We start from the raw sequence: 57671 nt of genomic DNA on the forward strand, positions 1-57671 counted from the left end.
AGTTGGTATCTACCGTCGGCGCGAAAGCGGCGGCTGCCGGTACAGACAGCACGGCGACGAACGCATTGCTGACCGCCAACAAGAACGCGCGCAACTCGGTGTCCCAGGTCAACCTGGACGAAGAGGCGGGCGACATGATCAAGTTCCAGCAGTACTACACGGCATCGTCGCAGATCATCAAGGCTGCGCAAGAAACCTTCAGCACATTGATCAATAGTCTTTAAGGGAGCCTGGGACGATGCGTATTTCTACACAGCAGTATTTCGAGACCAGTTCCGCCAAGTATTCGGATAACTATTCGGGTGTGGTGAAGGCCCAGGACCAGGCCAGCTCCGGCGTGCGTGTACAGACCGCCGCGGATGATCCTGTGGCGGCGGCGCGGTTGTTGATGCTGCAGCAGCAGAAAGACATGGTGGCCCAGTCCACTGGCAACATCACCAGCTTGAAAAACTCGCTGACTAACGAAGAGAGTGTTTTAGGTGCGATCAGTGAAGCCATGCAGCGGGCCACGGAGCTGGCACTCAAGGCCGGTGGTGTCGGCAGTGATGCCGATCGTCGCTCGATTGCCAGTGAGGTCGGTGCGATTGAAGATCAGGTCCTGGGCCTGCTCAACAGCAAGGACTCGGCCGGCAACTACTTGTTTTCCGGCTCCAAGACCCAGACGCCGCCGTATGCGCGCAACAACGATGGCACCTACAGCTACCAGGGGGATGAAACCCCGCTGAGCCTGCAGATTTCCAATACGCTGAATGTCAGCGCGGGTGATACCGGCAAGACCATCCTTGAAGGCGCGGCCAACGCCGGTCGCACCCAGGCCCCCTGGGTTGCGCCGAACCCGCAGACCGTGCCGCCTACGGTCAATGACCACAAGGTGGCGCTTTCGGCCGGGCTGGTGACATCGAGCGGCGACTACGCCAACAAATTCGCCGACGGCCAGCCTTACAAGCTGACCTTTACCAGCAGCACGCAATACAAGGTGTCTGACAAGAACGGCAATGACGTGACTTCCGAGATACCGGGCAATGGTACGTTCGACGCCACCAAGGAAGGCAGCACCAGCGTTGCACTGCGGGGGGTGAAGTTCGATATCACCATGAACCTCGGGGACGTGGCGCCGGGCGCCAACTCCGATGCGTTGGTCAAGGACCGTACCTTCAGCCTGGAGGCCAAGCCGGACACGTTCAGCGTCTCGCGTACGCCGAGCAATCTATCGAGCGCACAGCTGACCGGCGCCCAGGTTACCAATCAGGCGGACTATGCCAGCACGTTCCCGTCCAACAGCGGGGCGATCATCAAGTTCACCAGCGCGACGGCCTATGAGGTGTATGCCCAGCCCTATTCGAGCGCCAGCAAGGCGATCGCCACCGGCGATACCGGCGGCGGTACCACGGTGACGGCGGCCGGCGTGACGTTTGACGTGAGCAGCGGCCCGCCACAGCCAGGCGATCAGTTCTCTGTGGGTGCCAATACCCAGAAGACCCAGAATGCGCTGGATACCCTGGGCCAGTTGCGCAAGGCGCTGGAGGCGCCGGCCGACGGCAACCCGGCAGCGACGGTCAAGCTCAAGGATGCCATGAACTCGGCCATCGCCAACCTGGCCAATTCGATGTCCCAGATCGTCAATGTGCGGGGTTCCGTCGGGGCGCGGCAGAATGCCTTGGAGATCCAGGCCAGTGAGAACTCAAGCATCAGCATTGCCACGACCAGCACGATGAGTGATCTGGCCAACATCGACATGGGTGAAGCGGCCATCAACCTGGCGCTGCAGCAAACCATGCTGCAAGCCTCCCAGCTGGCCTTCGTGAAAATCTCGCAGTTGAGCCTGTTCAACAAGATGTAAGTGGCTTCACGTCAAGCGGCCCGCCCTGGAAACACGGCGGGCCGTTGTCGTTTCTGGGGTTTAATTGTTTGAAGGTTTTGCATAAAGCACACACAATTGAGTGACCTGTGAGTCATAAAGCGCATCTTCACTGTATCGTGTGAAAAGGATAAGTCGTCACAGGGTCCTTACGTGGCGGCTTTCAGCGAGATTTTTATGGGGTTATCCCCTTTATTGTCAGCACTCCGGGCGTAGTCCCAGGGGTGTTCTCCAGCTATTTAGTATTGGGAAGCCACAATGATTGGCATAAAAAGCATCGCCAGTTACGTGCCGGCAGACGGGATCGATAACTACGCCCAGGGTGCCAAATTCGCCAAGGATGAAGAATTCATCATTGGCAAGATCGGGTCGGCGTTCCTGCCGCGCAAGGAAGCCGCGCAGGAAACTTCCGATCTGTGTGTCGAGGCGGTCAACGCTTTGTTTGCCAACAACCCGGATTTGAAGCGCGAGTCGATCGACGCGCTGATCGTCGTCACCCAGAACGGTGATGAAGAGGGCTTGCCCCACACGGCGGCCATCGTCCAGGACAAGCTCGGCCTGCCGACCCACGTCGCGGCCTTTGATATCTCCCTGGGTTGTTCCGGTTACGTCTACGGCATCTATGCGATGAAGGGCTTCATGGAAGCCGCCGGCTTGAAAAACGGCCTGCTGGTCACCGCTGACCCGTATTCCAAGATCGTCGACCCGGAAGACCGCAACACCACCATGCTGTTCGGCGATGCCGCTACGGCTACCTGGATGGGCGAAGACGCGCCGTGGTTGCTCGGCAAGTCCAAGTTCGGCACCGACGGTTCCGGCGCCCCGCACCTTAAAGTCAGTGACGGCGTGTTTTTCATGAACGGTCGCCAGGTGTTCAATTTCGCCTTGCTCAAGGTGCCGGCGCATTTGCACGAGCTGCTCGATGAGTCGGACCTCAAGGCCGACGATATCGATGCCTTCTGCATTCACCAGGGCAGTGCGGCGATTGTCGATGCCGTGGCGCGTCGTTTTGAAGATGCGCCGGTGGACAAGTTCATCAAGGACATGGTCGAGACCGGTAACACGGTGTCGTCGAGCATTCCGCTGCTGCTGGAAAAGCATGTGATGGACGCCACCTGGAAACGCGTGGCCATCAGCGGTTTTGGTGTGGGCCTGTCGTGGGGCTCGGCGATTCTCTATCGCCCGTGACACCTTGAACCGCTAGCACAAAAAAACGCCGATGCTCGAAAGAGCATCGGCGTTTTTTATTTGGCGCCAGAAAAGCCAATGAAATCGGGCTTTTTTGCCTGCGTAAGCCCTTGAATTACAAGGGGTGGCACGACGCCAGCAAAAAAATCGAAAAAAATCCTCAAGCAACCGGCTACCACGACGATAACTATTACGTAGGTTCTCAGGCCACACCCGGCGGTTGCCAGGGCCGGAAGCCGCAGTATCCATCCAACGAGGATTTCGTCATGGCTTTAACAGTAAACACCAACATTGCTTCGATCACTACTCAGGGCAACCTGAACAAAGCTGGCGGCGCCCTGGCCACTTCCATGCAGCGCCTGTCTTCCGGCCTGCGTATCAACAGCGCTAAAGACGACGCCGCCGGCCTGGGTATCGCCAGCCGTATGACCAGCCAGATCAACGGCCTGGGTCAAGCTGTAAAGAACGCCAACGATGGTATCTCCATCGCGCAGACCGCTGAAGGCGCAATGCAGGCTTCGACCGACATTCTGCAAAAAATGCGTACCCTGGCTCTGTCCTCGGCTACCGGCTCCCTGAGCTCCGACGACCGTAAGTCGAACAACGACGAATACCAGGCTCTGACTTCGGAACTGACCCGTATCGCCCAAACCACTACTTTCGGTGGCCAGAAGCTGCTGGACGGTTCGTACGGTACCAAGTCGATCCAGGTTGGCGCCAACGCTAACGAAACCATCAACCTGTCCCTGGATAACGTTGCTGCCAACAATATCGGTTCGCAGCAGGTGAAGAGCATCGGCATCACTCCAGGTGCTGGTGTAGCTGGCGGCGCAATCGCAGTGACCGGTAACGGCCAGACTAGCAGCGTCACTGTTGCTGCTGCTGCTTCCGCTAAAACCATCGCTGCCCAGCTGAACGGCGCCGTCGGTGGCCTGAGCGCTACCGCCAGCACTGAAGCTCAGTTCGTAGTCGGCGCCGGTGCTGCTACCGCTCCAGCTTCGTTCACCATGACCGTTGGCGGCCAAGCCACCACGTTCGTTGGCGTAAAAGACACTGCCAGCCTGGCTGACCAACTGAAGTCGAACTCCGCCAAACTGGGTATCAGCGTTAACTACGACGAGTCCAAAGGCACTCTGTCGGTTAAATCCGACACCGGTGAAAACCTGGCCTTCAGCGCTTCGACCGCTGCCGGCACCATCACTGTTGCCACCAAAGACGGTTCGGGCGCTTACGGTACTGCTACCGCCCTGGCTGACGGCATCATCGCTACCGGTGCAGTGAACCTGGACTCCGCCAAGGGTTACTCCCTGGAAGGCGCTGGTGTGACCGGTGTCTTCGGTGCCGCTACTTCGGCTGCTTCGACCAAGACCTCCGTATCGCAAACTGACGTGACTGACGCCACCAAGGCCCAGAACGCTGTGTCCGTGATCGACCAGGCTATCGCTACCATCTCCAGCTCCCGTTCGGGCCTGGGTGCGGTACAGAACCGTCTGACCAGCACTGTGGACAACCTGTCCAACATCCAGAAAAACAGCACCGCTGCTCGTTCCACCATCCAGGACGTCGACTTCGCTTCCGAAGCCGCTGAACTGACCAAGCAGCAAACCCTGCAGTCGGCTTCCACTGCGATCCTGTCGCAGGCTAACCAACTGCCATCCGCTGTACTGAAGCTGCTTCAGTAATAGCGACGCGTGGTGAATGACGGAAGGGCGCGTTTACGTGCCCTTTCGTCTTTTCCAATCAGAGGAGATTGGGCATGGACATGAGTGTAAAACTGAACTTGTCTTATCCGCCGCTGGCCCCTCAAGGCACTCCGGCACCTGTGGTTGCGGATAAAGACAAGACTAAGGTTGAAGCGGCCGCGCCAACCGCAGGCAAGTCCCAAAAGGACAGCCTGGAAAAAGCGGTCACCGATATTAAAGAATTCGTACAAGCGGCCCAGCGCAACCTGGACTTTTCCATTGACGATTCTACCCATAGGGTCGTAGTCAAGGTCATTGCCACCGACACCGGTGAAGTGATCCGACAGATTCCTTCGGAAACGGCCTTGAAACTGGCACAGAGTCTGGCCAGCGCCAGTCATGTGTTGTTTGACGACAAGGCGTGAACTGGCATGAAACTTGTTGCTGTCACCCCTTGAAGCGCTAGTCGTCAAGATAACGGCAGCCACCGGAACAGGAGAAAGATGATGGCGGGTACAACGATTACCGGCGTGGGGTCGGGTTTCGACACTCAGGCGATTGTGAAATCCCTGGTGGATGCCGAGCGAGCGCCGAAACAGGCTCAGATCAACCTCCAGTCGCAAAAGGCAACCACCCAGCTGTCGTCGATCGGCAAGATCCAGGCAGCCCTGGACGCCTTCCGGGGTGCGCTGACCAGCATGGGCACCGATAACAGCTTCAGTGGCTTGACCGGTACGTCTTCGGACGAGAAGGTCGCCACCATGACGGCCAACCAGGGTGCGGCGAGCGGTAGCTTCTCGCTGGTCGTCAACCAGTTGGCGACGCCGTCGAAGCTGTCGACCAAGAGTTTCACTGGCGGCCAGTCGACGGTCGTGAACAGTGGCACCACCCCAACGACGCTGACGATCAGCCAGTCGGGCAAGAACTTCGACCTGAAGGTGCCGGCCGGCGCGACCCTGCAACAGGTGCGTGACTCAATCAACTCGCAGTTCGGCACCGCAGGCCTGAGTGCCAACATCCTCACCGACTCCAACGGTTCGCGTCTTATCCTGACCTCCACCAATGCTGGTGTTGGTTCCGATCTGACGATGTCGGGCAACTCGGGGATTGATACCGGTTACACGGTGGTCAGCGAGCCGAAGAACGCCAAGTACACCATTGACGGTATTGCTGCAGAGTCCAAGACCAACAGCATCACGGATGCAGTGAGTGGTGTAAGTATCAAGTTGCTCTCTGTGTCGCCCTTGACCACGCCTTCGGATACCGCGTCTACGGCTCGCAATGCTTTGACCATCTCCGTCTCCACCAGCACCACCGCCCTCAAGTCCGGGGTCAAAGGCTTCGTCGACACCTACAACGCCCTGCTCAAGGCGATGAACGCCGAGACCAAGGTGACCAAGGATGCCGCCGGTAACTCCGTCGCCGCCACCTTGACCGGCGACTCGACCATGCGCACCTTGCAGGCGGCGATCCGCAACGAGTTCAACGCCCTGTCCGGCAACGGCACCTTGAAGTCCCTGGCGCAATTCGGTGTGACGACTGACCGCGACACCGGTGCGCTGAGCATTGATGCCAAGCAGTGGGACAAGGCTGTGCTGACCAACGCTGCCGATATCAACAGTATCTTCAGCGGCAAGACCGGCCTGCTCGCGCGCCTGACGGCGGCGACCGATGGCTATGCCAAGGCCACCACCGGGATCCTGGCGACGCGTTCAACGTCGTTGTCCGACAGCCTTAAAGACCTCAACAAGCAGCAAGTTGCGTTGGATGAACGCCTCACCACCATGCAAGACTCCTTGACCCGCAAGTACACCGCCATGGATACGCTGGTGGCGCAACTGCGCCAGCAGAGCAGCAGTATCCTGGGTACGCTCAGCGCGCTGAGTAACGCCCAGAAAAGCAGCTGATTGATGGCTGATGAAAAAGCCCAGGTCCATTGACCTGGGCTTTGTTCTTCATAGTGCCGTCGGGTTAAAGTTTTTTGCGACCCAGTCGACATAATGGTTACTGCAACCCTTCTCGCTGTTGCCTGTCACGAGGTAGAAACATGAATCCCATGAGAGCCCTTCGCCAATACCAGAAGGTCAATTCCCATGCCCAGATCTCTGAAGCCAGCCCGCACCGCCTGGTGCAAATGCTGATGGAGGGCGGGCTCGACCGCATGGCGCAGGCCAAAGGTGCGTTGGCGCGTGGCGATATCGCCGCAAAGGGCCTGATGCTGGGCAAGGCCGCCGACATCCTCATCGGGCTTCGTGATGGCCTGAGCGCGGAAAAAAGCGACAACAAGGAATACGTTCAGCAACTGGAAGGTCTGTATGTGTACATGACCAACCGTTTAATGGAAGCCAATCTGCACAACGACGCCGACATGATCGACGAAGTCGCCCGTTTGCTGATTACCGTGAAAGAAGGCTGGGATGCCATCGGCGCGCCACAAGGCGCTGCACAATAAGGCCAAGCGGCCTTGAGGAACACGTCATGAGCCAAGCATTGCAACGCATTGATGAAACCCGTGAGGCGCTGATGGGCGCGCTGGCGGACCGCAACTGGGACGCCATCGGCGAACTGGACCTGGGCTGTCGTCATGTCATCGACGAGGTACTCAGCGAAGCGCCGGTAGACGAGGATGCGTTGCGCGAAAAGCTTGAGGGGCTGCTGGCGGTTTACCAGCAATTGCTCGAGGTGACGACGGGTGAGCGGCAGGCGATTTTCGAAGAGATGTCGCAGATCAACCAAGCGAAAAATGCGTCAAAGGTTTACCATCTGTTCGGCTGAAGAGCCGCAGTTGGTCCGATGGGCGCGTCATATATTTGACTGTGCCAGCATTTTTGACTTAACTAGTGCTGTTTTCAGATTTCAGACGTCTAGTAAGGTACAAAGTCTTACAGGCGTCTCGATTGCCCTCACTTCGGGGCAGGAAGTTTTACTAGGGAAGTTGCTATTGCATGTGGCGTGAAACCAAAATTCTGCTGATTGATGACGATAGCGTCCGCCGCCGCGATTTAGCGGTGATTTTGAATTTTCTTGGCGAAGAAAATTTGCCCTGCGGCAGCCATGACTGGCAGCAGGCGGTCAGCTCATTGTCATCGAGCCGTGAAGTCATTTGTGTGCTGATCGGGACGGTAAACGCTCCTGGCGCTGTTTTGGGCTTGTTAAAGACACTGTCAACCTGGGATGAGTTCCTTCCCGTGTTGCTGATGGGCGATATTTCTTCTGTCGAACTGCCAGAAGACCAGCGCCGCCGGGTGCTTTCCACCCTTGAAATGCCGCCCAGCTACAGCAAATTGCTCGACTCCCTGCACCGTGCCCAGGTCTATCGCGAGATGTACGACCAGGCCCGCGAGCGCGGTCGCCATCGCGAACCCAACCTGTTCCGCAGCCTGGTCGGCACCAGCCGCGCCATCCAGCACGTGCGCCAGATGATGCAGCAAGTGGCCGACACCGACGCCAGCGTGTTGATCCTCGGTGAGTCGGGCACCGGCAAGGAAGTGGTTGCGCGCAACCTGCACTATCACTCCAAGCGCCGCGACGGGCCCTTTGTGCCGGTCAACTGCGGGGCGATTCCGGCAGAGCTGCTTGAAAGCGAATTGTTCGGCCACGAGAAGGGCGCCTTTACCGGGGCGATCACCAGCCGTGCCGGGCGTTTCGAGCTGGCCAACGGCGGCACCCTGTTCCTCGACGAGATCGGCGACATGCCGCTGCCGATGCAGGTCAAGCTGCTGCGCGTGTTGCAGGAGCGTACCTTCGAGCGCGTGGGCAGCAACAAGACCCAGAGCGTCGACGTGCGCATCATCGCGGCCACCCACAAGAACCTCGAAAGCATGATCGAGGTCGGCAGCTTCCGCGAAGACCTGTACTACCGACTCAACGTATTCCCGATCGAGATGGCCCCGCTGCGCGAGCGCGTGGAGGACATCCCGTTGCTGATGAACGAACTGATCTCGCGCATGGAGCACGAAAAGCGCGGTTCGATCCGTTTCAATTCCGCCGCAATCATGTCCCTGTGCCGCCACGGCTGGCCGGGCAACGTGCGCGAGCTGGCCAACCTGGTGGAGCGCATGGCGATCATGCACCCCTACGGTGTGATCGGCGTGGTCGAGCTGCCGAAGAAATTCCGCTACGTCGACGACGAAGACGAGCAACTGGTCGACAGCCTGCGCAGCGACCTGGAAGAACGGGTGGCCATCAACGGTCATACCCCGGACTTCGGCTCTACCGCGATGCTGCCGCCCGAAGGCCTGGACCTGAAGGACTACCTCGGCAACCTGGAACAAGGCCTGATCCAGCAGGCTCTGGACGACGCCAACGGCATCGTCGCGCGTGCCGCCGAGCGCCTGCGCATCCGTCGCACTACCCTGGTGGAGAAGATGCGCAAGTACGGCATGAGCCGCAAAGAAGGTGACGAACAGGCGGATGATTGACGCCTGTTTTTTAAATCACTGAAACTTCAGTGGTTTTTTTTCGGCACGGGTATTGCTACAGCCCTCGCAACGTTCCGTTTAACTGACGGTCAGCCAAGCGAGAGAGCATGATGCCCCACGCCGCCCAACATTCTTCCAGTCCTGCCATTGCAGGCCTGGTTCCCTCTGTAGAACAGCAAAGCCGCCAGGGCCTGGAGCAGGCGTTTTCGCTGTTCAACCAGATGTCCAGCCAATTGACCGATTCCTACAGCCTGCTCGAAGCCCGTGTTTCGGAGCTCAAGGGCGAGTTGGCGGTGGTCAGTGCCCAGCGCATGGAAGAGTTGGCCGAGAAGGAGCGCCTGGCCAACCGCCTGCAAAACCTGCTGTCGCTGTTGCCCGGTGGCGTGATCGTCATCGACGAAGAAGGCCGCGTGCGTGAAGCCAACCCGGCGGCCTGTGACATGCTTGGCCTGCCTCTGGAAGGCGAGCTGTGGCGTCACGTAATCACCCGCTGCTTTGCGCCGCGTGAAGACGATGGCCATGAAATTTCGCTCAAGGACGGTCGCCGCTTGTCCATCGCCACGCGCGCCCTGGACGCGGAGCCGGGCCAGTTGGTGCTGCTCAACGACCTGACTGAAACCCGTCACCTGCAAGATCAATTGGCGCGCCACGAACGTTTGTCCTCGCTGGGGCGCATGGTCGCTTCCCTGGCGCATCAGATCCGCACGCCACTGTCGGCGGCGTTGATCTACGCCAGTCATTTGACTGATGAACAATTGCCCGCGGCCACCCACCAGCGTTTTGCCGGGCGCCTCAAGGAGCGCCTGCATGAGTTGGAGCACCAGGTGCGCGACATGCTGGTGTTTGCCCGTGGTGAATTGCCGCTGACCGACCGCATCACACCTACCGAGTTGATGCAGGCGCTGCAAGCGGCGGCCGCCACCCACATTCAAGACGTGCAAGTGCGTTGGCAGTGCGACAGCCATCTCGGCGAGCTGCTGTGCAACCGCGACACCCTTGTCGGTTCGCTGCTCAACCTGATCGAAAACGCTACCCAGGCCAGCGGCCCTGGTGCGCGGCTCAAGGTGCACCTGTACAGCCGCGAGCAAACCCTGCGCCTATGCATCAGCGACAGCGGCAGCGGTATCGAGCCTGCCGTATTGCAGCGCCTGGGCGAACCTTTTTTCACCACCAAGACCAACGGTACCGGGCTGGGCCTGACCGTGGTCAAGGCAGTGGCGCGTGCCCATCAGGGAGAATTGCAGCTGCATTCCCGTGTCGGGCGTGGCACCTGTGCATTGATGACCTTGCCGCTGTTTTCATGCGCGGCAAGCACGGAGTAAGCGGTTATGGCTATCAAGGTTCTGTTGGTGGAAGACGATCGCGCGCTGCGTGAAGCATTGGCTGACACGCTGCTGTTGGCGGGCCATGACTACCGGGCGGTCGGTTCTGCCGAGGACGCCTTGGAGGCGGTGGAGCAAGAGTCCTTCAGCCTGGTGGTGAGCGACGTGAACATGCCGGGCATGGACGGCCACCAGTTGCTCGGTGTGCTGCGCGCGCGTCAGCCACAGTTGCCGGTGTTGCTGATGACCGCCCACGGCGCTGTGGAACGTGCAGTCGACGCGATGCGCCAGGGTGCGGCGGATTACCTGGTCAAACCGTTCGAACCCAAAGCCTTGATCGAACTGGTCGCACGGCATGCCCTGGGCGTGATCCCGGCCAGCGACGGCGAAGGTCCGATTGCCTTCGAACCGGCCAGCGCACAATTGCTGGAGCTGGCTGCCCGCGTGGCGCGCAGTGATTCCACCGTGCTGATTTCCGGCGAGTCCGGCACCGGCAAGGAGGTGCTGGCCCGCTACATCCACCAGCAATCGACCCGCGCCAAGCAGCCGTTTATCGCAATCAACTGCGCGGCGATCCCCGACAACATGCTCGAAGCCACGCTGTTCGGCCACGAAAAAGGCTCGTTCACCGGCGCTATTGCGGCTCAGGCGGGCAAGTTCGAGCAGGCGGATGGCGGCACGATTTTGCTCGATGAAATTTCGGAAATGCCCCTGGGCCTGCAAGCCAAGTTGCTGCGGGTGCTGCAAGAGCGTGAAGTAGAGCGCGTTGGCGCACGCAAGCCGATCCAGCTGGATATCCGCGTGGTCGCCACCACCAACCGTGACCTGGCGGGCGAAGTGGCGGCGGGGCGCTTCCGTGAAGACTTGTTCTACCGTCTCTCGGTCTTTCCCCTGGCCTGGCGCCCGTTGCGCGAGCGCCCGGCGGACATCATTCCACTGGCCGAGCGCCTGCTGGGCAACCACGTCAAAAAAATGAAGCATGCCCAGGCACGCCTGTCGGCCGAGGCCCAGGCTTGCCTGGTCGCCTATCCGTGGCCGGGAAACGTCCGGGAACTGGACAACGCCATCCAGCGTGCGTTGATCCTGCAGCAGGGCGGCCTGATCCAGCCCCAGGATTTCTGCCTGGCCATGGGCAGCGGGGTTGCGCCGCTGCCGACCCTGGCGCCTGCGCCCGTGGTGGTCGAAACCGAAACCGCCGGTGCGTTGGGCGACGACCTGCGTCGCCGCGAATTCCAGATGATCATCGACACCCTGCGCGCTGAGCGCGGCCGCCGCAAAGAGGCTGCCGAGCGCCTGGGGATCAGCCCGCGGACCTTGCGCTACAAGCTGGCGCAGATGCGTGACGCCGGCATGGACGTCGAGGCATATCTGTTCGCCACATAATCGGTAACAAGGCGGACAAGGTTTGTCGCCTTTTCTTACGAGTTGAACCAGAGCTGGCACCCTTGTTGCTACTTCACCTAGTAATTGCGGCGTAGCGTCAAAAAACATGCGGGTTGTCGGAGAGAGAAGTTCATGAGCCAGGGTATTGAGTTCAATCGGTTGATGTTGGATATGCGCTCCATGCAAATGGATGCCATGGCTCAACCGAAATCCGTCGCGCCTGCGCCGGAATTGGGCCAAAGCAGCTTCGCCGACATGCTCGGCCAGGCCATCAACAAAGTCAGTGATACCCAGCAAGCCTCCAGCCAATTGGCCAACGCGTTCGAGATCGGCAAAAGCGGCGTGGACCTCACCGATGTGATGGTCGCCTCGCAAAAGGCCAGTGTGTCGTTCCAGGCGTTGACCCAGGTGCGTAACAAGCTGGTTCAGGCTTACCAAGACATCATGCAGATGCCGGTTTAAGGACGAGATTTAAGTCATGGCAGAAGCAGTCGTGGACAACGCACCCGCCAAGGCAGACGGCAAGCCGCCGCTGTTTGGCCTGTCGTTCCTGGAAAACCTCTCCGAAATGACCATGTTGCGTCAGGTGGGCCTGATGGTCGGCCTGGCAGCGAGCGTGGCGATTGGTTTTGCCGTGGTGCTGTGGTCGCAGCAACCGGATTACCGGCCGCTGTACGGCAGCCTGGCGGGCATGGATTCCAAGCAGATCATGGAAACCCTGGCCGCCGCCGACATCGCCTACACCGTGGAGCCCAACTCCGGGGCGCTGCTGGTCAAGGCCGACGATGTGGCCCGTGCACGCATGAAACTCGCGGCGGCCGGCGTCACCCCGTCCGACGCCAATATCGGTTTCGAAATCCTCGACAAGGACCAGGGCCTGGGCACCAGCCAGTTCATGGAAGCTACCCGCTACCGTCGTGGCCTGGAAGGCGAACTGGCGCGCACCATCTCCAGCCTGAACAACGTCAAGGGTGCCCGCGTGCACCTGGCCATTCCGAAAAGCTCGGTGTTTGTGCGCGATGAGCGCAAGCCCAGTGCCTCGGTATTGGTGGAACTGTTTGCCGGCCGCTCCCTGGAGCCAGGCCAGGTGCTGGCGATCGTCAACCTGGTCGCCACCAGCGTGCCTGAGCTGAGCAAGTCGCAAATCACCGTGGTCGACCAGAAGGGCAACCTGCTGTCCGACCAGGCGGAAAACTCCGCGCTGACCCAGGCCGGTAAGCAGTTCGACTACAGCCGTCGTGTGGAAAGCATGCTCACCCAGCGTGTGCACAACATCCTGCAGCCGGTGCTGGGCAACGACCGCTACAAGGCGGAAGTGTCCGCCGATGTGGACTTCAGCGCCGTCGAATCGACCTCCGAGCAGTTCAACCCGGACCAGCCGGCGTTGCGCAGCGAGCAGTCCACCAGCGAACAACGCACCGCTGCCAACGGCCCGCCACAAGGCGTACCGGGCGCCCTGAGCAACCAGCCGCCGGCCCCGGCCTCGGCTCCGCAAACCACCGGTGGCGCTACGGCCAGCGCTGGCGCCATCCAGCCGGGCCAGCCGCTGCTGGACGCCAATGGCCAACAGATCATGGACCCGGCCACCGGCCAGCCGATGCTCGCGCCGTACCCGGCGGACAAGCGTAACCAGTCGACCAAGAACTTCGAACTCGACCGTTCCATCAGCCATACCAAGCAGCAACAAGGCCGCGTCAATCGCCTGTCGGTATCGGTGGTGGTGGATGACCAGGTCAAGGTCAATGCCGCCGATGGCGCCGTTACCCGTGCCCCATGGAGCGCCGACGAATTGGCGCGCTTCACGCGCCTGGTGCAGGACGCCGTCGGTTTTGACGCCAGCCGGGGTGACAGCGTCAGCGTGATCAACATGCCGTTCTCTGCCGAGCGTGGCGAAGTGATCGCCGAGCCGGCGTTCTACTCGCAGCCGTGGTTCTGGGACATCGTCAAGCAGGTGCTGGGTGTGTTGTTCATCCTGGTGCTGGTGTTCGGCGTGCTGCGCCCGGTGCTCAACAACATCACCGGCAACGGCAAGAAACAACTGGCGGCCTATGGTGGCAGCGACGTCGAGTTGGGTGGCATGGGCGGCCTGGACGGCGAACTGGCCAACGACCGCGTCAGCCTCGGCGGCCCGCAAAGCATCCTGTTGCCAAGCCCGAGCGAGGGTTACGACGCTCAGCTGAACGCAATCAAGAGTCTGGTGGCAGAAGACCCGGGCCGTGTGGCCCAGGTCGTGAAAGAGTGGATCAACGCAGATGAGTGATAATCGAGCCGCTGTTGCCAAGCTCACCAAGGTCGACAAAGCCGCAGTCCTGCTGCTGTCCCTGGGTGAAACCGACGCCGCCCAAGTGCTGCGCCACATGGGGCCCAAAGAGGTTCAACGGGTGGGCGTGGCCATGGCGCAGATGCGCAATGTGCACCGCGAGCAGGTCGAGCAGGTGATGAGCGAGTTCGTCGAGATCGTCGGCGACCAGACCAGCCTGGGCGTCGGCTCCGACAGCTACATCCGCAAGATGCTCACCTCGGCCCTGGGCGAAGACAAGGCCAACGGCCTGATCGACCGCATCCTGCTCGGTGGCAACACCAGCGGCCTCGACAGCCTGAAATGGATGGAGCCGCGTGCCGTCGCCGACGTGATCCGCTACGAACACCCGCAGATCCAGGCGATCGTGGTGGCGTATCTCGACCCCGACCAGGCCGGTGAAGTGCTCGGCCACTTCGACCATAAAGTGCGCCTGGACATCATCCTGCGCGTGTCGTCGCTGAACACCGTGCAGCCGGCGGCGCTGAAAGAACTCAACACGATTCTGGAGAAGCAGTTCTCCGGCAACTCGAACGCCTCGCGCACCACCCTGGGTGGTATCAAGCGTGCGGCTGACATCATGAACTTCCTCGACAGCTCGGTCGAAGGCCAGTTGATGGACTCGATCCGCGAGATCGACGACACCCTGTCCGGTCAGATCGAAGACCTCATGTTCGTGTTCAACAACCTCTCCGATGTCGACGACCGCGGCATCCAGGCGTTGCTGCGCGAAGTGTCCTCGGACGTGCTGGTGCTGGCCCTCAAGGGTTCGGACGAAAACGTCAAAGAGAAGATCTTCAAGAACATGTCCAAGCGTGCCTCGGAACTGTTGCGCGACGACCTGGAAGCCAAGGGCCCGGTACGCGTCAGCGACGTGGAAACCGCGCAGAAAGAAATCCTCACCATTGCCCGCCGTATGGCCGAAGCCGGAGAAATCGTTCTCGGCGGGAAGGGCGGCGAAGAAATGATCTAAGGCGCTTCCCATGTCGAACAAAGATGAGGCGCCCAGCGATCTGATTCGCGCACGGGACGTCGGTGGGTTCGACATCTGGTCGTTGCCCAGCTTCGACCCGCATGTGCCCGAACCCGAGCCGGAACCGGTGGAAGAACCTCCGCTGGAAATGGAAGAAGTGCCGCTGGATGAAGTCCAGCCACTGACCCTGGAAGAATTGGAAGCCATCCGCCAGGAGGCCTACAACGAAGGCTTCGCGGCGGGTGAAAAAGACGGTTTTCGCAGCACCACCCTCAAGGTGCGCCAGGAGGCCGAAGAGGCCCTGAGCGTCAAGCTGGCCAGCCTGGAACGCTTGATGGGCACGCTGTTCGACCCCATCGCCGAGCAGGATTCGCAGATCGAAAAGGCCATGGTCGACCTGGTGCAGCACATCGCCCGCCAGGTGATCCAGCGCGAATTGGCGCTGGATTCCAGTCATATCGAAAGCGTGATGCGCGAAGCCCTCAAGCTGCTGCCCTTGGGCGTCGGCAACGTGCGGCTGTACATCAACCCGCAGGATTTCGAACAGGTCAAGGCCCTGCGCGAGCGTCATGAAGAAACCTGGCGCATCGTCGAAGACGCGTCGTTGCAGCCCGGTGGTTGCCGCGTCGAAACCGAACACAGTCGCATCGATGCCACGGTGGAGACCCGCATCAGCCAGATCATGGCCAAGCTGTTTGATCAGCTCCACGAACAGGCCCTGCACCCGGCCGAGCCTGATCTGAGCGTGGACCTGGACGCCGTCGATGCGCCTTGACCGCACCAGCTTCGCCAAGCGCCTGGGCGGTTACGCCGAGGCCACGGAGTTGCCCGGCCAGCCGATCCTCGAAGGACGCCTGCTGCGCATGGTCGGCCTGACCCTTGAGGCCGAAGGCCTGCGCGCCGCCATGGGCAGCCGCTGCATGGTGATCAACGACGACAGCTACCACCCGGTGCAGGTCGAAGCCGAAGTGATGGGCTTTTCCGGCAGCAAGATTTTCCTGATGCCCGTGGGCAGCCTGGCGGGCATTGCCCCAGGTGCCCGTGTGGTGCCGTTGGCCGACACCGGCCGCCTGCCGATGGGCATGAGCATGCTCGGTCGCGTACTCGACGGCGCCGGTCGTGCGCTGGACGGCAAGGGCGGCATGAAGGCCGAAGACTGGGTGCCGATGGACGGTCCCACCATCAACCCGCTCAACCGCAACCCCATTAGTGTGCCGCTGGACGTTGGCATTCGCAGCATCAACGGATTATTGACGGTCGGCCGTGGCCAGCGTCTGGGCCTGTTCGCCGGTACCGGCGTGGGTAAATCGGTGTTGCTGGGCATGATGACGCGCTTTACCGAGGCCGACATCATCGTGGTCGGGCTGATCGGCGAACGGGGCCGCGAGGTGAAGGAATTCATCGAGCACAGTCTCGGCGAAGAAGGCCTCAAGCGCTCGGTGGTGGTTGCATCCCCAGCGGACGATGCGCCGCTGATGCGGTTGCGCGCCGCCATGTACTGCACGCGCATCGCCGAATATTTCCGCGACAAGGGCAAGAACGTCCTGTTGCTGATGGATTCGCTCACGCGTTTCGCCCAGGCCCAGCGGGAAATCGCCCTGGCCATCGGCGAACCGCCGGCGACCAAGGGTTACCCGCCGTCGGTGTTCGCCAAACTGCCCAAGCTGGTGGAGCGCGCCGGTAACGCCGAGGCCGGTGGTGGCTCGATCACCGCGTTCTACACCGTATTGTCCGAAGGCGATGACCAGCAGGACCCGATTGCCGACTCGGCGCGGGGCGTGCTCGACGGCCACATTGTGCTGTCACGGCGCCTGGCGGAAGAAGGGCACTACCCGGCCATCGACATCGAAGCGTCCATCAGCCGGGTGATGCCAGCGGTGGTTACGCCGGAACACATGGCCCGGGCGCAACAGTTCAAGCAGCTGTGGTCGCGCTACCAGCAGAGCCGCGACTTGATCAGCGTCGGCGCCTACGTGGCGGGCGGTGATCGCGACACCGACCTGGCCATCGCCCTGCAACCGCAGTTGGTGACGTACCTGCGCCAGGGCCTCAACGACAAGATCAGCATGGGCGAAAGCGAAGCGCACCTGCAGTCGATCTTCGCCCCGGCGCCGGGCGGCTAAGCCATGGCCAACAGCCGCGCCGCGCGCCTGGCTCCGGTGGTGGACATGGCCGAAAAGGCCGAGAAAACCGCCGTGCAGCGCCTGGGTTACTTCCAGGGGCAAGTCCGCCTGGCGGAAAGCAAGCTGGGCGACCTGGAGCGTTTTCGCGGCGAGTACCAGCAGCAATGGATCGAGCGCGGCAGCAAGGGCGTGTCTGGCCAATGGCTGATGGGTTACCAGGGCTTTCTCAACCAGTTGGAAACCGCCGTCGGCCAGCAGCGCCAAAGCCTGGCCTGGCACCAGAACAACCTCGACAAGGCGCGTGAGAGCTGGCAGGCCGCGTTTGCCCGGGTCGAAGGTCTGCGCAAGCTGGTGCAGCGCTATATCGACGAAGCGCGGGCGCTTGAAGATAAGCGCGAGCAGAAGCTGCTCGACGAGCTGTCCCAGCGCTTGCCGCGCAAAGACGTCTATTGAAGGTTGCCCACATCCCCTGCACCTGCTAAACCTTGTGTCATTGCCAATGACAAGGAAGCAGTCACATGTCAGTCGAGTCAGAAGTATCCCTGGATGGGAATAAGTTGACGATCGCGGTCAAGGGCCGGTTTGATTTCGGCAGCCATCAAGCGTTTCGTGACGCCTACGAGCGTTTCTACAAGGTGCCCACTACCTACGTCGTGGACTTGAAAGAGACGACCTACCTCGACAGCTCCGCCCTCGGCATGCTGTTGCTGCTGCGCGATCATGCCGGGGATGACGCCGATATCCGGGTGATCAACAGCAATTCGGATGTGCGCAAGATCCTCGGTATCTCCAACTTCGACAAACTGTTCGACATCAGTTGAGCGTCCTGGCCCCGGTCCTTGAGCCGCTGACGATCCTGATCGCCGAAGACAGCGCCGCCGACCTGCTGTTGCTGTCGACCATCATCCGACGCCAGGGCCACCAGGTGCTCACGGCCACCAACGGTGCTGAAGCGGTCGCGGTGTTTACCCGTGAGAGACCGCAGTTGGTGTTGATGGATGCGCTGATGCCGGTGATGGACGGTTTTGAGGCGGCGCGGCGGATCAAGCAATTGGCGGGTGAAGAGCTGGTGCCGCTGATTTTCCTCACCTCCCTGCGCGAGAGCGAAGCGCTGGCCCAGTGCCTGGATGCCGGCGGTGATGACTTCCTGCCCAAGCCCTACAACCAGCTGATTCTCGCGGCGAAGATCAATGCCATGGACCGCCTGCGTCGGTTGCAGGCCACGGTCTTGCAGCAACGCGACCTGATCGCCAAACACCACGATTACCTCCTGCATGAGCAGCGGGTGGCCAAGGCGGTGTTCGACAAGGTTGCCCATTCCGGTTGTATCAACGCCGCGCCGAATATTCGCTACCTGCAATCGCCCTACGCGTTGTTCAACGGCGATTTGCTGTTGGCTGCCTACACCCCGTCCGGCGACATGCACGTGCTGCTCGGTGACTTCACCGGGCATGGCCTGCCGGCGGCGGTGGGGGCCATGCCCCTGGCAGAAGTGTTCTACGGCATGACCGCCAAGGGCTACGGCCTGGCACAGACCCTGCGCGAGATGAACGCCAAGCTCAAGCGCATCCTGCCGGTGGACATGTTCTGCTGCGCCACCCTGTTGTGCCTGAGCACGCAGCGGCGGGTGGTGGAGGTGTGGAACGGCGGCATGCCCGAAGGCTATGTGCATGAAATCGCCACGGGTAAACGCACGCCACTGGAATCGCGGCATTTGCCGTTGGGTGTGCTGTCGGCGCAAGCCTTTGATGATCGCACCGAGGTCTGGCCCATGGCCCTGGGTGACCGGGTGTTCCTGTTGTCCGATGGCGTGCTGGATACCGCTGACGCCAATGAGCAGCTGTTCGGCGCTGAACGTTTGCAGCAGGTGTTCGCCGCCAACCGCGAGCCTGATCGGCTGTTTGAAGATATCGAACAGGCGCTGGCGGCCTTCCGAGGCAAAGCGCGGGATGACGTGAGCATGGTGGAGATCACCCTGCAAGTCGACCAGCAACTGCGTGCGAGCGGGCCGTTGTATGCCGACAGTGGGCAGTCTTGTCCGCTGGATTGGTCGGTGAGTTTCGAATTCCGTGCAGAGACCTTGAAGCGTTACAACCCATTGCCGTACCTGTTGCAACTGCTGCTGGAGATCCACGGCCTGCGCGAGCAGAGCGGGGCGCTGTACAGCGTGATGGCGGAGCTGTATTCCAATGCGCTGGAGCATGGCGTGCTGGGCCTGGATTCACGGCTCAAGCGTGACGCCCAGGGTTTTGCCGAGTATTACCGTCTGCGTAATGACCGCCTGGCACAACTCAACAGCGGCTATATACGGGTGCATGTGCAGGTGGTACCGACGGAGGCGGGTGGCAGGATGACTCTGCGGGTCGAGGACAGCGGCCCCGGTTTCGATGTGGAACAGGTGCTGGCGCGGCCGTTGGATATCGACCGTCTGTCTGGCCGGGGCTTGAGCCTGGTACGTCAATTGAGCAGCGATGTACGCTGGTCGGATGGCGGGCGCAGTGTCTGCGTGGAGTTTTCCTGGGAGGCTCTGGCATAATCCGCCGATTCTTGATCAAGGAGCGAGCAAGTGGTTGATCTACATCTGGACCCGGAGGTGCTGTCGGGTTTGCAGGAAGTCATGGAAGGCGAGTATCCCAAGTTGCTTGATACCTTTCTCGATGATTCCCAGAAGCGCGTCGAAGCGCTGCGCAAGGCCAGGGATGATGCGAAGGCGTTGGGGCGGATTGCGCATAGCTTCAAGGGCAGCAGTGGGAACCTGGGGGCGGTGAGGTTGGCGCAGTTGTGTCAGCGGTTGGAGGTTGAGTCCGTTGGGCCTGTGGTTGGGGATCTGGGGGAGTTGGTGGATCAGATTGATCGGGAGTTTGCGTTGGTGAAGCCGTTGTATGAGTCGGAGCGGCAGCGGTTTCAGATTTGATTGAGTACATATCCGTTGCTGCGGTAACGGCGGCTTATGGTTCCGCTCTTACAGCGGGTCACTTTTTGAAGAGCGCAAAAAGTAACCAAAAACGCTTCGCCCCAACACTCGGCACCTCGCCTAGGCTCGGTGTTCCCTCACTCCGGCTTGAATCCGTGGGCCGCCGTCATGGGCCATCCATGGCCCAGGACGGCTAACCCGGCGTCCTACCGGGTTACCCACGGATTCAAGCCTGCGTTCGGCCAGCGTGTTTGACGGGGCGCCGAAGATCACAAGCAAGAGCGACTCGCTGCGCATCGTAGATACGTTTTTTGTTCTGTGTAACCGACTTACTGTGTTGCCGACTTACTGTGGCGAGCGGGCTTGCCCCGCGTTGGGCTGCGAAGCAGCCCTAAAACCATTCAGCGCGCCGCGTTTATCCTGGCTTCCCGCGTTATGGTTAACGACCTCCGCGGGCAAGCCCTGCTCCTACAGGGGAGCGCGTACGCTTCAACGATTCGGTCGGCTATTCGGCCGCCGCGCTTTGCTTTTGATTTTGATCTTAGGCGCCCCGTCAAACACGCTGGCCGGAATTCGGCAGGGATTTGGGGGGTAAACCGGCAGGGATGCCGGTTTAGCCGCCCCGCGCCATGGATGGCGCGTGGCGGCGGCCCCCCAAATCACTGTCGGATTACGGGCACACCGAGCCTAGGCGAGGTGCCGAGTGTTGGGGCAAGAGCCCTTTGCTTACTTTGGGCTGGGCCGGCATTCCGGCTTTTCCAAAGTGAGCCGCCGTAAGGGCGGAACCCTAAGTGGCCGTTACCTAAAAAACGGATATGTACTCAATAAAACCAACCGCCCCCAAACCTGGCCCAACTCTTGCTCTACCTCCAGATACTGCATCCCCGACCCCCATGCAGTGGAGACCTTTACCTATGCCAGTCGCCCCGAATTCGCTCCTTCAGGCTGCCCCCGCGGCCAAGCCTCAAGCGCCCTCTGCCAACCCATCGGCAGTGGCTGCGGACCCACGGGACAAGGGCCCTGGCTTCGCTCAAGTGTTTGCCAGCCAGGCGTCCAAGCCCACGGTCAAGACCGACGACAGCTCGGCCAAACCCACCGCAGGCAAGTCGTCCGATGCCAGCGCCAAGCCTGCAGCGGGCAATGACAAGCCTGCCGCCAGCACGCCAGCCGTTGCCGATAGCGGCAATACCTTGCCTGCCACGCCGCCGGCCAAAACCGACGACAGCGCGAGCAAGGATGACGACGCGCCAGCCGACCCTGCCTTGGTGCAGCAACCTCCGGCTGACCCGGTGGTCGACCCGGCGCTGATTGCCACCGTCACCCCGGTAGCCGTGCCGGTGCCGGTTGAAACACCTGCGCCCGCGACCACGACCAAGGATGACAAGGCTCAGCCGGTGGTTGCTGCGCCGGTCGCAGCGACCGAGGAAGCCAAGCCGGCCTTCGATCCTGAAGCAGATCCCCTGGATGCCATGCCCGCCGTGCGCCTGGCGATGGAGCAGGGCGGTCACGTATCGGCCAGCAGCCAGGCGCAGGCAAAAACCGCTCCGGCACCGACTCAGGATCAACCCACTGCCGCACAGAATTTCGCCGCCGGCCTGGCCAATATGGTCGACCAGCAAGCCACCAAGGACAGCACCGACCAGGGCGGCGACAAGGCCTTCAGCGGGTTGATCGAAGACGGTCTCAAGGACCTGAAGAACGCCAGCAGCGACACCCGTGTCGATGACTTCGCCAACCGCCTCGCCGCGTTGACCCAGGCGGCCACGCCGAAAACCGCCAACGCCTTGCCACCGGTGACCAATGCGCCCTTGGCCATGCACCAGAGCGGCTGGACCGATGAAATCGTCAACCGGGTGATGTACCTGTCCAGTGCCAACCTCAAGTCGGCGGAGATCCAGTTGCAACCCGCTGAGCTTGGTCGCCTGGATATCAAGGTCAACATGACCGCCGACCAACAGGCCCAGGTCAACTTCATGAGCGCCCACCCGGTGGTACGTGAAGCGCTGGAAAGCCAGTCCGGGCGCTTGCGGGAGATGTTTGCCCAGCAGGGCATGGGCCAGGTGGACGTGAACGTGTCGGACCAGTCCCGTGGGCAGGAGCAACAACAGCAGCAGGCCCAGACCCGTGGTGTGAGCGGTGGCGGCGGGCGGGGCGGTGACAATGGCGACAGCGGCAACCACCTTGATGTGGCTGAAGCCGTGACGCCGGTCACCTCAACCGTAATCGGCTCCAGTGCGGTCGACTACTACGCCTGATCCGGACGAAATGTGGGAGGGGGCTTGCCCCCGATGAGGGTGTGTCAGCTGAAACATGGGTGACTGATACACCGCTATCGGGGGCAAGCCCCCTCCCACAATTTGATTTGCTGCGCCCGTACCTCCTCGACTTCCAGACAACTCTGGCATAACACTTGCTCTTGCCTCTCCGTAGATCTATGAATCCCCGAATAGTGACGGATTATTGGCATGGCGAAGAGCGAAGACGCAGCAAAAGCACCCGCAGGCAAAGGCAAGCTCAAGCTTATCCTGTTGATAGTCCTGGGCCTGCTCCTGGCTATCGGCGCCTCGGTGGGTGGCACCTGGTACATCATGCACAGCAGTGCCAGCAAGCCGGCACCCGCCGCCGAAACCGCCACTAACGTCAAGCAACCGGCAATCTTCGAGCCGATGCTTCCGGCCTTTGTCGCCAACTTCAATCAGAACGGTCGTCAACGCTACCTGCAGGTGAGCATCACCTTGCTGGCGCGTAACGCTTCGGACCTGGACGCCCTCAAGGTGCACATGCCCGTGATCCGCAACAACCTCGTCATGCTGTTCTCCAGCCAGAGCTTCGACACACTCGCCACGCCGGTGGGCCAGGAAATGCTGCGCCAGAAAGTCACGGCCAGCGTGCAGGAAGTGGCCCAGAAGGAGCTCGGCAAAGTCGTGGTCGAGCAGGCGCTCTTCACTAACTTCGTATTGCAGTAGGATCACGACATGGCCGTGCAAGACCTGCTGTCCCAGGATGAAATCGACGCGCTGCTGCATGGCGTCGACGATGGTCTGGTACAGACCGAAATGGCTGCCGAGCCCGGCAGCGTCAAAAGTTATGACCTCACCAGCCAGGATCGCATCGTCCGTGGACGCATGCCGACCCTGGAGATGATCAACGAACGTTTCGCCCGCTATACCCGCATCAGCATGTTCAACATGCTGCGTCGTTCGGCGGACGTGGCGGTGGGCGGCGTGCAGGTGATGAAGTTCGGCGAGTACGTGCACTCGCTGTACGTGCCCACCAGCCTCAACCTGGTCAAGATCAAGCCACTGCGCGGCACCGCGCTGTTCATCCTCGACGCCAAGCTGGTGTTCAAGCTGGTGGACAACTTCTTCGGCGGCGACGGTCGCCACGCCAAGATCGAAGGCCGTGAGTTCACCCCCACCGAGTTGCGGGTGGTGCGCATGGTGCTGGAGCAGGCCTTCATCGATTTGAAGGAAGCCTGGCAGGCGATCATGGAAGTCAACTTCGAGTACATCAACTCCGAAGTGAACCCGGCCATGGCCAACATCGTCGGCCCCAGCGAAGCCATTGTGGTGTCGACCTTCCACATCGAACTCGATGGTGGTGGCGGCGACCTGCACGTGACCATGCCGTACTCGATGATCGAACCGGTGCGCGAAATGCTCGACGCCGGTTTCCAGTCCGACCTGGACGACCAGGACGAACGTTGGGTCAAGGCCTTGCGCGAAGACCTGCTGGACGTCGACGTACCGTTGAGCGCCACCGTGGCCCGTCGGCAACTGCGCCTGCGCGATATTTTGCACATGCAGCCGGGGGATATCATCCCCGTCGAACTGCCGGAAGAAATGATCATGCGCGCCAACGGCGTGCCGTCATTCAAGGTCAAGCTCGGTTCCCACAAGGGCAACCTGGCGCTGCAGGTGGTCGAGCCGATCACCCGTCGTTGATGCACCCCTATTTATGAATGTTTGCTCCGCCGAGGACATGTAATGGCTACCGAACACGAAAACACTTCCGCCGAAGACCAGGCCCTGGCTGACGAATGGGCGGCTGCCCTGGAAGAAACCGGCGATGTTGGCCAGGACGATATCGACGCGCTGCTGGCCGCTGACGCCGCCACCGCTCCGGCCGGCAACCGCCTGCCCATGGAAGAATTCGGCAGCGTGCCGAAAAACAACGAGCCGGTGTCCCTCGATGGCCCGAACCTGGATGTGATCCTCGACATTCCGGTGTCGATTTCCATGGAAGTCGGCAGCACCGAAATCAACATCCGCAACCTGCTGCAACTCAACCAGGGTTCGGTGATCGAGCTTGACCGCCTGGCCGGCGAGCCGCTGGACGTGCTGGTCAACGGCACCCTGATCGCCCACGGCGAAGTGGTGGTGGTCAACGAAAAGTTCGGCATCCGCCTGACCGACGTGATCAGCCCGAGCGAACGCATCAAGAAGTTGCGCTGATATGAAGTATTCGATGGCGGGACTGTTTCTGGCGCTGCCATTGAGCGCCCTCGCGGCTGAGCCGGCCGCGCAAGCGACGGCGGCGGCCGCACCAGTGGTGAGCAGCGGTATCGGCGGGCAATTGACCCAGCTGGTGCTGGGCCTGTTGCTGGTGGTCGGGCTGATTTTCGTGCTGGCCTGGCTGATGCGTCGCGTGCAGCGCGTAGGGCCGGGCAACGGCCAGGTGATCGAGATGATCGGTTCGCGCGCCCTCGGCCCGCGTGATCGGCTGGTGCTGGTGCAGGTGGGCGAGGAACAGATCCTGCTGGGTATCACCCCCGGCCGCATCACCCCGTTGCACGTGCTCAAGACCCCGGTGAGCGTGGATCAGGGCCAGTCCGCCACGCCAGAATTCGCCCAGCGCCTGATGGAGTTGCTGGGCAAGGATCAGAAGGATAAGAAGTAATGCGCGTTTTATTGACGCTCATGCTGTTGCTGGCCGCGCCATTGGCGTTCGGCGCCGATCCGTTGTCGATCCCGGCCATTACGCTGGGGACCAACGCGGCGGGCGCGCAGGAGTATTCGGTCAGCCTGCAGATCCTGCTGATCATGACCGCGCTGAGCTTTATTCCGGCGTTTGTCATGCTGATGACCAGCTTCACGCGGATCATCATCGTGTTCTCGATCCTGCGCCAGGCACTGGGCCTGCAGCAGACGCCGTCGAACCAGATCCTCACCGGCATGGCCCTGTTCCTGACGCTGTTCATCATGGCGCCGGTGTTCGACAAGGTGAACCAGCAAGCCTTGCAACCCTACCTGGCGGAGAAAATGACCGCCCAGGATGCGATCGACAAGGCCCAGGGTCCGATCAAGGATTTCATGCTGTCGCAGACCCGCTCCAGCGACCTTGAGCTGTTCATGCGCCTGTCCAAGCGCACCGACATCGCCACCCCGGACCAGGCGCCGCTGACCATCCTGGTGCCGGCGTTCGTCACGTCGGAGTTGAAGACCGCGTTCCAGATCGGCTTCATGATCTTTATCCCGTTCCTGATCATCGACCTGGTGGTGGCGAGCGTACTGATGGCCATGGGTATGATGATGCTGTCGCCACTGATCATCTCGCTGCCGTTCAAGATCATGCTGTTTGTGCTGGTGGACGGCTGGGCGCTGATTATCGGCACCCTGGCCGGCAGTTTCGGCGGGGTATAGCGCAATGACGCCAGAAGTCGCCGTCGACCTGTTCCGTGAAGCATTGTGGCTGACCACCGTGATGGTCGCCGTGCTGGTGGTGCCGAGCCTGTTGGTCGGCCTGCTGGTGGCGATGTTCCAGGCGGCGACCCAGATCAACGAACAGACCTTGAGCTTCCTGCCGCGCCTGCTGGTGATGCTGGTCACTCTGATCGTGGCCGGCCCGTGGCTGGTGCAGACCTTCATGGAATATATCCTGCAGTTGTACGGCAGTATTCCGCAGTTGATCGGCTGACCCGATGCAGTCCTTGCTGGCGTTGACCGACACCCAGATCAGCACCTGGGTGGCGTCTTTCATCCTGCCGCTGTTCCGGGTCACGGCCATGCTCATGGCCATGCCGGTGTTCGGCACCACACTCGTTCCACGGCGCGTGCGCCTGTACTTTGCGGTGGCGATTACCGTGGTGATCGTGCCCGGGCTGCCGCCGATGCCGCCGGTCAATGCCATCGATCTGAGTGCGTTGCTGCTGATTGCCGAGCAGATCCTGATCGGCGCGCTGATGGGCTTTTCCCTGACGCTGTTCTTCCAGGCCTTTGTGATCGCCGGGCAAATCATCTCGATCCAGATGGGCATGGGCTTCGCCTCTATGGTCGACCCTACCAACGGTGTCTCGGCGGCGGTGATCGGGCAATTCCTGACCATGCTGGTGACCTTGCTGTTCCTGGCCATGAACGGCCACCTGGTGGCCTTTGAGGTGATGACCGAAAGCTTTATCACCTTGCCGGTAGGCTCGGGGCTGGTGGTCAATCACTTCTGGGAGGTGGTCGGGCGGCTCGGCTGGGTATTGGGTGCTTCGCTGTTGCTGGTGTTGCCGGCGATCACCGCATTGCTGGTGGTCAACATCGCCTTTGGGGTGATGACTCGTGCGGCGCCGCAATTGAACATCTTCTCGATTGGTTTCCCGCTGACCCTGGTATTGGGCATGGGGATTTTCTGGATCGGCCTGGCCGACATTCTCAATCAGTATCAACCGCTGGCGACCGACGCCCTGCAGTTCTTACGTGATCTGGCACGGGCGCGCTGAGCCATGGCCGAGAGCGAGAGTGGTCAGGACAAAACAGAAGACCCCACGGAGAAACGTAAAAAGGACTCCCGGGAAAAGGGCGAGATTGCCCGCTCAAAAGAGCTCAATACCGTCGCCACCATGATGGCCGGTGCCGGCGCGTTGCTCATCTACGGCGGCGGCCTGGCGCTGGACTTGATGGAGTTGATGAAACACAACTTCGCCTTGCCCCGCGAGGTGCTGCTCAACCCCGACGCCATGGGCCGGTACCTGTTGCATTCGGGCAAGATCGCGATCCTGGCGGTGCAGCCGATTCTGATCACCTTGCTGCTCGCCGCACTGATCGGCCCGGTCGCCCTGGGCGGCTGGCTGTTCGCTGCCGGCAGCATGGCGCCCAAGTTCAGCCGCATGAACCCTGGCGCCGGGCTCAAGCGCATGTTCTCCACCAAGGCCCTGGTGGAGCTGCTCAAGGCGCTGGCCAAGTTCATCCTGATCCTGTTCGTGGCGCTGATGGTGCTGTCGTCCGACATTGATGACCTGCTGCTCATTGCCCATGAACCGCTGGAGTCGGCGATCATCCACAGCGTGCAGGTGGTGGGCTGGAGTGCGCTGTGGATGGCGGCCGGGCTGATCATCATCGCGGCGGTGGATGCGCCGATCCAGTTGTGGGAAAGCCACAAGAAACTGCTGATGACCAAGCAGGAAGTGCGCGACGAGCACAAGGACCAGGAAGGGCGCCCCGAGGTCAAGCAGCGCATCCGCCAACTGCAGCGCGAGATGTCCCAGCGCAAGATGATGGCCTCGGTGCCCGACGCCGATGTGGTCATCACCAACCCGACCCACTATGCCGTCGCCCTCAAATACGACCCGGAGAAGGGCGGCGCGCCGATGCTGCTGGCCAAGGGCAGTGACTTTACCGCGTTGAAGATCCGCGAGATCGCGGTGGCCAACGACATCCTGTTGCTGGAGTCGCCGGAGCTGGCGCGGTCGATTTTCTACTCCACCGACCTGGACCAGGAGATTCCCGCCGGGTTGTACCTGGCGGTGGCTCAGGTGCTGGCGTATGTCTATCAGATTCGCCAATACCGCGCCGGCAAAGGCAAGCGCCCGGATCCGCTCAAGGATTTGCCGATTCCGCCGGATTTGCGCCGCGATTCCTGACGTACTCCCGCCCTGCCTACCACTCATCGATAACTGTCGTCTACCTGTCAGACTTCACAGTAGCCAAAGCGCGCTGCTCGCGGTTCTATTGCCCTATGCACTGCGCGCAGGCTGTAAACGAGATGCAGGGAGAGTGGTTTTGAATCGGTTTACCAGAGGCATCGTCAAATCCTATAACCGGAAAACTGGAAAGGGTTTGATTGTCGTGGATGGCGAGACTGTTCCGGTGGACCTCATTGGTTCGCGGGACGTCCGGCTTGCGGTGGGGGTGCAGGTGGTGTTTCAGCGGATCCATCGACCTGACGGTATCTTTGCGTGCGATGTCAGGGTCATCCAACAAGTCCTTGAGTGAGATGTCAGGAGAACCGTAATGGCAACAGGCACGGTGAAGTGGTTTAACGCGCAGAAGGGGTTTGGGTTTATCAAGCCGGACGACAATAGCTCGGATGTTTTTGTCCATTATTCGGCTATCAAGAGCGACGGTTTCAAGACGCTTGAAGAACATCAAAAAGTTGAATTCGATTTAGCCCAAGGACCCAAAGGCGGTCAGGCTGAAAACGTCCGCATCCTATGAGCGTCATAATCGTTCCCGCAGGGTAGTGCAGGAACGATCCGCCATCAGGCCCTCAAGTGCTCGCTGTCCTCCAGCACTCTGTCAGCCAGCAGCTTCGCCAGCCCGATCAACTGCGCAACACCCAGCGCACCTTCGCGTTTTGTCCGGTCCAACTCGAAGGCAAAGTCACTTATGTAAGTGGAGTCGCCACTGATCGCCGCGACGCGATGGAGGGTGGCAGCTGTGCGCAGGTTCGCGGACCGGTTACCACTGGACCCGGCATACCCGAGGGTATCCCGCGCACAGTCACCATAAGGCCGCACAGTAGACGATAAAAAGGCGTCAACTGAAAGCGGACAATGGCGCTTCTGCGCATTGGTAAGCCGGGCCGCGACGCCCGTCCACTGCGTTTGCAGCGGTGTACGGAGACTAGAGAGCGAGTTTCCTAGGGGCAACCGCAAAACCTTATCGGAAATTTCCCCTGTAGTACCGGCTGCGCGCACATCCAAGTGTGGGAGGGGGCTTGCCCCCGATGGCGTTGTGTCAGTCACCGACTCTTAGTCTGGCAAGCTGCAATCGGGGGCAAGCCCCCTCCCACATTTAAAATATGTTCTTTCCGAAAAAACGTGAGTGTTCATAGCGATCGACGTTCCAAAACAAAAGTTGGAAGGCTTCTTGCAATACCGCCTTCAGGACGCCCAACTGCGTCAAAACTTTGCTTCAAAGGACACGAGGAATACTGGTGGATCGCTCTCAAATGCTCGGCACGGCGCGCAGCACCCTGACTGACCTCTCGCGGGGCAATCTGGGTGTGCCGTTGTTGTTGCTGGTGATGCTGGCAATGATGATGTTGCCGATGCCGCCGTTCCTGCTCGACGTGTTCTTTACCTTCAACATTGCCCTGTCCGTCGTGGTGCTGCTGGTCTGCGTGTACGCCCTGCGGCCGCTGGATTTTGCGGTATTCCCGACCATCCTGCTGGTCGCCACCTTGCTGCGCCTGGCGCTGAACGTGGCGTCCACCCGCGTGGTGATGCTCCACGGTCAGGACGGCCACGCCGCCGCCGGTAAGGTGATCCAGGCCTTTGGTGAGGTGGTGATCGGCGGTAACTACGTGGTGGGTATCGTGGTGTTCGCGATCCTGATGATCATCAACTTCGTGGTGGTGACCAAGGGTGCCGGGCGGATTTCCGAGGTGAGCGCGCGGTTTACCCTCGACGCCATGCCCGGCAAACAAATGGCGATCGACGCCGACCTCAACGCCGGCCTGATCGACCAGAACCAGGCCAAGACACGCCGCCTGGAAGTGGCCCAGGAAGCCGAGTTCTACGGCTCCATGGACGGTGCCAGCAAATTCGTGCGCGGTGACGCCATCGCCGGCCTGCTGATTCTGTTCATCAACCTCATCGGCGGCATGGCCGTCGGTATCTTCCAACACGGCATGACCTTCGGCGATGCGGGCAAGGTCTACGCCTTGCTGACCATCGGTGACGGTTTAGTGGCGCAATTGCCATCACTGTTGTTATCCACAGCAGCGGCGATCATGGTGACCCGTGCTTCGGGCTCCGAAGACATGGGCAAGCAGATCAGCCGGCAGATGTTCGCCTCGCCCAAGGCCCTGGCCGTGGCGGCGGGCATCATGGCGATCATGGGCATCGTGCCGGGCATGCCCCACGTATCGTTCCTGACCATGGCGGCCCTGGCCGGCGGTGCGGCCTACCTGTTCTGGAAAAAGCAGAATGCGGTCAAGGTCCAGGCCCAGCAGGAGATTGCGCGCCAGCAGGAACTGCTGCCATCCCCTGCCCGCGCCCAGGAAACCAAGGAGCTGGGCTGGGATGACGTGACCCCGATCGACATGATCGGCCTGGAAGTCGGCTACCGCCTCATTCCGCTGGTGGACCGCAACCAGGGTGGTCAATTGCTCGCGCGGATCAAGGGCGTGCGCAAGAAGCTGTCCCAGGACCTGGGCTTCCTGATGCCCACCGTGCATATCCGCGACAACCTTGACCTGGCGCCCAGCGCCTACCGCCTGACCCTGATGGGCGTGATCCTGGCGGAAGCCGAGATCTACCCGGACCGCGAGCTGGCAATCAACCCGGGGCAGGTGTTCGGCAGCCTCAACGGCATTACCGCCAAAGATCCGGCTTTTGGCCTGGACGCGGTATGGATCGAAATCAGTCAGCGCAGCCAGGCGCAGTCCCTGGGTTACACCGTGGTGGACGCCAGCACCGTGGTCGCCACCCACCTCAACCAGATCCTGTACAAGCACTCCCACGAGCTGATCGGCCACGAAGAAGTCCAGCAATTGATGGGTTTGCTCGGCAAAGCCTCGCCAAAACTCGCCGAAGAGCTGGTGCCGGGCATTCTGTCGCTGTCCCAGTTGCTCAAGGTATTGCAGGCGTTGCTGGCCGAACAGGTGCCGGTGCGCGACATTCGCAGCATTGCCGAGGCTATCGCCAACAATGCCGCCAAGAGTCAAGATACTGCCGCGCTGGTGGCCGCGGTGCGCGTCGGATTGTCGCGTGCAATCGTGCAAAGCATTGTAGGGCTTGACTCCGAGCTGCCTGTGATCACCTTGGAACCCAGGTTGGAACAAATATTGCTCAATAGTATTCAGAAGGCAGGACAAGGCCAGGAAGAGGGCGTTCTGCTGGAGCCAAGCATGGCCGAGAAGCTGCAGCGTTCGTTGATCGACGCCGCGCAACGCCAGGAAATGCAAGGCCAACCGGTGATCCTGCTGGTGGCAGGCCCGGTCCGGGCGATGTTGTCGCGGTTTGGGCGCCTGGCAGTACCGAATTTGCACGTTTTGGCTTATCAGGAAATTCCTGACAACAAGCAAGTGACTATCGTCGCGACAGTAGGGCCCAACGGCTGAGGGTAGTGGGTTATGCAAGTGAAGCGTTTTTTCGCCGCCGATATGCGTCAGGCCATGAAACTGGTTCGTGATGAGCTGGGCGCCGACGCCGCGATTATCGGCAACCGTCGTATTGCCGGCGGTGTCGAGCTGACGGCTGCCCTGGATTACACCCCTTCGGCCCTGGCGCCGCGCGTGCCGAACATGGAGCTCGAAGACGAGCTGCGCAAGACCGCTTCGCGCATCGTCTCGGCCCAGGCTGAACTGAGCATGCGTGGCGACAGCGATGCCACCACCAATCGTCAGTTGTTCGCCGGCCTGCCGCTGACCGCCGCCGAGCCATTGGTTGAGCCGACCTTCAAAGAGCCGCCGCGTCCCGCTGCGCCAGCCCCGGCAGCGGCGGTTGACCAGCGCGTGTTCGATTCGATGCGCTTTGAACTCAACGGTTTGCGTGAACTGCTCGAAGTGCAGTTGGGCTCGCTGGCCTGGAACCAGTTGCAAGGCAGCAAACCGCAACAGGCCAACCTGTGGCGCCGCCTGCAACGCATCGGCCTGTCCGGCCCGTTGTCCCGCGACCTGCTGGCCCTGACCACCGAGATCGAAGAGCCTCGCCAGGCCTGGCGCATGTTGCTGGCCCATCTGGCGCGGATGATCGCCACCCCGGAAATCGAACCCCTGGAAGAGGGCGGTGTGATCGCCATGGTCGGCCCTGCCGGCATGGGCAAGACCACCACCCTGGCCAAGCTGGCCGCCCGTTACGTGCTCAAGTACGGCGCTCAGAATATCGCGCTGGTGAGCATGGACAGCTACCGTATTGGTGCCCAGGAGCAGCTCAAGACCCTGGGCCGCATTCTCAATGTGCCGGTGACCCATGTCGACCCGGGCCAGTCCCTGGCCAACGCCCTCGACCCGCTGCTGCGCAAGCGCGTGGTGCTGATCGATACCGCCGGCCTGCAAGCCAGCGACCCGGCCTTGCGCATGCAGTTGGAAAGCCTGGCCGGGCGTGGCATCAAGTCGAAAAATTACCTGGTGCTTGCAACCACCAGCCAGAAACAGGTTCTTACCGCTGCGTATCATAGTTACAAGCGCTGCGGCCTGGCCGGTTGCATCCTCACCAAGCTCGACGAAACCGCGAGCCTGGGCGAGGTGCTGAGCCTGGCCATCAGTCATGAATTGCCGGTCGCCTACCTGACCGACGGGCCGCGGATCCCGGATGATCTGCATCTGCCGCGCCGTCATCAGTTGGTCAGCCGTGCAGTCAGCGTGCAAATGCAAGACGAGCCTAGCGAGGAAGCGATGGCCGATATGTTCGCCGACCTCTACCACAACCCGGCGAAGCGGGTAGGTTGAGGACGGTATGAACACCGTGAAAAGTATCTACATCGATGGTCTGCAAGCGATTCACGCGGCCAAGCCATGTAGCCTGCGTCTAAGCAAGACAAGGTAAAGAAATAAAATGGGCAGCATGCATCCCGTACAGGTGATCGCGGTGACCGGCGGCAAAGGTGGCGTCGGAAAAACTAACGTGTCAGTGAATTTGTCCCTGGCCCTGGCAGAGCTTGGCCGTCGCGTCATGCTGCTGGATGCTGACCTGGGGTTGGCGAACGTCGACGTTCTGCTGGGGCTGACGCCCAAGCACACCCTTGCCGATGTGATCGAGGGCCGTTGTGAGCTGCGCGATGTGCTGCTGCAAGGGCCCGGTGGCATCCGCATCGTCCCGGCCGCCTCCGGCACCCAGAGCATGGTGCACCTGAGCCCGGCGCAGCATGCCGGCCTGATCCAGGCCTTCAGTGACATCGGCGACAACCTCGACGTGCTGGTGATCGACACCGCCGCCGGGATCGGCGAATCCGTGGTCAGCTTCGTGCGCGCCGCGCAGGAAGTGTTGCTGGTGGTCTGCGATGAACCCACCTCGATCACCGACGCCTACGCCCTGATCAAACTGCTTAACCGTGATTACGGCATGAACCGCTTCCGCGTCCTGGCCAACATGGCCCAGAGTCCGCAGGAAGGGCGCAACCTGTTCGCCAAGTTGACCAAGGTCACGGATCGTTTCCTCGATGTCGCCTTACAATACGTCGGCGCAGTTCCCTACGACGAGTGTGTGCGCAAGGCTGTGCAAAAGCAGCGTGCAGTCTACGAAGCATTCCCTCGTTCCAAGTGTGCACTGGCGTTCAAGGCTATTGCCCAGAAGGTCGATACCTGGCCGTTGCCCGCCAACCCCCGGGGGCATCTGGAGTTTTTCGTCGAGCGATTGGTGCATCAGACGAGCGCAGGACCCGTGCTATGACAGCGACCGGCTACAACGCTTACAAGAAGTCTGCCCGTGACAGCCAGGGCGAGTTGATCGAGCGCTACGCGCCCCTGGTCAAGCGCATTGCCTATCACCTGCTGGCACGCCTGCCCGCCAGCGTGCAGGTCGAAGACCTGATCCAGGCGGGCATGATCGGCCTGCTCGAAGTGTCGACCAAATACGACGCGAGCAAGGGGGCGAGTTTCGAGACGTATGCGGGCATCCGCATCCGTGGCGCGATGCTCGATGAAGTGCGCAAAGGTGACTGGGCGCCGCGTTCGGTACACCGCAACACACGCATGGTCAGTGACGCAATTCGCGCAATTGAAGCAAAAACCGGTCGCGACGCTAAAGATCACGAAGTTGCGGCCGAACTCCAATTGAGTCTCGACGATTACTACGGGATTTTGAACGATACCTTGGGCAGCCGCCTGTTCAGTTTCGACGACCTGTTGCAGGACGGCGAACATGAAGGGCTGCACGAGGACGGCGCGAGTGCTCATATGGAGCCATCGCGTGACCTGGAAGATGAGCGTTTCCAGGGAGCGTTGGCGGACGCGATTGCCAATTTGCCGGAGCGTGAGCGGCTGGTGTTGGCGCTGTACTACGACGAAGAGCTGAACCTCAAGGAAATCGGTGAGGTCCTGGGTGTCAGCGAATCGCGGGTCAGCCAGTTGCACAGCCAGTGCGCAGCCCGCTTGCGGGGGCGTTTGGGAGAGTGGCGAGCGCGCTGAACAGGCAGTGTGGGGACACTGCAGACGATACCGCGAGGGCAACCGGCCTTCGCGGGTTCGACCCGTGGTGCCCCCGGCAGTCCTTTTTGTGTAATGCCTGTTGATTGAAATGGCGCGTCCAGGTGCTGGGCGCGTTTAAGACTGCTTGGAGGTCGAATTGGACAAGAACATGAAAATCCTCATCGTTGATGACTTCTCAACGATGCGGCGGATCATAAAAAACCTGTTGCGTGACCTTGGGTTCACAAACACGGTCGAGGCGGATGACGGCATTACGGCCATTCCGATCCTCAACAGCGGGAGCATCGACTTTCTGGTAACAGACTGGAACATGCCGGGCATGACCGGTATCGACTTGCTGCGCCACGTGCGCGCTGACGAAAAGCTGCGCAGCCTGCCTGTGCTGATGGTCACCGCCGAAGCCAAGCGTGAGCAGATCATCGAAGCCGCCCAGGCCGGGGTCAACGGTTACGTGGTCAAGCCATTCACGGCATTGGCCTTGAAAGAGAAGATCGAAAAAATCTTCGAACGCATCCACGGCTAATGCCATCGCGGGGGAGCTATGGAGCATAAAGAAACGTCACAGGGAGACTTCGAGTCGACCCTGAAAAAGCATGCTCACCAGTTGGTCGACAGCCTTGAAAGAGGCCAGTTCGGCGACGCGGTGCAGTTAATCCATGAGCTCAACCAGACCCGTGACCGCGGCCTGTACCAGGAAGTGGGCAAGCTCACACGCGAGCTGCACAGTGCGATCGTCAATTTCCAGATTGACCCGCACATGCCCCAGGCCGAAGAAATCTCGCAAATCACCGATGCCACCGAACGCCTGTCCTATGTGGTCAGGCTGACTGAGGCGGCGGCCAACCGCACCATGGACCTGGTGGAAAACGCCACGCCCCTGGTCAACGGCATGGCCACTGAAGCCCAGGCCCTGAGCCACGACTGGGGCCGCTTCATGCGCCGGGAAGTGGGGGCCGAGGAGTTTCGCGAGTTGGCGCGTCGGGTCGACGGTTTCCTGTCACGCAGCGAGCAGGAAAACCGTACGGTTTCCAGCAACCTCAACGACATTCTGCTGGCCCAGGATTACCAGGACCTCACCGGTCAGGTGATCAAGCGTGTGACCCAGTTGGTCACCGAAGTGGAAAGCAACTTGCTCAAATTGGTGCTTATGGCAGGCCAGGTTGACCGTTTTGCCGGCATCGAACATGACCGCGAAGCGATCCTCTCGGAAAAAGATCCACAAAAACATCTCGCCAAGGGTGAAGGTCCGCAGATTCATGCCGATAAACGTGAAGACGTTGTATCGGGTCAAGATGATGTCGATGACCTGTTATCCAGTTTAGGCTTCTAAGGAGCACCCACATGAGCTTCGGCGCCGATGAAGAAATCCTTCAGGATTTCCTTGTAGAGGCCGGCGAAATTTTAGAGCAGTTGTCCGAGCAACTGGTCGAGCTGGAAAGCCGACCGGATGATGCGAACCTGCTCAATGCAATTTTTCGCGGTTTTCACACTGTAAAAGGGGGCGCCGGCTTCCTCCAGCTCCATGAGCTGGTGGAGTGCTGCCACATCGCCGAGAACGTGTTCGACATCCTGCGCAAGGGTGAGCGTCACGTTGATTCGGAGTTGATGGACGTGATTCTCGAAGCACTGGATGCGGTCAACGGCATGTTCAGCGAGGTGCGTGAGCGTGCCCCGATCACGGCGGCGACCCCGGAACTGCTGGCCGCCCTGGCGCGCTATGCGGAGCCTGCCGACACGTCGGCCGCACCGGTGGTTGAAGCCGCGCCGGAGCCTGTGGTTGAGGCCGAACCGGATGTGACCGACAGCGAATTCGAACAGCTGCTCAACTCCCTCAGTGCCGTCAAGGCCGAGGCGCAAGCACCGGCCGCGCCGGTCGCCGCACCGACCAGCGAAGACATCACTGACGCTGAGTTCGAATCGCTGCTCGACCAGTTGCATGGCAAAGGCCAGTTCGCGGCCGACGCCGTGGCACCCGCCGCTGCGGCTGCGGATGCACCGGCGGCCAGCGCCAGCACCGATATTACCGACGATGAATTCGAGGCATTGCTCGACCAACTGCATGGCAAGGGCACCTTCACGGCCGACGCCTTGCCGGAAGTCGCCGCCACGGCTGCGGCACCGGCTGCTGCCAGTGCCGCTCCTGCGGGCGATGGGCTGATCTCCGATCACGAGTTCGAATCCCTGCTGGACGAATTGCACGGCAAGGGCAAGTTCAGTGAAGTGGCCCCGGCCGCTGCGGTGGCGACAGCTGCACCGGCCGCCGCCAAGGCCGCTGCGCCTGCTCCAGCCGCCAAGCCAGCACCGGCCCCGGCCGCCGCACCTGCTCCGGCGCGCGCCGCCCCGGCACCGGCAGCCGAGAAGCCTGCCAGTGAAGCCGAGACCACCGTGCGGGTGGATACCGCGCGCCTGGACGACATCATGAACATGGTCGGCGAACTGGTACTGGTGCGTAACCGCCTGGTGCGCCTGGGCCTGAGCAGCGGCGATGAAGCCATGCAGAAGGCCGTGTCGAACCTCGACGTGGTGACCGCCGACCTGCAGACCGCCGTGATGAAAACGCGGATGCAGCCGATCAAGAAAGTCTTCGGGCGCTTCCCGCGCCTGGTTCGCGACCTCGCGCGTCAGCTGAAGAAAGAAATCAACCTGGAACTGGTGGGCGAAGAAACCGACCTCGACAAGAACCTGGTCGAGGCCCTGGCCGACCCGCTGGTCCACTTGGTGCGCAACGCCGTGGACCACGGCGTGGAAACCCCGGAAGAGCGCGAAGCCTCGGGCAAGTCGCGCAACGGCAAGGTGATCCTGGCTGCCGAGCAAGAGGGCGACCACATCCTGCTGTCGATCACTGACGACGGCAAAGGCATGGACCCGACCATATTGCGCAACATCGCGGTCAAGCGCGGCGTGATGGACAAGGACGCCGCCGACCGCCTGACCGACACCGAGTGCTACAACCTGATCTTCGCCCCGGGCTTCTCGACCAAGACCGAGATTTCCGACGTGTCCGGCCGTGGCGTCGGCATGGACGTGGTGAAGACCAAGATCAGCCAGCTCAACGGCTCGATCAACATCTACTCGACCAAGGGCCAGGGCTCCAAGATCGTCATCAAGGTGCCGTTGACCCTGGCGATCATGCCGACCCTGATGGTGATGCTGGGCAACCAGGCGTTCGCCTTCCCGCTGGTCAACGTCAACGAAATCTTCCACCTCGACCTGTCGCGCACCAACGTGGTGGACGGCCAGGAAGTGGTGATCGTGCGCGACAAGGCATTGCCCCTGTTCTACCTCAAGCGCTGGCTGGTGGCATCGGCCAAGCATGAAGAGCAGCGCGAAGGCCATGTGGTGATTCTCTCCGTGGGCACCCAGCGCATCGGCTTTGTCGTCGATCAACTGGTTGGCCAGGAAGAAGTGGTCATCAAGCCTTTGGGCAAAATGCTGCAGGGAACCCCGGGCATGTCGGGTGCGACCATCACCGGTGACGGTCGGATCGCGCTGATTCTCGATGTTCCGAGCATGCTCAAGCGTTACGCCGCTCGGCGTATTTGATTCTGGTGGGGCAGGGCGGTAGTGCCCGCCCCGCCTAACGGAGTGTTTATGGCAGTCAAGGTCCTGGTGGTGGACGATTCGGGTTTCTTCCGCCGCCGCGTCTCGGAAATTCTTTCCGCCGATCCAACGATCCAGGTGGTCGGCACGGCCACCAACGGCAAAGAGGCGATTGATCAAGCCATTGCGTTGAAACCGGACGTGATCACCATGGACTACGAGATGCCGATGATGGATGGCATCACGGCAGTCCGGCACATCATGCAACGCTGCCCGACCCCGGTCCTGATGTTTTCCTCGCTGACGCACGAAGGCGCCCGGGTCACCCTGGATGCGCTGGACGCCGGCGCGGTGGACTTCCTGCCGAAGAATTTCGAAGACATCTCGCGCAACCCCGAGAAGGTCAAGCAGATGCTCTGCGAGAAAGTGCACAGCATTTCGCGCAGTAACCGTCGCAGCCTGTTCAGCGCGCCTGCGCCAACCGCTGCGCCAGCACCGGCTCCAGCGGCACCGACATCGTCGTTTGCGCGCCCTGCGCCTGCGCCGGTGGCACGGCCTGCGGTGGCACCCGCTCGCACGGCGGCGCCTGCGTCTTCGCATTCGCCCGCACCCAAGCGCAAGGCCTACAAGCTGGTCGCCATCGGCACCTCCACCGGCGGCCCGGTTGCGCTGCAACGCGTATTGACCCAATTGCCGGCCAACTTCCCGGCGCCGATCGTATTGATCCAGCATATGCCGGCGGCGTTCACCAAGGCTTTCGCCGAGCGCCTGGACAAGCTGTGCCGCATCAGCGTCAAGGAAGCCGAGGATGGCGACATCCTGCGCCCTGGCCTGGCGCTGCTGGCCCCCGGTGGCAAGCAGATGATGGTCGACGGCCGTGGCGCGATCAAAATCCTGCCGGGCGACGAACGCCTGAATTACAAGCCGTGCGTGGACATCACCTTCGGTTCGGCAGCCAAGTCCTACGGTGACAAAGTTCTGGCGGTGGTGCTCACCGGCATGGGCGCCGACGGCCGTGAAGGTGCGCGCCTGCTCAAGCAGGGCGGCAGTGCCATCTGGGCCCAGGACGAAGCCAGCTGCGTGATCTATGGCATGCCCATGGCCATCGTCAAGGCGGACCTGGCCGACGCCGTCTACAGCCTGGACGACATCGGCAAGCATCTGGTGGAGGCCTGCCTCTGATGGATGTACTGAGCCTGATCGGCATCATCATGGCGTTTGTTGCGATCATCGGCGGCAACTACCTCGAGGGCGGGCACCTCGGCGCCCTGGCCAACGGCCCGGCGGCGCTGATCGTGATCGGCGGCACCGTGGGCGCGGCGTTGTTGCAATCGCCCATGAGCTCGTTCAAGCGCGCCATGCAGATTCTGATATGGATCATTTTCCCGCCACGCGTGGACCTGCCCGGTGGCATCGACCGCGTGGTCAACTGGAGCCTCACCGCGCGCAAGGAAGGTCTGCTGGGCCTGGAAGGCGTGGCCGATGCCGAGCCCGACAGCTACGCGCGCAAAGGCCTGCAATTGCTGGTGGACGGTGCCGAGCCGGAAGCGATCCGCAGCATTCTGGAAGTGGATTTCTACACCCAGGAAAGCCGCGACATCAACGCCGCCAAAGTCTACGAAAGCATGGGCGGCTACGCGCCGACCATCGGCATCATCGGTGCGGTGATGGGCCTGATCCACGTGATGGGCAACCTGGCCGACCCCTCGCAACTGGGCAGCGGCATTGCCGTGGCGTTTGTCGCCACCATCTACGGCGTGGCCAGTGCCAACCTGGTGCTGTTGCCGGTGGCCAGCAAACTCAAGTCGATTGCCATGCGCCAGTCGCGTTATCGCGAGATGCTGCTCGAAGGCATCCTGTCGATCGCCGAGGGCGAGAACCCGCGTTCCATCGAATTGAAGCTCCAGGGCTTCATGGATTGATGACCATGAGTATCTACTTGTGGCGAGCGAGCTTGCTCGCGTTGGGGCGCGAAGCGGCCCTGATCCAGGCACCGTGTTTTTTCAGAAAGATTGCGGTGCCTGGTTTTGGGGCTGCTCCGCAGCCCAACGCGAGCAAGCTCGCTCGCCACAATGAACCGGTTGGCAGTGAGTACTGTGTGCAGGGAGGTAATTGCCTGTGAGCCGTCGCCGTCGCGAGCCTGAAGAACACGTCAACCACGAGCGGTGGCTGGTGTCCTATGCGGACTTCATCACCCTGCTGTTCGCGTTTTTCGTGGTGATGTACTCCATCTCGTCGATCAACGAAGGCAAGTACAAAGTCATTTCCCAGGCGCTGATCGGCGTGTTCAACGATGCCGACCGTGCGCTCAAGCCGATCCCTATTGGTGAAGAACGGCCCAAGACCGTGACCCCGGCCAAGCCGCTGGTCAACGACAGCGATGAAACCGCCGCCGGCGTGGGCGGCACCAGCGACCCGCTGAAAAGCATCGCCGACGACATCAGTGCCGCGTTTGGCGACTTGATCAGCTCCAACCAGATGACCGTGCGCGGCAACGAGTTGTGGGTGGAGATCGAGTTGAACTCCAGCCTGCTGTTCGCCAGCGCCGATGCGATGCCCAGCGACCAGGCATTCACCATCATCGACAAAGTGGCGGCGATCCTCAAACCGTTCGAGAACCCGATCCACGTCGAAGGCTTCACTGACAACGTTCCGATCAGCACCGCGCAGTACCCGACCAACTGGGAGCTGTCGTCGGCACGAGCGGCGAGCATCGTCAGGATGCTGGCGATGCAGGGCGTCAACCCTGGCCGCCTGGCGTCGGTGGGCTACGGTGAGTTCCAGCCGGTGGCCAACAACGCCACGGCGCAAGGCCGCGCGCGTAACCGACGGGTGGTGCTGGTGGTCTCGCGCAACCTGGATGTGCGCCGCAGCCTGACCGGCACCGGCACCGCCAATGCAACACCGGATGCGGCCTTGAAGCGGGCTGGCACACAAACTGCACCGGCCCCGGTAAAACCGCCGGTTCGACAGAGTGCCGTCAATTCTCCGTCGCCGGCTCAATAACCCCATGCAATGTCTCGGTCGCGCCTGTGCCTGCCGGGAGGAACCAACCGAATGAGAGTCTGGGCAGTTGCCAATCAAAAAGGTGGAGTCGGCAAGACCACCACCTCCATCGCCTTAGCCGGCTTGCTGGCCGAGGCGGGCAAGCGTGTGGTCGTGGTGGACCTGGACCCTCACGGCTCCATGACCAGCTATTTCGGCTACGACCCGGATGCGCTGGAACACAGCAACTACGACCTGTTCCTGCACAAGGGCAGTGTGCCGGCCGATCTGCCCGGGCAACTGCTGTTGCCCACCAGTAACGAGAGCATTTCGCTGCTGCCGTCCAGCACCGCGCTGGCCACCCTGGAGCGCCAGTCGCCGGGGCAGAGCGGCCTGGGCCTGGTGATCGCCAAGACCCTGGCGCAACTGTGGCAGGACTTCGACTACGCGATCATCGACAGCCCGCCGTTGCTCGGCGTGCTGATGGTCAACGCCCTGGCGGCCAGCCAGCAACTAGTGATCCCGGTGCAGACCGAGCATTTGGCCGTCAAAGGCCTGGAGCGCATGGTCAGCACCCTGGCGATGATCAACCGTTCGCGCAAACAGGCGCTGCCGTTCAGTATCGTGCCGACCCTGTTCGACCGCCGCACCCAGGCGTCCCTCGGCACCCTGCGCGTATTGCGCGATGCCTACCCTGACACCATCTGGAACGGCTATATCCCGGTGGACACGCGCCTGCGTGACGCCAGCCGCGCCGGCCTGGCGCCGTCGCAGTTCGACCCGAAAAGCCGTGGCGTACTGGCCTACCGCGCGTTGCTCAAACACCTGCTGTCCCAGCAGCTTGTGGCGCAGGTGGCGTGATGAACCGTCCCGTCGAACTCAAGACCCGGCCGCAACTGGCACTGGAATCCTATCTGGATGCCCTGCTGCAGGACGCGACCGAGGAAGCCCTGCCGGAACCGATCCTGGTACTGGAGCCTGCTGTCGAGCCAGAAGCCGCGCTGGATGAATTCCAGTTGGCGGTGTTGGAAGAACAAGCACGGGATGCGCAGGTCGTGGTGCCGATTATGCCGGCGGTGGCGATTCCGGCAGTGGTCGAGCCGGTGGTGGAAGTGCACCTGCCGCCGAGCATCACACCGCCGCCGGTCACCGGTGATGATCGCCCGAGCTGGGCCGCCGAGCCGTTCGAATGCCTGTTGTTCGACGTCGCCGGTTTGACGCTGGCGGTGCCGCTGGTGTGCCTGGGCTCGATCTATTCCCTGGAAGGTCAGGAACTGACGCCGCTGTTCGGGCAGCCGGAGTGGTTCCTCGGCATCCTGCCGAGCCAGGCCGGCAACCTGAAGGTGCTGGATACCGCGCGCTGGGTCATGCCCGACCGCTACCGCGACGACTTCCGCCAGGGCTTGCAATACGTGATCTCGGTGCAGGGCTACGAGTGGGGGCTGGCGGTGCATCAAGTCAGCCGCTCGTTGCGCCTGGACCCGAACGAAATCAAATGGCGCAGCCACCGGGGCCAACGGCCTTGGCTGGCGGGCACCGTGATCGAACACATGTGCGCGTTGCTCGACGTCGCCGAACTGGCCGAGTTGATCGCCAGTGGTGCCGTCAAAACGATGCCGGTTACTAAACGCAGTTGATTGAACAATAAGGTCCACGCTGGTGCGTGGCCAATCTTGAAGGGGTCAGGGGTATGAACAAGTCAGCGTCCGCACAAGGTTTGGATGATCCGATCCTGCAATGGGTAACCTTCAAACTGGACAACGAGTCCTACGGCATTAACGTGATGCGCGTGCAGGAAGTGCTGCGCTACACCGAAATCGCCCCGGTACCGGGTGCGCCGAGCTACGTGCTGGGCATCATCAACCTGCGCGGCAACGTGGTGACGGTGATCGACACCCGCCAGCGTTTCGGCCTGGTACCGACCGAGGTCAACGACAACACGCGTATCGTCATCATCGAGGCCGACAAGCAAGTGGTCGGGATCATGGTCGACAGCGTGGCCGAAGTGGTCTACCTGCGCCAATCGGAAGTGGAAACTGCGCCGAACGTGGGTAACGAAGAGTCCGCCAAGTTCATCCAGGGCGTGTGCAACAAGAACGGCGAACTGCTGATTCTGGTTGAGCTGGACAAGATGATGAGCGAAGAAGAGTGGTCGGAACTGGAGAGTATCTGATTGTTCCTTGAGGCTGCGGTGATTGTCCTGGCCCTGTTGTGGGCCGGGACGTTGGCATTTCTGCTGCGCCATGTGAGCCAGCAGCGCGAACTGTTGTTGCAACAGGCCGAGCGTGATGCGGTGCGTGACCGGCGCATCCTGGAGTTGGTCAAGCGGGTCGATCATTACCAGCAGAGTGCGGTGAGGGTGGGGGATGAGGTGCACGAATTGCGCGCCATTCTTGCGCCGTTGCCGGACAAGCTGGCGCAGATCGAGCAACGCGACCCTTCGAGCCTTTCGTTTGCCCAGGCGGCGAAGCTGGTGGGCATGGGGGCTACGGTGGATGAATTGACGCAGTCTTGCGGCTTGACCCAGGCTGAGGCGCAGTTGATGAGCAAGCTGCACAAGAGCTGATGTCTGTTAGTACCGCCATCAACTTGCAGGGGGCTGAGCCCTTCTACAACAAAACAGTACAAAAACGAATTGTTGGCAAATTCGCTGAGATACCCTAAAAGCCTTGAAGTAGAGCCTTCAAGAAAAAAATGGAGGTGTCCAAGGCGGCCTTTTTTTGCGAAATGTGTCACAGGGCCATACACCCTGATGGCACTTTTATGTCTTTGTGGTGACCAACCTGCGCATGTAGGAAGTTTCACTCACAAGGATGCGAAATGTCTTTCGACGCTTCACCTAGAACAAAACCCTCTGTTTTGCTGCAGTCTTGCGTCGCCACCTGCTCCCTTGTCGGTTTGCTTGCCAGTGCAGCGACACTGGCCGCTGAGCCTCAAGCGCCCGCCCAGCAACTGCTCCTGCAACAACAACGTGAACGTGCCCAGCGCGAGCAGTTGGAACCGTCCCCCGACGTCCGTCTCGAAACTCCGCAAGACAGCTCCGGCACTCTGCGTCTGCCGCGCAATGAAACGCCGTGTTTCAAGATCGACCGTGTGGTCCTTGGCGGCGACCAGTCCGAAGATTTCCAGTGGGCCTTGCGTGCCGCCAACCCGAGCGACGATCCGGTGCAGGGGCAATGCGTCGGCTCCGCCGGGATCAACCTGACGATGAAGCGCATCCAGAACGCGATCATCGCCAAGGGCTTCATCACCACTCGCGTCCTCGCCCAGCCCCAGGACTTGAACCAGGGCACGCTGGCGCTGGTGCTGGTGCCCGGACGCATCAAGCACATCCGTTTTGCACCGGGCACCTCCACGCGCGCCAACTATTGGAACGCCATGCCCGCGTCGCCTGGCGATGTGCTCAACCTGCGCGACATCGAACAGGCGCTGGAAAACTTCAAACGCGTGCCCACCGCCGAAGCCGATGTGCAGATCACGCCAGCCGAGGGCGCGGATGCACAGCCGGGGGAGAGTGATGTCGTGATTGCCTGGAAGCAGGCGATTCCAGTACGCGTGAGCCTGTCGGTGGATGACTCCGGCAGCAAGCAGACCGGCAAGTATCAGGGCAACGTCGCTCTGTCGCTGGATAACCTGGCGACCCTCAATGACCTGTTCTACATCAGTTTCAACCACGACCTGGGCGGCGGTCAGAGCGGTGACCGTGGTTCGAAAGGCCACACCGTGCACTACTCGGTGCCCTACGACTATTGGCAACTGAGCCTGACGTCCAGCGAGTATGACTACCACCAGACGATTGCCGGGGTGAACCAGGCCTATTCCTACAGTGGCCGCAGCCGGACCAACGAGGTGCAGCTGTCACGGGTGATCTACCGCGACGCGGTGCGCAAGACCACTGTGTCGGTCGGTGGCTGGAGTCGTACGTCCAGCAACTACATCGAAGACACCGAAATCGAACTGCAACGTCGCCGCATGGCCGGTTGGCAGGCCGGGATCAATCACCGTGAATTCATCGGCGCCAACACCCTCGACCTCGGTGTCGGTTATCGCCGTGGCACCGGTGCCCGTGATGCGCTGCGTGCGCCTGAAGAGGAAAACGGCGAAGGCACCTCGCGTTCGCAGATCATCACCGCCAACGCGCAATTGCAGGTGCCGTTCACCCTGTCGGATCAACGTCTGCGTTACGTCGCTGGCTGGCGCGGGCAGTGGAACCGTACACCGTTGATCCCCCAGGACCGCTTTTCAATTGGCGGGCGCTACACCGTGCGCGGCTTCGACGGCGAGCAGATCCTGTCGGCCGAACGCGGCTGGACGTTCAGCAACGACCTGGGCCTGAGCCTGGCCAACACCGGCCAGGAACTGTACCTGGGCGTGGATTACGGCGAAGTCGGCGGGCATTCCACCCAGTACCTTTCGGGCCGGCGCCTGGCTGGTGCGGTGGTGGGCCTGCGCGGGGGCTACAAGCAATTTTCCTATGACATTTACACCGGCAAACCCCTGGAAAAACCCAAGGGCTTCCAGACCGCCGACGTGACCAGTGGCTTCAGCGCCAACTGGTCGTTTTGAAGGAGCCCAGCATGCATCACGACACCTTGGAGGTGCTTGCTCCCGAGCGCGCCGACAGCGCCATCGACGAAGCCCAGGTGCTGGGCTCGGCGGTGTGGCTGTGGATGCACTCGGCGGCCCATCGCGATGCGCCGTTGCACAGCCTGTCGACCTTGTTGCTGCCTGCGATCAAGCGGCGCCAGTTCATCTTGATCAGTGAAGCCGGGCAGCCGGTGTTTTTCATGTCGTGGTTGAACCTCAGTGCCGAGGCCGAGGCGCGCTATCTGCGCGAACCTGCGGTGTGCCTGCCGGCGGCGGACTGGGACAGTGGCGACCGCCTGTGGATCAACGACTGGGTCGCGCCGTTTGGTCACACCCGGCGCATCAGCAGTTTGCTGCGCCGTCGCCTGTGGCCTGGAAGGATCTTCCGTGCGCTGTACCACAAGGGCGAAGAACGCGGTTTGCGCGTCATCGATTTCCAGGGCATCGCCGTGCTCGACCTGGAGGCGCAAGCCTGGTTTGCCAGCCACCCGTTACCTCTTCACGCGCTCTGACCAGCCACCGCGCAAGGGATTTGCATGAATAAGCAGCTATATCGAATTGTGTTTAACAAGGCTCGCGGCCTGTTGATGGTCGTGGCGGAAAACGTCAAGAGTGCCAGCAAGGCACCCGGCACCACGGGTAGCGTTGGCCGGGCCGGCGGTGCCGTGGCCACACTCACGCCCTTGCGTTTTGCGCTGATGGTGGGCATGGGCTGGGTTGCGCTGGTCATGCCGGCCCAGGCCCAGGTTGTGGCTGACGGTTCGGCTCCCGCAGGCCAGCGCCCGAGCATCGGCGCGGCGGGCAACGGGGCGCCTGTGGTCAACATCACCACGCCAAGCGGGGCAGGCGTATCGCGCAACACTTACCAGCAGTTCGACGTCGACAAGCGCGGCGTGATCCTCAATAACGCCGTCACCAACAGCCAGACCCAACTGGGCGGCTGGGTCGAAGGCAACCGCGCGCTGGCCAACGGCAGCGCACGGGTGATTCTCAACGAGGTCAATTCGAGCAACCCCAGCCAGTTGCGCGGTTTTGTCGAAGTGGCGGGTTCCAAGGCCCAGGTAGTGATTGCCAACCCCTCCGGCATCGCCTGCGATGGCTGCGGTTTTATCAACGCTGACCGCGCGACGCTGACTACCGGGCGGGCGCAGTTCGAGAACGGTTTGATTACCGGCTATCAAGTCTCTGGGGGCAAGGTCAGCATCGGCGGCGCGGGCCTTGACGCCACTCGCGCCGACTACACCGAGATCATCGCGCGCACGGTCGAAGTGAACGCGGGCATCTGGTCCAAAGACTTGACTATCAAGACCGGAGCAGCAGGCCAGAACCCGGCCGACGCCCCCGCCGTGGCCATCGACGTGGCACAGTTGGGGGGTATGTACGCCGGCAAGATCACCCTGGTAGGCACCGGCGCTGGTGTCGGTGTACGCAATGCCGGACAGATTGGTTCCAGTGCCGGTGAAGTGGTCATCGGCAGCGATGGGCGTATCGAGAACCAGGGCCAGATCAGCAGCGCCACGCACCTGACCGCTCAGGCCGACAAAGGCATCGATAACAACGGCACGCTGTTCGCCCAGGGTAACCTGGCCTTGGAGACGGCGGGCAATATCGACAACAAGGGCATCGTGTCTGCCCAGGGCGATACCCGCCTGAGCGCCAAAGGCGCGAATTCGGCGATTCGCAGCGATGCCGGCTCTGCACTCGCCGCAGGTGTAGACAGCACGGGTAAATTGGGCAGCAGCGGTTCGCTGACCCTGACGTCGGCCGGCACCCTCACGGCCAAGGGCCAGAACCTAGCGGCGCAAACCATGAAGGCCACTGCCGCCCAGGTCGACCTGAGTGACAGCCAGACATCGGCTGGCACGGTCGAACTGAACAGCACCGCTGGCCATCTGGACCTGCGCCGCAGCCACGTCACCGCCGCTCAATCGCTGACGGCCAATGCCAGTCAAACCTTGTTCAGCGATGCTGCACAGGTGGGCGCGGCGCATATCGGCATCGTCGCCATGGATATGTCCAACGTCGCCGGTAAGTGGGTGCAGACCGGCAAGGCGGGCATGCGGGTGACCCTCGCGCGCAATCTGGACAACCATGGCGGCATCCTGTCCAGCGGTGGTCGCCTTGATGTGAGCGCCAAGACCCTGGGCAACGCGGATGGCCTGGTGCAGTCCGGTGATGGCGGTGACCTGTACATAACGGCACAGGATGCGCTGGATAACAGCAACGGCAAGCTGGTGACCGCCGCGAATCTATCCCTCAACGGCGGCAACCTCGATAACCAGCGCGGGCAGGTCACCGCGGGCGGTGTGCTGGATATCAACGCCGCGCAATTGAACAACGCCAAGGGCACCGTCGCCGCCGCCCAAACCCTGACAGTCAGGGCCAACAGCCTGTTGAACCAGGGCGGCACCCTGGGCTCGGTGGCGGGCGACCTGATCCTCGACAGCGATGCTGCCGTGCTCGATAACCGTGGCGGCCGCCTTGAGGCCGCCAAAGCCTTGACCCTCAACGCACAAGGTTTGAACAACACAGGCGGCGTCATCACGGGGGCCCAACTGCTGCTGGATACGCAAGGCCAGCGACTGGACAACGCCCAGGGCACCCTCGACGCCAGCGATACGCTGACACTCGATAGTGGTGTACTGAACAACGACGGCGGCATCGTGCAAGCCAAGTCGAACCTGTGGGTGGATACCCATGGCCAGCAACTCAGCAACCGTAATTCCGGCAGCACCGGCGGCATTCTTGGGCAGCGTGACGTCACGGTGCGTACCGGCCAGTTGATCAATGACCAAGGGTTTATCGGTAGCGCCGGCAGTCTGGCTGTTGGCGCCGGACAGGTGAGCAACCAGTCGGGTCTGTTGCGTGCCGATGGTCATCTGTTGCTGACTGCCGCCAGTGCGGATAACCGTTCGACCCAGGGCGCCAACCAGGGCATCAAGGGCCTGGGCGTCGAGATGAACGTCGATACCCTCGATAACCGCGGCGGCTCGCTGGTTGCCGATGCGGCGTTGAGCATCACGGGCAGCGGTGCGCTGGATAACGACCAGGGCATTATCTCGGCCGGCAGCGTGCTGAGCGTGACTGACCGCGACCTTGCGCAGAAGCGCCAGGCCTTGAATAACGGCACGGGCACGCTGATTGCGGGCCAGTCGCTGCAGGTCGACAGCGCCAGCTACAGTGGCAGCGGTAAAGCCCTGAGCCTGAGAGACCTGGCGTTCAAGCTGAGCCATGATTTCGTCAACACCGGCCTTTTCCAGGCCAATGGCAACCTGTCTGTAGAAACGGCTGGGCTTTTGACCAACCAGGGTAGTTTCCAGGCGGGCGATGGGTTGCAGCTCAACGCCAGCGCACTCGACAACACCGCCAGCGGTTCGATCAGTGCCCGCCGGGTCCGGGTCAATGCGCTCAATCAACTCGACAACCGCGGCCTGATCGACGGCGAGGCCACGCGCCTGAGCGCCGCGACCCTGAACAACCTCGGCACGGGGCGTATATACGGTGATCACTTGTCGATTGCCGCCACCAACGTCACGAACAGCGTGGAAGGTTCGACGGCAGCCACCATCGCCGCGCGCAACCGCCTGGATATCGCCAGCCAGACTCTCGATAATCGTGAGCACGGCTTGATCTTCAGTGCCGGCGACCTGGTGATCGGTAGCACACTGGATGTCGATGACCACGCCACCGGCCAGGCCCAGGCGCTGAGCAATGCCAGCGCCACGATTGAAGCGCTGGGCAGCCTGAGTGCCAATGCCCGGCTCATCAGCAACACCAATGAACATTTCGCCACCGAGCGGGTACTCGTCTCCAATGAGGCACTGCAGGAATACCAACTGTCGGGCTCGACCAACCGCTACACGCCTTCGCAGATCTCGACCTACAAGGATGAGGTGCGGTACCTGGTGACCCCGGAAGGGCGCAAGGATCGTTGGAACCTCTATAACTACGACCGCACGGTGACCGAGACCCGGATCGTCAGTTCCGACCCTGGGCAAATGCTCGCAGGTGGCGCCATCAACCTGACTGCCGACCACCTGCTCAACGACAAAAGCCGGATCATCGCCGGCCAGGCCCTGACGGCCAGTGTGGGCCGTGTGGACAACACCGAAGTGACCGGCGAACGGATTACCACCGACAGTGGTACCCTGACCAACTTCTATCGCATCCAACGCAAGGGGCGTGATCGCCAGGGGACCAGCGTCACGGCTTATAAGCCTGCGCCCTTGATCGAGCAGATCGCCCTCAAACCGACGGTATTTACCGAATACGCGACCATCAATGGCAGCGGCACACAGGTGGGTGCGCGGGTAATGGCCAACGTCGGCGATACCACCCGCGGTACCGGTGAGCTTGCCGGTGCGGGCAGAACCCACACCGTCAGCCCGATCAGCCAGGTGCAGGCATTGACCCAACAGAACGGTGCAGGCGCGGTGGAGCAGATCCGTACCGGCGGGTTCAACCCCGACCTGCCGGACAGCAGCCTGTTCCGCACCAACCCCAACAGTACGGCTGGCTATCTGGTGGAGACGGATCCGCGTTTTACCAATTACGGTCGGTGGTTGTCGTCGGACTATATGCTCGACCGCCTGAACCTTGATCCGGCCGCCACCCAGCAACGGTTGGGCGACGGCTTCTACGAGCAGAAGCTGATCCGCGAACAAGTCGCGCAACTCACCGGGCGCCGGTTTGTCGATGGTTACGCCAGCGACGAAGCGCAATATCGCGGCATGATCGACAGCGCCGTCACCCTGGCCGAGCAGTGGAAACTGATCCCGGGCGTGGCGCTGACCGCCGGGCAAATGGCGCAGTTGACCAGCGACATCGTGTGGCTGGTGTCCAGGGACGTCACCCTGGCCAGCGGCGAAGTGCGCCAGGTGCTGGTGCCGCAAGTGTATGTGCGGGTTCGCGAAGGCGATGTGGACGGCTCGGGCGCGTTGATGGCCGGGCGCACCTTGAATCTGGATGTGCGCGGTGACCTGGTCAACTCGGGCAGCCTGGCCGGGCGCGACGGTGTGACCATCAGCGTGCAGAATCTCAACAATCTCGGCGGCCGCATCCAGGGCAACGATGTGTCGCTCAATGCCAGCCAGGACCTGAACAACATCGGCGGCCTGATCAGCGCCAACAGTCGCCTGGCGTTGAGCGCCGGCAATGACATCAACGTGCGCTCGATCACCACCGACAGCGCCAGCGAGCAGGGCACCCGCACCGCGTTGTCGCGGGTGGCCGGGCTGTACGTGTCGGCCCCGGCGGCAAACCTGATTGCCACGGCGGGCAATGACATCAACCTGCAAGCGGCTCAGGTCAGCAACACCGGTGTGGGCGGCAAGACCGCGCTGGTGGCGGGCAACGACGTCACCTTGAGCACCGTCAAAGAGTCCTACACCCAGGCCAACCAATGGGACGGCGACAACTGGCGCAAGGAGGCCGGGCGCAATGAGGTCGGCAGTTCGGTGCAGGCCAACGGCGATATCCGCCTGGGCGCCGGGCGTGACGTGCAGGCACGCGGTGCGCTGGTCAACAGTGACGCGGGCGCGGTGTCGGTCAGCGCGGTGCGCGACATCAACGTCGAGGCCGGCGAGCGCTTCAACAGTGCGGACGAGGCGCACAAGGTCAAGGGCAGCAACGGCCTGTTCTCCAGCAAGACCACCACCACCCGCGATACGGTCGCCCAGACCACCGCGCAAGGCTCGACCTTCAGCGGCGAGCAAGCGGTGGTGCAGGCGGGCAACAACATCACCCTCACCGGCAGCAACGTGGTCTCGACCTCGGGCACGGCGCTGGTGGCGGGCAATGACATCAAGGTATTGGCGGGTACCGAGACGCTCGACGAGAAACACACCAAGGACGTGAAGACCAGCGGCATGTTCAGCGGCGGCGCGATTGCCGTCACCATCGGCTCGCAGCAGCAGACCAACAAGGACAGCAGCCAGCAGACCACGGCCGCCGCCAGCAGCGTCGGGTCCACCGACGGCAATGTGCTGATCAGCGCGGGCGGCGAATACCGCCAGGTTGGCAGCAATGTGAGTGCGCCCAAGGGCGATGTGTCGATTGACGCATCCGAGGTCAATATCCTCGAAGCGCGCAATCTGGCTGCGCAGCAACAGGAGCAGCGCTTCAAGCAGACCGGCGTGAGCCTGACCCTGACCAACCCGATCGTGAACGCCGTGCAAACCGGCCAGCGCATGAACAAGGCCGCTGAGCGTACCGACGACAAGCGCATGAAAACCCTCGCCGCGCTGAACACCGCGTGGGCCGCCAGTGAAGCCCACACCCAAGTGATGGCCGACCCGGCCGCGGCGGGCGGGATCAACTTGAGCATCGCCCTGGGCATGAACAAGAGCGAGAACAAAAGCGAGCAGACTTCCAACACAGCGGCCGGCTCGACGGTGGCGGCGGGGCACGATGTGTCGATTGTGGCCACCGGCGGCACGCGCAACAACGACCTGACCGTGCAGGGCAGCCAGATCACTGCCGGCAACGATGCGTTGCTCAAGGCCGACGGCAATATCCTGCTGGCGGGTGCGCAGAACACCATCGAGCAGCACAGCACCAATAAGAGCGTGAACGGCAGCCTGGGGATTGGTATCTCTTTCGGCAGCGAGAAAAACGGCCTGAGTTTCAACGCTTCAGCCTCCCAGAGCCGCGGCAATGCCGATGGCAACGACCTGGTGTGGAGCAACACCCACGTGACAGCAGGCAACCAGGCCAGCCTGATCTCCGGCAAGGACACCACCCTGCGCGGTGCGGTGGTCTCGGCCGACAAGGTCAAGGCCGATGTCGGCGGCGACCTGAACATCGAGAGCCTGCAAGACACCAGCACATTTGCCTCCGAACAGAAGAGCATGAGTGCCGGCATCAGCATCTGCATCCCGCCGGTGTGCGCGGGTGCGGCAACGGCCAGCTTCAGCTCCAGCAATACCCAGCAGAAGTCCAACTTCGCCAGCGTCATCGAGCAATCGGGCATCCGCGCCGGCGACGGTGGATTCGACCTCAACGTGCGTGGCAACACCGACCTCAAGGGCGGCGTGATCGCCAGTTCCGACAAGGCCATTACCGACGGCAAGAACAACCTGACCACCGGCACATTGACCGTGGCCGACATCCATAACGTGTCCGAAGCCAGCGTCAAGACTTCCGGGGTGGAACTCAATTCGGACATGCTCGACGGCAAGCTCGGCACGGCCAAGGCGCTGCTCGCCAACAGCCTCGCCAACGGCTCGGACTCCGATTCCGACTCCAGCGACACCCGCAGCGCGATAAGCGCCGGCACCCTGGTCATCACCAATGCCGAGCGCCAGCGCGTGGTCGCCGGCATGAGCGTCGACCAGACGATTGCCAACCTCAACCGCAATACCGAGGCTGCCCATGTTGCCGTGGAGCGCCTGGACGTGGCGGAGATGGGGCGCAAGGTCGAGGCAGAGCAGGAGATCAAGCGTGAGTTCTATAACCAGGTGTCGCTGTTGGCGGATGAGGCGTATCGCAAGATCTTCCTTGAGAAGGCGCGGGTGTATGAGGTGTTGAAGGATGAGAATGGCAAGGCGCTGCTGGACGACAAAGGCAATGTTCAGCGCCGCGAGTTGAGCGACGAAGAAAAGCGCAATCTCAAGCCCGGGCCGGATGGTAAGGTACACATTGCCAACAACGGTATCTTCAACGACATCGATGGCGCGGCCAAATATGCCGATCAACACAGCTCTGCCGATACCGGGCCGCAGTATTTGATCCATTTCGAGAAAGCCAACAACTTCACGTCCGAGTTGATGATCGCGGCGTATCAGAAGAATCTCGAAAATGATTTCTGGGGCTTGTCCAACGCTGCTGTGCAGACCAAGGAATATATGGTCCAGTTCGGCCAAAGCGGATTGCACATCGACGGCCACAGCCGCGGCACATTGACAACGGGCAGTGCCATGGAATCGTTGGCTCGTGACCCGGCAAACGCAGGCATGCTGGGCCAAACCTCGATGAACTTCTTCGGTGCGGCCTACTCGGTGCAAAAGGCCGATTCGCTGTTGGGGGTATTGCAGAACCGTTCCGTATTCAGTTCCGTGGAGCAGCGTGATGCGATGGCGCTGCAGTACCAGAATCATAATTTCGACCCCGTCGCCCGAGCACCGCTGGTAGGGTTTAACGCCGGTACCGGCGGTACGATCCCGGAAGGCAGCAATCGGTTATGGGAGTGGTTGAAAGTGTTCGGTGGCGATAAGACCGCGCACAACTGCTATGGCAAGGGCGGGGAACTCTGCAAGCCGTTCTGGAGCGATACAAAAGACGGCGCGGCCGTGTTTAAGAGAGTCAAACAATGAGGACGACCGCCATGTTCACGAGAAGCCTGTTGTTGAGTGTTTGCGCTGTTTCACTGATCGGCTGTACGGGCAGGGGCTTTCAACCACCGCCACCGGCTTTTACCCAATGGCAGAAAAGCGGGGTATCCGTCGAAGGCGTCAAGAGCGCCATGCGCGCCTGCGGTTATACCAACCTGGTGGGGACGGGCGACGACTCGCCGATTGATGAGGTGTTGACGCGCTTCTACTGCATGAAGGACTCGGGATTTACCCACAAGGGCAACCTGGACCTGTGTAAGGAAGGCCGCATCGGCGAATCGCCGGTGTGCGAAGGCCGCCGCTAATCCATCACTAAAAGGAACCAAGGAATGATCGATCTACGCAAAGGACTGTACGGCGCCGCATGGGTGCTGGCGGCAACCACCCTGGGCGGTTGCGCCTCGTCGGCCGCCGTCACTGGCGAGCCGGGGGTGAATATGGGCGACAGCTACCAGCAGGTGCTCGCCGTGGTCAGCCGCAACAACACTGTGACCAAGCAGGTCGATGGCCAGGGCTTTCGCGCCGAGGGTTATTCGGCGATGTTCAAGGACTGCCGCGTCAAGTACTTCCTGTTCCAGGACGCTGACGGCTTGCAGCGCGTGAGCTACGAGCCGGCGCCGCACCTGTCGGTCAAGCAGAATTGCCGCCAGCCGTAAACACCCCCGATGCGAAAGGATGGCTGATGAAAAGGTTAATGGTGATACCTGTTGTGTTGCTGGCCCTGGGCGGTTGCGGCCAGGTGGCGAACATCCGTTCGCTGTCCACCGGCTACGTGCCGCCGCAAAGCGGTGAGACCGCCCGGGTGCGTGTCGTCACCGACGGCCTGGTACGTGCGGTGCCGGGGCGTGACTGCCTGGACTGGAACGTGCCGGGCGCCGGGGTGATGGCCTCGGTGAAAGCCGGTTTCCCCGATCACAACGGCGAAAATCTCGGCATCCCCGGGCCGATCTACTCGTGGGCCGGCGCGGTCACGTCCGAATTGGTGGTGCCGGCGGGTAAACCGATCGCGTTCCATTACCTGGGGCGGTTGCAATACTCCCGCCAGTGCGCCAAGACCATGACTTTTGTGCCCAAGCCCGGGCGCGACTACATGGTGCAGGCGTCGATGTCGGCGGATTGTTCGTTCCTGCTCGACGAGTTGCCGGCGGACGGCAGGCAATGGGTGCGGATCGAGCCGACGCCGGTGGGCAAAGTCTCGATGTGCAACGCGATGGACAATTTCTAGGGCGGCCAATTAATTTACGTTACCCATGGCTTTTTTTCGGCTGCCAAAGGTCCACATCCTTCATGCACCTTTGAATCCAGGAGTAAGCCCGCTATGACCAGCCCCAAGGCACTGTTGATCCTCCACGGCAAGCAAGCCCTCAACGAGGACGTGCGCGCTGCCGTGAAGGCCCGGCGCGAGCAGGGTGGGGAGTTGGCAGTACGGGTCACCTGGGAAGGCGGCGACGCCCAGCGCCTGGTCAACGAAGCCCTGGCTGACGGCTACACCCACATCATCGCCGGTGGCGGCGATGGCACCCTGCGCGATGTAGCCGAAGCCATGGCCCAGGCCAAGACCGACGCCAGTCTGGTGCTGATGCCCCTGGGCACCGCCAACGATTTCGCCAAGGCTGCCGGCGTGCCGTTGGAGCCTGACCAGGCCCTGGCGCTGCTGGACGTGCCACCCAGGGCCATCGACCTGGGCCAGGTCGGTGGGCAGATCTTCCTCAATATGGCCACCGGCGGTTTCGGCAGCCAGGTCACCGCCAACACCTCCGAAGATTTGAAAAAAGTCCTGGGCGGCGCCGCCTACCTGTTCACCGGTTTGACGCGGTTCAGCGAGTTGAAGGCTGCCTACGCCGAGCTGGATGGCCCCGATTTTCATTGGAAAGGCGAGTTGCTCGCGCTGGGCATTGGCAACGGTCGCCAGGCAGGCGGTGGGCATGAGCTATGCCCAGGCGCCATGGCCGACGATGGCCTGCTGGACGTCAGCATCCTGCCGGCGCCCCAGGAAGTGGTTGGCACCTTGCGAGAGTTGATGAACAACGGCTGGGGCCTGGACACCATGTTCGTCCGGGCGCGCCTGCCGTGGGTGAACATCAAGGTCGCACAGGGCCTGTATATCAACCTGGATGGCGAGCCGCTGCAGGGCGATGACCTGCACTTCCAGGCCTTGCCCAAGGCCTTGCGCGTGCACTTGCCGGTGGGGTCGCCGCTAGTCGTCCAGGCTGATGATCTGCTCGCGCACCGCGAATAGCACCAGGCCGGCCACGTCGAAAATCTGCAGGCGCTTCATGATTTGCGAGCGGTGGGCTTCCACGGTCTTGATGCTCAGGCCCAGGCCGTGGGCGATTTCCCGGGTGGACTTGCCGCGCACGATCAGGCGCAGGATCTCCAACTGCCGCGCCGTGAGGTTGTGGCTGTGGCCGGCGGGAGTAGTGGGCCCCTGGCTGCGCACCAGCGCCTGGTTGATCACGGTGTGGGCGATCGCCGGGCTCAGGTAGCGCTCGTTGTTGCGCAAGGCCAGCAGCGCGTGTTCCAACTCGTTGGCGGTGGTGTCCTTGAGCAGGTAGCCATGGGCGCCGGACTCCAGCGCGCACATGATCAGTTCCGGGTCGGTGTGCATCGACAGGATCAGCACTTTGCTCTTGGGGTAGGCGCGCTTGAGCTGCTGCAAGGCGTCCAGGCCGCCGGTGTGCTTCATCGACAGGTCCAGCAGCACGATATCCGGCAACAGGGCGCTGAACTGCTCCAGCAACTGCTCGCCATCGCTGGCTTCGCCGATCACCGTGTAGCCGGGAATGTCCTGGACCAGCGCGCGTACGCCGGCCCGGATCAGTGCATGGTCATCCACCAGGAGTAATTTGCAGCTCACTCGAGAACCTTAGGGGAACTGGCCCGTTCGAGGGCGCGGGGCGCCCAGGGGAAAAGCGCTTCGATCCGTGTCCCTTTGCCTGGCTGGCTGCTGACGGACAACGTACCGCCAAGCTGATCTATCCGCTCGGACATGCCGGCCATGCCCCGTTGGCCTTCCAGGCCGGGATTGACGGCCGGTGAAAAACCCTGGCCGTCATCGCGGATAGTCAGCGACAGGCCTTCGGGCAAACGTTGCAGGCGTACCAGCAGGTTGTGCGCCTGGGCGTGGCGCAGCATGTTGGTCACCGCTTCCTGGGTGATGCGGAAGGCCGCCACCGCCATTTCTTCCGGGATTCCGGTCAGCCGTTGCTGGCATTCCAGGCTCCAGTGAATCGGCGTGTTTTCCAGGGTCTTGAGCAGGTGCGCGCGCAGGCTGGCTTCCAGCCCCAGGCTGGCCAGCTGACGAGGGTTGAGGATGGCGGAAACGTCACGCACCTTGGCCAGGGTTTCATTCAGGGTGTTGCACAGCACCGTGCATTGGCTTTGCAGGTCGTCGGGCAGGCGACGCTTGAGCCATTCGCTTTGCAGCTTGGCCGCGGTGAGCAGTTGGCCGATATCGTCGTGCAGTTCACGGCTGAGACGATGGCGTTCGTTTTCCTGTACCTGCAACAGGCGATCGGCCAGTTCCTGGGGCTGGAACTTGATGGACTTGCGTGAACGCCATTGTTGCAGGCCGACCACTACGAGAGTGGCCAGGTTAAGCACAATCACCAGCAACGGCAGCGGTTCTGAACTGGCATAGGTCCACAGGCTCAGCAGCAGCGAGCCAAGGCACAGGGCGAGGATCAAGCGGCGTGCATTGCTGCGGGACGCGGACCTTGCGATGAGTGTCTTGAGGCTGGCGTACATAGCGGATGGAGCCAATGAGGG

Annotated in this window: 53 protein-coding genes and 1 pseudogene (1 of these 54 cut by a window edge); 51 read left to right on the top strand and 3 right to left on the bottom strand. The window is 61.6% G+C overall.

Annotated features, from left to right (window positions below; all coding sequences use genetic code 11):
* The 30 genes from flgK to BM017_RS09065 all read left to right on the top strand — a co-directional run.
* Positions 1-224 carry the end of a flagellar hook-associated protein FlgK gene (gene flgK / locus BM017_RS08915; RefSeq protein ID WP_092243015.1) on the top strand. Its footprint begins 1831 nt before the window's first position, so 224 of the gene's 2055 nt are visible here — the last part of the coding sequence; the start codon falls outside the window, past its left edge; its stop codon occupies positions 222-224.
* Between the two features lie 14 nt (positions 225-238).
* Positions 239-1840 carry a flagellar hook-associated protein 3 gene (locus BM017_RS08920; RefSeq protein ID WP_092243017.1) on the top strand — a complete coding sequence of 534 codons (1602 nt, stop codon included), beginning with the start codon at positions 239-241 and terminating at the stop codon, positions 1838-1840.
* Positions 1841-2116: 276 nt separating this feature from the next.
* Positions 2117-3046: a ketoacyl-ACP synthase III gene (locus BM017_RS08925; protein WP_058424918.1), complete on the top strand. Its 930-nt coding sequence runs from the start codon at positions 2117-2119 to the stop codon at positions 3044-3046.
* A gap of 266 nt (positions 3047-3312) precedes the next feature.
* Positions 3313-4728 (top strand): flagellin N-terminal helical domain-containing protein, encoded by a 1416-nt coding sequence (locus BM017_RS08930; RefSeq protein ID WP_092243322.1) that lies wholly within the window; start codon positions 3313-3315, stop codon positions 4726-4728.
* 74 nt (positions 4729-4802) lie between these two features.
* Positions 4803-5153, top strand: coding sequence for a flagellar protein FlaG (locus tag BM017_RS08935; protein ID WP_092243020.1), 351 nt, complete (start codon positions 4803-4805; stop codon positions 5151-5153).
* 81 nt (positions 5154-5234) lie between these two features.
* Positions 5235-6635, top strand: a complete 1401-nt coding sequence (fliD, locus tag BM017_RS08940) for a flagellar filament capping protein FliD (RefSeq protein ID WP_092243022.1) — start codon at positions 5235-5237, stop codon at positions 6633-6635.
* A 140-nt stretch (positions 6636-6775) separates the two neighbouring features.
* Positions 6776-7180 (top strand): flagellar export chaperone FliS, encoded by a 405-nt coding sequence (gene fliS, locus BM017_RS08945; protein ID WP_058424915.1) that lies wholly within the window; start codon positions 6776-6778, stop codon positions 7178-7180.
* A 26-nt stretch (positions 7181-7206) separates the two neighbouring features.
* A complete protein-coding gene (locus BM017_RS08950; protein WP_071491286.1) occupies positions 7207-7503 on the top strand; it encodes a flagellar protein FliT in 297 nt (98 codons plus the stop codon).
* Between the two features lie 170 nt (positions 7504-7673).
* Positions 7674-9149 (top strand): sigma-54 dependent transcriptional regulator, encoded by a 1476-nt coding sequence (locus BM017_RS08955; protein WP_071491285.1) that lies wholly within the window; start codon positions 7674-7676, stop codon positions 9147-9149.
* 110 nt (positions 9150-9259) lie between these two features.
* Positions 9260-10471, top strand: coding sequence for a sensor histidine kinase (locus BM017_RS08960; RefSeq protein ID WP_058424961.1), 1212 nt, complete (start codon positions 9260-9262; stop codon positions 10469-10471).
* 6 nt (positions 10472-10477) lie between these two features.
* Positions 10478-11854 (top strand): sigma-54-dependent transcriptional regulator, encoded by a 1377-nt coding sequence (locus BM017_RS08965; protein WP_092243024.1) that lies wholly within the window; start codon positions 10478-10480, stop codon positions 11852-11854.
* A 132-nt stretch (positions 11855-11986) separates the two neighbouring features.
* A complete protein-coding gene (fliE, locus tag BM017_RS08970; protein ID WP_015885194.1) occupies positions 11987-12316 on the top strand; it encodes a flagellar hook-basal body complex protein FliE in 330 nt (109 codons plus the stop codon).
* A gap of 16 nt (positions 12317-12332) precedes the next feature.
* Complete coding sequence (gene fliF, locus BM017_RS08975; protein WP_092243027.1) at positions 12333-14114, top strand: flagellar basal-body MS-ring/collar protein FliF; 1782 nt, start codon at positions 12333-12335, stop codon at positions 14112-14114.
* A complete protein-coding gene (gene fliG, locus BM017_RS08980) occupies positions 14107-15126 on the top strand; it encodes a flagellar motor switch protein FliG (protein WP_010208743.1) in 1020 nt (339 codons plus the stop codon). Before fliF ends, fliG begins: the two co-directional genes overlap by 8 nt.
* A gap of 10 nt (positions 15127-15136) precedes the next feature.
* Positions 15137-15901: a flagellar assembly protein FliH gene (fliH, locus tag BM017_RS08985; RefSeq protein WP_092243030.1), complete on the top strand. Its 765-nt coding sequence runs from the start codon at positions 15137-15139 to the stop codon at positions 15899-15901.
* A complete protein-coding gene (gene fliI, locus BM017_RS08990) occupies positions 15891-17249 on the top strand; it encodes a flagellar protein export ATPase FliI (RefSeq protein ID WP_071493758.1) in 1359 nt (452 codons plus the stop codon). Before fliH ends, fliI begins: the two co-directional genes overlap by 11 nt.
* Positions 17250-17252: 3 nt before the next feature.
* Entirely contained in the window at positions 17253-17702 is a 450-nt protein-coding gene (fliJ, locus tag BM017_RS08995; RefSeq protein ID WP_071491280.1) for a flagellar export protein FliJ, read from the top strand.
* A 65-nt stretch (positions 17703-17767) separates the two neighbouring features.
* On the top strand, positions 17768-18070 hold the full coding sequence (locus BM017_RS09000) for an STAS domain-containing protein (protein ID WP_058424909.1): 303 nt from the start codon (positions 17768-17770) through the stop codon (positions 18068-18070).
* Positions 18067-19785 (top strand): ATP-binding SpoIIE family protein phosphatase, encoded by a 1719-nt coding sequence (locus tag BM017_RS09005; RefSeq protein WP_071491279.1) that lies wholly within the window; start codon positions 18067-18069, stop codon positions 19783-19785. The genes BM017_RS09000 and BM017_RS09005 overlap by 4 nt, the downstream gene beginning before the upstream one ends.
* 30 nt (positions 19786-19815) lie before the next feature.
* Positions 19816-20163, top strand: a complete 348-nt coding sequence (locus BM017_RS09010; protein ID WP_092243033.1) for an Hpt domain-containing protein — start codon at positions 19816-19818, stop codon at positions 20161-20163.
* Between the two features lie 914 nt (positions 20164-21077).
* On the top strand, positions 21078-22418 hold the full coding sequence (locus tag BM017_RS09015; protein WP_092243036.1) for a flagellar hook-length control protein FliK: 1341 nt from the start codon (positions 21078-21080) through the stop codon (positions 22416-22418).
* 210 nt (positions 22419-22628) lie between these two features.
* The gene (gene fliL, locus BM017_RS09020) at positions 22629-23129 is read left to right on the top strand and encodes a flagellar basal body-associated protein FliL (RefSeq protein WP_092243038.1); all 501 of its coding nucleotides are present in this window, start codon (positions 22629-22631) and stop codon (positions 23127-23129) included.
* A 9-nt stretch (positions 23130-23138) separates the two neighbouring features.
* Positions 23139-24107 carry a flagellar motor switch protein FliM gene (gene fliM / locus BM017_RS09025; protein WP_071489822.1) on the top strand — a complete coding sequence of 323 codons (969 nt, stop codon included), beginning with the start codon at positions 23139-23141 and terminating at the stop codon, positions 24105-24107.
* Positions 24108-24149: 42 nt separating this feature from the next.
* The gene (fliN, locus tag BM017_RS09030) at positions 24150-24617 is read left to right on the top strand and encodes a flagellar motor switch protein FliN (protein WP_058427232.1); all 468 of its coding nucleotides are present in this window, start codon (positions 24150-24152) and stop codon (positions 24615-24617) included.
* A 1-nt stretch (position 24618) separates the two neighbouring features.
* Positions 24619-25062 (top strand): flagellar biosynthetic protein FliO, encoded by a 444-nt coding sequence (fliO, locus tag BM017_RS09035; RefSeq protein ID WP_071489821.1) that lies wholly within the window; start codon positions 24619-24621, stop codon positions 25060-25062.
* Positions 25062-25805 (top strand): flagellar type III secretion system pore protein FliP, encoded by a 744-nt coding sequence (fliP, locus tag BM017_RS09040; protein ID WP_016976565.1) that lies wholly within the window; start codon positions 25062-25064, stop codon positions 25803-25805. The genes fliO and fliP overlap by 1 nt, the downstream gene beginning before the upstream one ends.
* Before the next feature lie 4 nt (positions 25806-25809).
* The gene (gene fliQ, locus BM017_RS09045) at positions 25810-26079 is read left to right on the top strand and encodes a flagellar biosynthesis protein FliQ (protein WP_010208761.1); all 270 of its coding nucleotides are present in this window, start codon (positions 25810-25812) and stop codon (positions 26077-26079) included.
* 4 nt (positions 26080-26083) lie between these two features.
* Positions 26084-26869 carry a flagellar biosynthetic protein FliR gene (gene fliR, locus BM017_RS09050; protein WP_071489820.1) on the top strand — a complete coding sequence of 262 codons (786 nt, stop codon included), beginning with the start codon at positions 26084-26086 and terminating at the stop codon, positions 26867-26869.
* A gap of 3 nt (positions 26870-26872) precedes the next feature.
* Positions 26873-28009 carry a flagellar biosynthesis protein FlhB gene (flhB, locus tag BM017_RS09055; protein WP_071489819.1) on the top strand — a complete coding sequence of 379 codons (1137 nt, stop codon included), beginning with the start codon at positions 26873-26875 and terminating at the stop codon, positions 28007-28009.
* 370 nt (positions 28010-28379) lie between these two features.
* On the top strand, positions 28380-28583 hold the full coding sequence (locus BM017_RS09065) for a cold-shock protein (protein WP_092243047.1): 204 nt from the start codon (positions 28380-28382) through the stop codon (positions 28581-28583).
* Between the two features lie 44 nt (positions 28584-28627).
* Here the strand turns inward: BM017_RS09065 and BM017_RS29580 are convergent.
* A pseudogene (locus BM017_RS29580) lies at positions 28628-28750 on the bottom strand (DUF6124 family protein); the annotation flags it as partial.
* A 569-nt stretch (positions 28751-29319) separates the two neighbouring features.
* Here BM017_RS29580 and flhA point away from each other — a divergent pair.
* The 21 genes from flhA (at position 29320) to yegS (ending at position 56142) form a co-directional block, all read left to right on the top strand.
* Complete coding sequence (gene flhA / locus BM017_RS09075) at positions 29320-31434, top strand: flagellar biosynthesis protein FlhA (RefSeq protein ID WP_219731804.1); 2115 nt, start codon at positions 29320-29322, stop codon at positions 31432-31434.
* Between the two features lie 12 nt (positions 31435-31446).
* On the top strand, positions 31447-32763 hold the full coding sequence (gene flhF, locus BM017_RS09080; protein WP_071489815.1) for a flagellar biosynthesis GTPase FlhF: 1317 nt from the start codon (positions 31447-31449) through the stop codon (positions 32761-32763).
* A 106-nt stretch (positions 32764-32869) separates the two neighbouring features.
* A complete protein-coding gene (fleN, locus tag BM017_RS09085) occupies positions 32870-33703 on the top strand; it encodes a flagellar synthesis regulator FleN (RefSeq protein WP_003192912.1) in 834 nt (277 codons plus the stop codon).
* Positions 33700-34440 (top strand): RNA polymerase sigma factor FliA, encoded by a 741-nt coding sequence (gene fliA / locus BM017_RS09090; RefSeq protein WP_016976604.1) that lies wholly within the window; start codon positions 33700-33702, stop codon positions 34438-34440. The genes fleN and fliA overlap by 4 nt, the downstream gene beginning before the upstream one ends.
* A gap of 169 nt (positions 34441-34609) precedes the next feature.
* On the top strand, positions 34610-34984 hold the full coding sequence (locus tag BM017_RS09095) for a chemotaxis response regulator CheY (RefSeq protein ID WP_015885173.1): 375 nt from the start codon (positions 34610-34612) through the stop codon (positions 34982-34984).
* Positions 34985-35002: 18 nt separating this feature from the next.
* The gene (locus tag BM017_RS09100; RefSeq protein ID WP_058427225.1) at positions 35003-35791 is read left to right on the top strand and encodes a protein phosphatase CheZ; all 789 of its coding nucleotides are present in this window, start codon (positions 35003-35005) and stop codon (positions 35789-35791) included.
* Positions 35792-35802: 11 nt separating this feature from the next.
* Positions 35803-38004: a chemotaxis protein CheA gene (locus tag BM017_RS09105; protein WP_092243052.1), complete on the top strand. Its 2202-nt coding sequence runs from the start codon at positions 35803-35805 to the stop codon at positions 38002-38004.
* A gap of 48 nt (positions 38005-38052) precedes the next feature.
* Positions 38053-39183 (top strand): protein-glutamate methylesterase/protein-glutamine glutaminase, encoded by a 1131-nt coding sequence (locus BM017_RS09110; RefSeq protein WP_071489813.1) that lies wholly within the window; start codon positions 38053-38055, stop codon positions 39181-39183.
* The gene (locus tag BM017_RS09115; RefSeq protein WP_033900785.1) at positions 39183-39923 is read left to right on the top strand and encodes a flagellar motor protein; all 741 of its coding nucleotides are present in this window, start codon (positions 39183-39185) and stop codon (positions 39921-39923) included. Before BM017_RS09110 ends, BM017_RS09115 begins: the two co-directional genes overlap by 1 nt.
* Before the next feature lie 196 nt (positions 39924-40119).
* Positions 40120-41007 carry a flagellar motor protein MotD gene (gene motD / locus BM017_RS09125; protein ID WP_092243055.1) on the top strand — a complete coding sequence of 296 codons (888 nt, stop codon included), beginning with the start codon at positions 40120-40122 and terminating at the stop codon, positions 41005-41007.
* 51 nt (positions 41008-41058) lie between these two features.
* On the top strand, positions 41059-41847 hold the full coding sequence (locus BM017_RS09130) for a ParA family protein (RefSeq protein WP_016976611.1): 789 nt from the start codon (positions 41059-41061) through the stop codon (positions 41845-41847).
* Positions 41847-42623, top strand: a complete 777-nt coding sequence (locus BM017_RS09135) for a CheW domain-containing protein (RefSeq protein WP_092243057.1) — start codon at positions 41847-41849, stop codon at positions 42621-42623. Before BM017_RS09130 ends, BM017_RS09135 begins: the two co-directional genes overlap by 1 nt.
* Positions 42624-42676: 53 nt before the next feature.
* On the top strand, positions 42677-43159 hold the full coding sequence (locus BM017_RS09140) for a chemotaxis protein CheW (protein ID WP_010564003.1): 483 nt from the start codon (positions 42677-42679) through the stop codon (positions 43157-43159).
* Positions 43160-43552, top strand: a complete 393-nt coding sequence (locus BM017_RS09145) for a DUF2802 domain-containing protein (RefSeq protein WP_071489809.1) — start codon at positions 43160-43162, stop codon at positions 43550-43552.
* 254 nt (positions 43553-43806) lie between these two features.
* A complete protein-coding gene (locus tag BM017_RS09150) occupies positions 43807-45552 on the top strand; it encodes a ShlB/FhaC/HecB family hemolysin secretion/activation protein (protein WP_256575443.1) in 1746 nt (581 codons plus the stop codon).
* 11 nt (positions 45553-45563) lie between these two features.
* The gene (locus tag BM017_RS09155) at positions 45564-46085 is read left to right on the top strand and encodes a toxin-activating lysine-acyltransferase (protein ID WP_092243060.1); all 522 of its coding nucleotides are present in this window, start codon (positions 45564-45566) and stop codon (positions 46083-46085) included.
* A gap of 24 nt (positions 46086-46109) precedes the next feature.
* The gene (locus tag BM017_RS09160; RefSeq protein WP_092243067.1) at positions 46110-53885 is read left to right on the top strand and encodes a hemagglutinin repeat-containing protein; all 7776 of its coding nucleotides are present in this window, start codon (positions 46110-46112) and stop codon (positions 53883-53885) included.
* Between the two features lie 11 nt (positions 53886-53896).
* Positions 53897-54208, top strand: a complete 312-nt coding sequence (locus tag BM017_RS09165; RefSeq protein ID WP_092243070.1) for a hypothetical protein — start codon at positions 53897-53899, stop codon at positions 54206-54208.
* Positions 54209-54232: 24 nt separating this feature from the next.
* Complete coding sequence (locus BM017_RS09170) at positions 54233-54559, top strand: hypothetical protein (RefSeq protein WP_092243073.1); 327 nt, start codon at positions 54233-54235, stop codon at positions 54557-54559.
* A gap of 26 nt (positions 54560-54585) precedes the next feature.
* On the top strand, positions 54586-55128 hold the full coding sequence (locus tag BM017_RS09175) for a hypothetical protein (RefSeq protein WP_092243076.1): 543 nt from the start codon (positions 54586-54588) through the stop codon (positions 55126-55128).
* Between the two features lie 93 nt (positions 55129-55221).
* Complete coding sequence (yegS, locus tag BM017_RS09180) at positions 55222-56142, top strand: lipid kinase YegS (protein ID WP_071489802.1); 921 nt, start codon at positions 55222-55224, stop codon at positions 56140-56142.
* On the opposite strand, the gene BM017_RS09185 is transcribed toward yegS, so the two are convergent.
* Both BM017_RS09185 and BM017_RS09190 read right to left on the bottom strand, forming a co-directional pair.
* Positions 56101-56760 (bottom strand): response regulator transcription factor, encoded by a 660-nt coding sequence (locus BM017_RS09185; RefSeq protein WP_071489801.1) that lies wholly within the window; start codon positions 56758-56760, stop codon positions 56101-56103. The two genes, yegS and BM017_RS09185, sit on opposite strands and share 42 nt — an antisense overlap.
* Positions 56757-57650 carry a sensor histidine kinase gene (locus BM017_RS09190; RefSeq protein WP_092243079.1) on the bottom strand — a complete coding sequence of 298 codons (894 nt, stop codon included), beginning with the start codon at positions 57648-57650 and terminating at the stop codon, positions 56757-56759. The genes BM017_RS09185 and BM017_RS09190 overlap by 4 nt, the downstream gene beginning before the upstream one ends.
* Positions 57651-57671: the final 21 nt, after the last annotated feature.

The organism is Pseudomonas sp. NFPP04 (assembly GCF_900113815.1).
GTDB lineage: Bacteria > Pseudomonadota > Gammaproteobacteria > Pseudomonadales > Pseudomonadaceae > Aquipseudomonas > Aquipseudomonas extremorientalis.

Excerpts from the sequence above, each read along its gene's own strand:
- fliF (WP_092243027.1), top strand. The coding sequence starts at position 12,333 with ATGGCAGAAGCAGTCGTGGACAACGCACCCGCCAAGGCAGACGGCAAG.
- BM017_RS09000 (WP_058424909.1), top strand. The coding sequence starts at position 17,768 with ATGTCAGTCGAGTCAGAAGTATCCCTGGATGGGAATAAGTTGACGATC.
- BM017_RS08930 (WP_092243322.1), top strand. The coding sequence starts at position 3,313 with ATGGCTTTAACAGTAAACACCAACATTGCTTCGATCACTACTCAGGGC.
- BM017_RS09190 (WP_092243079.1), bottom strand. The coding sequence starts at position 57,650 with ATGTACGCCAGCCTCAAGACACTCATCGCAAGGTCCGCGTCCCGCAGC.
- BM017_RS08935 (WP_092243020.1), top strand. The coding sequence starts at position 4,803 with ATGGACATGAGTGTAAAACTGAACTTGTCTTATCCGCCGCTGGCCCCT.
- BM017_RS09155 (WP_092243060.1), top strand. The coding sequence starts at position 45,564 with ATGCATCACGACACCTTGGAGGTGCTTGCTCCCGAGCGCGCCGACAGC.
- BM017_RS08920 (WP_092243017.1), top strand. The coding sequence starts at position 239 with ATGCGTATTTCTACACAGCAGTATTTCGAGACCAGTTCCGCCAAGTAT.
- BM017_RS09130 (WP_016976611.1), top strand. The coding sequence starts at position 41,059 with ATGAGAGTCTGGGCAGTTGCCAATCAAAAAGGTGGAGTCGGCAAGACC.
- fleN (WP_003192912.1), top strand. The coding sequence starts at position 32,870 with ATGGGCAGCATGCATCCCGTACAGGTGATCGCGGTGACCGGCGGCAAA.
- flhF (WP_071489815.1), top strand. The coding sequence starts at position 31,447 with ATGCAAGTGAAGCGTTTTTTCGCCGCCGATATGCGTCAGGCCATGAAA.
- BM017_RS09140 (WP_010564003.1), top strand. The coding sequence starts at position 42,677 with ATGAACAAGTCAGCGTCCGCACAAGGTTTGGATGATCCGATCCTGCAA.
- BM017_RS09105 (WP_092243052.1), top strand. The coding sequence starts at position 35,803 with ATGAGCTTCGGCGCCGATGAAGAAATCCTTCAGGATTTCCTTGTAGAG.
- BM017_RS09170 (WP_092243073.1), top strand. The coding sequence starts at position 54,233 with ATGATCGATCTACGCAAAGGACTGTACGGCGCCGCATGGGTGCTGGCG.
- fliG (WP_010208743.1), top strand. The coding sequence starts at position 14,107 with ATGAGTGATAATCGAGCCGCTGTTGCCAAGCTCACCAAGGTCGACAAA.
- fliI (WP_071493758.1), top strand. The coding sequence starts at position 15,891 with ATGCGCCTTGACCGCACCAGCTTCGCCAAGCGCCTGGGCGGTTACGCC.
- flhB (WP_071489819.1), top strand. The coding sequence starts at position 26,873 with ATGGCCGAGAGCGAGAGTGGTCAGGACAAAACAGAAGACCCCACGGAG.
- BM017_RS09065 (WP_092243047.1), top strand. The coding sequence starts at position 28,380 with ATGGCAACAGGCACGGTGAAGTGGTTTAACGCGCAGAAGGGGTTTGGG.
- BM017_RS09015 (WP_092243036.1), top strand. The coding sequence starts at position 21,078 with ATGCCAGTCGCCCCGAATTCGCTCCTTCAGGCTGCCCCCGCGGCCAAG.
- fliS (WP_058424915.1), top strand. The coding sequence starts at position 6,776 with ATGAATCCCATGAGAGCCCTTCGCCAATACCAGAAGGTCAATTCCCAT.
- yegS (WP_071489802.1), top strand. The coding sequence starts at position 55,222 with ATGACCAGCCCCAAGGCACTGTTGATCCTCCACGGCAAGCAAGCCCTC.
- BM017_RS09160 (WP_092243067.1), top strand. The coding sequence starts at position 46,110 with ATGAATAAGCAGCTATATCGAATTGTGTTTAACAAGGCTCGCGGCCTG.
- fliP (WP_016976565.1), top strand. The coding sequence starts at position 25,062 with ATGCGCGTTTTATTGACGCTCATGCTGTTGCTGGCCGCGCCATTGGCG.
- BM017_RS08955 (WP_071491285.1), top strand. The coding sequence starts at position 7,674 with ATGTGGCGTGAAACCAAAATTCTGCTGATTGATGACGATAGCGTCCGC.
- BM017_RS09150 (WP_256575443.1), top strand. The coding sequence starts at position 43,807 with ATGTCTTTCGACGCTTCACCTAGAACAAAACCCTCTGTTTTGCTGCAG.
- fliN (WP_058427232.1), top strand. The coding sequence starts at position 24,150 with ATGGCTACCGAACACGAAAACACTTCCGCCGAAGACCAGGCCCTGGCT.
- fliQ (WP_010208761.1), top strand. The coding sequence starts at position 25,810 with ATGACGCCAGAAGTCGCCGTCGACCTGTTCCGTGAAGCATTGTGGCTG.
- fliH (WP_092243030.1), top strand. The coding sequence starts at position 15,137 with ATGTCGAACAAAGATGAGGCGCCCAGCGATCTGATTCGCGCACGGGAC.
- BM017_RS09095 (WP_015885173.1), top strand. The coding sequence starts at position 34,610 with ATGAAAATCCTCATCGTTGATGACTTCTCAACGATGCGGCGGATCATA.
- BM017_RS09135 (WP_092243057.1), top strand. The coding sequence starts at position 41,847 with ATGAACCGTCCCGTCGAACTCAAGACCCGGCCGCAACTGGCACTGGAA.
- fliR (WP_071489820.1), top strand. The coding sequence starts at position 26,084 with ATGCAGTCCTTGCTGGCGTTGACCGACACCCAGATCAGCACCTGGGTG.
- fliM (WP_071489822.1), top strand. The coding sequence starts at position 23,139 with ATGGCCGTGCAAGACCTGCTGTCCCAGGATGAAATCGACGCGCTGCTG.
- fliJ (WP_071491280.1), top strand. The coding sequence starts at position 17,253 with ATGGCCAACAGCCGCGCCGCGCGCCTGGCTCCGGTGGTGGACATGGCC.
- BM017_RS09115 (WP_033900785.1), top strand. The coding sequence starts at position 39,183 with ATGGATGTACTGAGCCTGATCGGCATCATCATGGCGTTTGTTGCGATC.
- BM017_RS08925 (WP_058424918.1), top strand. The coding sequence starts at position 2,117 with ATGATTGGCATAAAAAGCATCGCCAGTTACGTGCCGGCAGACGGGATC.
- fliO (WP_071489821.1), top strand. The coding sequence starts at position 24,619 with ATGAAGTATTCGATGGCGGGACTGTTTCTGGCGCTGCCATTGAGCGCC.
- fliD (WP_092243022.1), top strand. The coding sequence starts at position 5,235 with ATGGCGGGTACAACGATTACCGGCGTGGGGTCGGGTTTCGACACTCAG.
- flhA (WP_219731804.1), top strand. The coding sequence starts at position 29,320 with ATGCTCGGCACGGCGCGCAGCACCCTGACTGACCTCTCGCGGGGCAAT.
- BM017_RS09100 (WP_058427225.1), top strand. The coding sequence starts at position 35,003 with ATGGAGCATAAAGAAACGTCACAGGGAGACTTCGAGTCGACCCTGAAA.
- fliE (WP_015885194.1), top strand. The coding sequence starts at position 11,987 with ATGAGCCAGGGTATTGAGTTCAATCGGTTGATGTTGGATATGCGCTCC.
- fliL (WP_092243038.1), top strand. The coding sequence starts at position 22,629 with ATGGCGAAGAGCGAAGACGCAGCAAAAGCACCCGCAGGCAAAGGCAAG.
- BM017_RS08960 (WP_058424961.1), top strand. The coding sequence starts at position 9,260 with ATGCCCCACGCCGCCCAACATTCTTCCAGTCCTGCCATTGCAGGCCTG.
- fliA (WP_016976604.1), top strand. The coding sequence starts at position 33,700 with ATGACAGCGACCGGCTACAACGCTTACAAGAAGTCTGCCCGTGACAGC.
- BM017_RS09175 (WP_092243076.1), top strand. The coding sequence starts at position 54,586 with ATGAAAAGGTTAATGGTGATACCTGTTGTGTTGCTGGCCCTGGGCGGT.
- BM017_RS08950 (WP_071491286.1), top strand. The coding sequence starts at position 7,207 with ATGAGCCAAGCATTGCAACGCATTGATGAAACCCGTGAGGCGCTGATG.
- BM017_RS09110 (WP_071489813.1), top strand. The coding sequence starts at position 38,053 with ATGGCAGTCAAGGTCCTGGTGGTGGACGATTCGGGTTTCTTCCGCCGC.
- BM017_RS08965 (WP_092243024.1), top strand. The coding sequence starts at position 10,478 with ATGGCTATCAAGGTTCTGTTGGTGGAAGACGATCGCGCGCTGCGTGAA.
- BM017_RS09165 (WP_092243070.1), top strand. The coding sequence starts at position 53,897 with ATGTTCACGAGAAGCCTGTTGTTGAGTGTTTGCGCTGTTTCACTGATC.